31 protein-coding genes and 4 tRNA genes (1 of these 35 only partly in view) are annotated in these 57,671 nt (G+C 64.9%); 17 read left to right on the top strand and 18 right to left on the bottom strand.

Going from position 1 to position 57,671, the window contains the following annotated elements; genetic code table 11:
* From GFD32_RS07580 to flgB, 5 genes are all read right to left on the bottom strand, one after another.
* On the bottom strand, positions 1 to 3 hold the beginning of the coding sequence (locus tag GFD32_RS07580; RefSeq protein WP_163575940.1) for a flagellar basal body rod protein FlgF. 753 nt of this gene lie to the left of the window's left edge; 3 of the gene's 756 nt are visible here — the first part of the coding sequence; its start codon is at positions 1 to 3; its stop codon lies beyond the left edge, outside the window.
* A gap of 26 nt (positions 4 to 29) precedes the next feature.
* Positions 30 to 1,319, bottom strand: coding sequence for a flagellar hook protein FlgE (gene flgE, locus GFD32_RS07585; protein WP_163575941.1), 1,290 nt, complete (start codon positions 1,317 to 1,319; stop codon positions 30 to 32).
* Positions 1,320 to 1,385: 66 nt separating this feature from the next.
* Positions 1,386 to 2,093, bottom strand: a complete 708-nt coding sequence (flgD, locus tag GFD32_RS07590) for a flagellar hook assembly protein FlgD (RefSeq protein ID WP_163575942.1) — start codon at positions 2,091 to 2,093, stop codon at positions 1,386 to 1,388.
* A gap of 5 nt (positions 2,094 to 2,098) precedes the next feature.
* Positions 2,099 to 2,506 (bottom strand): flagellar basal body rod protein FlgC, encoded by a 408-nt coding sequence (gene flgC, locus GFD32_RS07595; RefSeq protein WP_163575943.1) that lies wholly within the window; start codon positions 2,504 to 2,506, stop codon positions 2,099 to 2,101.
* 45 nt (positions 2,507 to 2,551) lie between these two features.
* Complete coding sequence (gene flgB, locus GFD32_RS07600; protein WP_163575944.1) at positions 2,552 to 2,965, bottom strand: flagellar basal body rod protein FlgB; 414 nt, start codon at positions 2,963 to 2,965, stop codon at positions 2,552 to 2,554.
* Positions 2,966 to 3,153: 188 nt separating this feature from the next.
* Here flgB and flgA point away from each other — a divergent pair, with 188 nt between their 5' ends.
* The 3 genes from flgA (at position 3,154) to GFD32_RS07615 (ending at position 4,706) form a co-directional block, all read left to right on the top strand.
* Positions 3,154 to 3,840 (top strand): flagellar basal body P-ring formation chaperone FlgA, encoded by a 687-nt coding sequence (flgA, locus tag GFD32_RS07605; RefSeq protein ID WP_163575945.1) that lies wholly within the window; start codon positions 3,154 to 3,156, stop codon positions 3,838 to 3,840.
* Positions 3,841 to 3,963: 123 nt separating this feature from the next.
* Positions 3,964 to 4,254: a flagellar biosynthesis anti-sigma factor FlgM gene (gene flgM, locus GFD32_RS07610; RefSeq protein WP_089684418.1), complete on the top strand. Its 291-nt coding sequence runs from the start codon at positions 3,964 to 3,966 to the stop codon at positions 4,252 to 4,254.
* Positions 4,251 to 4,706, top strand: a complete 456-nt coding sequence (locus GFD32_RS07615; protein ID WP_163575946.1) for a flagella synthesis protein FlgN — start codon at positions 4,251 to 4,253, stop codon at positions 4,704 to 4,706. The genes flgM and GFD32_RS07615 overlap by 4 nt, the downstream gene beginning before the upstream one ends.
* A 92-nt stretch (positions 4,707 to 4,798) precedes the next feature.
* Here GFD32_RS07615 and GFD32_RS07620 read toward each other — a convergent pair whose 3' ends face one another.
* Positions 4,799 to 6,781, bottom strand: a complete 1,983-nt coding sequence (locus GFD32_RS07620) for a diguanylate cyclase (protein WP_240455570.1) — start codon at positions 6,779 to 6,781, stop codon at positions 4,799 to 4,801.
* 290 nt (positions 6,782 to 7,071) lie between these two features.
* Between GFD32_RS07620 and GFD32_RS07625 the strand changes: the two genes are divergently transcribed.
* The gene (locus GFD32_RS07625) at positions 7,072 to 8,808 is read left to right on the top strand and encodes a GGDEF and EAL domain-containing protein (RefSeq protein ID WP_163575947.1); all 1,737 of its coding nucleotides are present in this window, start codon (positions 7,072 to 7,074) and stop codon (positions 8,806 to 8,808) included.
* Here GFD32_RS07625 and GFD32_RS07630 read toward each other — a convergent pair.
* The 8 genes from GFD32_RS07630 to GFD32_RS07665 all read right to left on the bottom strand — a co-directional run bounded on the left by GFD32_RS07630 (position 8,800) and on the right by GFD32_RS07665 (position 45,282).
* Positions 8,800 to 9,555, bottom strand: a complete 756-nt coding sequence (locus GFD32_RS07630; RefSeq protein ID WP_163575948.1) for an efflux RND transporter periplasmic adaptor subunit — start codon at positions 9,553 to 9,555, stop codon at positions 8,800 to 8,802. The two genes, GFD32_RS07625 and GFD32_RS07630, sit on opposite strands and share 9 nt — an antisense overlap.
* Positions 9,556 to 9,602: 47 nt before the next feature.
* The gene (locus tag GFD32_RS07635; RefSeq protein ID WP_163575949.1) at positions 9,603 to 11,567 is read right to left on the bottom strand and encodes a preprotein translocase subunit SecA; all 1,965 of its coding nucleotides are present in this window, start codon (positions 11,565 to 11,567) and stop codon (positions 9,603 to 9,605) included.
* Positions 11,568 to 11,571: 4 nt separating this feature from the next.
* Positions 11,572 to 13,722 carry an HlyD family efflux transporter periplasmic adaptor subunit gene (locus GFD32_RS07640; RefSeq protein ID WP_163575950.1) on the bottom strand — a complete coding sequence of 717 codons (2,151 nt, stop codon included), beginning with the start codon at positions 13,720 to 13,722 and terminating at the stop codon, positions 11,572 to 11,574.
* A 26-nt stretch (positions 13,723 to 13,748) separates the two neighbouring features.
* The gene (locus tag GFD32_RS07645) at positions 13,749 to 15,608 is read right to left on the bottom strand and encodes an HlyD family efflux transporter periplasmic adaptor subunit (RefSeq protein ID WP_163575951.1); all 1,860 of its coding nucleotides are present in this window, start codon (positions 15,606 to 15,608) and stop codon (positions 13,749 to 13,751) included.
* Entirely contained in the window at positions 15,605 to 42,028 is a 26,424-nt protein-coding gene (locus GFD32_RS07650) for a calcium-binding protein (RefSeq protein ID WP_163575952.1), read from the bottom strand. The genes GFD32_RS07645 and GFD32_RS07650 overlap by 4 nt, the downstream gene beginning before the upstream one ends.
* 99 nt (positions 42,029 to 42,127) lie before the next feature.
* Entirely contained in the window at positions 42,128 to 42,943 is an 816-nt protein-coding gene (locus tag GFD32_RS07655; RefSeq protein ID WP_163575953.1) for a SapC family protein, read from the bottom strand.
* 19 nt (positions 42,944 to 42,962) lie between these two features.
* Positions 42,963 to 43,895: a hypothetical protein gene (locus GFD32_RS07660; RefSeq protein WP_163575954.1), complete on the bottom strand. Its 933-nt coding sequence runs from the start codon at positions 43,893 to 43,895 to the stop codon at positions 42,963 to 42,965.
* Positions 43,870 to 45,282 (bottom strand): TolC family outer membrane protein, encoded by a 1,413-nt coding sequence (locus GFD32_RS07665; RefSeq protein WP_240455571.1) that lies wholly within the window; start codon positions 45,280 to 45,282, stop codon positions 43,870 to 43,872. The genes GFD32_RS07660 and GFD32_RS07665 overlap by 26 nt, the downstream gene beginning before the upstream one ends.
* A gap of 227 nt (positions 45,283 to 45,509) precedes the next feature.
* On the opposite strand from GFD32_RS07665, the gene GFD32_RS07670 reads away from it, so the two are divergent.
* Together GFD32_RS07670 and GFD32_RS07675 are read left to right on the top strand one after the other, a co-directional pair.
* Entirely contained in the window at positions 45,510 to 46,523 is a 1,014-nt protein-coding gene (locus tag GFD32_RS07670) for an AraC-like ligand-binding domain-containing protein (RefSeq protein ID WP_163575955.1), read from the top strand.
* On the top strand, positions 46,523 to 47,338 hold the full coding sequence (locus GFD32_RS07675) for an AraC family transcriptional regulator (RefSeq protein WP_163575956.1): 816 nt from the start codon (positions 46,523 to 46,525) through the stop codon (positions 47,336 to 47,338). Before GFD32_RS07670 ends, GFD32_RS07675 begins: the two co-directional genes overlap by 1 nt.
* Before the next feature lie 156 nt (positions 47,339 to 47,494).
* Here GFD32_RS07675 and GFD32_RS07680 read toward each other — a convergent pair.
* Positions 47,495 to 47,570 (bottom strand) — tRNA-Ala (locus GFD32_RS07680).
* A 216-nt stretch (positions 47,571 to 47,786) separates the two neighbouring features.
* Between GFD32_RS07680 and uvrY the strand changes: the two genes are divergently transcribed.
* From uvrY to nadB, 8 genes are all read left to right on the top strand, one after another.
* Positions 47,787 to 48,434 (top strand): UvrY/SirA/GacA family response regulator transcription factor, encoded by a 648-nt coding sequence (gene uvrY, locus GFD32_RS07685; RefSeq protein WP_163575957.1) that lies wholly within the window; start codon positions 47,787 to 47,789, stop codon positions 48,432 to 48,434.
* A 56-nt stretch (positions 48,435 to 48,490) separates the two neighbouring features.
* Complete coding sequence (uvrC, locus tag GFD32_RS07690) at positions 48,491 to 50,305, top strand: excinuclease ABC subunit UvrC (protein ID WP_163575958.1); 1,815 nt, start codon at positions 48,491 to 48,493, stop codon at positions 50,303 to 50,305.
* A gap of 67 nt (positions 50,306 to 50,372) precedes the next feature.
* Entirely contained in the window at positions 50,373 to 50,921 is a 549-nt protein-coding gene (gene pgsA / locus GFD32_RS07695; protein ID WP_163575959.1) for a CDP-diacylglycerol--glycerol-3-phosphate 3-phosphatidyltransferase, read from the top strand.
* Between the two features lie 66 nt (positions 50,922 to 50,987).
* Positions 50,988 to 51,062, top strand: a tRNA-Gly gene (locus GFD32_RS07700).
* A gap of 196 nt (positions 51,063 to 51,258) precedes the next feature.
* Positions 51,259 to 51,332, top strand: a tRNA-Cys gene (locus tag GFD32_RS07705).
* A gap of 39 nt (positions 51,333 to 51,371) precedes the next feature.
* Positions 51,372 to 51,458 (top strand) — tRNA-Leu (locus GFD32_RS07710).
* A gap of 59 nt (positions 51,459 to 51,517) precedes the next feature.
* Positions 51,518 to 52,663 carry an FUSC family protein gene (locus GFD32_RS07715; protein ID WP_163575960.1) on the top strand — a complete coding sequence of 382 codons (1,146 nt, stop codon included), beginning with the start codon at positions 51,518 to 51,520 and terminating at the stop codon, positions 52,661 to 52,663.
* A complete protein-coding gene (nadB, locus tag GFD32_RS07720; RefSeq protein WP_205599058.1) occupies positions 52,647 to 54,224 on the top strand; it encodes an L-aspartate oxidase in 1,578 nt (525 codons plus the stop codon). Before GFD32_RS07715 ends, nadB begins: the two co-directional genes overlap by 17 nt.
* Before the next feature lie 21 nt (positions 54,225 to 54,245).
* Here the strand turns inward: nadB and GFD32_RS07725 are convergent, their stop codons facing one another.
* Positions 54,246 to 54,551 (bottom strand): hypothetical protein, encoded by a 306-nt coding sequence (locus tag GFD32_RS07725; RefSeq protein ID WP_163575962.1) that lies wholly within the window; start codon positions 54,549 to 54,551, stop codon positions 54,246 to 54,248.
* Positions 54,552 to 54,603: 52 nt separating this feature from the next.
* A complete protein-coding gene (locus GFD32_RS07730; protein ID WP_163575963.1) occupies positions 54,604 to 54,900 on the bottom strand; it encodes an FAD assembly factor SdhE in 297 nt (98 codons plus the stop codon).
* Between the two features lie 155 nt (positions 54,901 to 55,055).
* On the opposite strand from GFD32_RS07730, the gene GFD32_RS07735 reads away from it, so the two are divergent.
* The 3 genes from GFD32_RS07735 to lapB are packed head-to-tail and all read left to right on the top strand — an operon-like array spanning position 55,056 to position 56,925.
* Positions 55,056 to 55,400 (top strand): integration host factor subunit beta, encoded by a 345-nt coding sequence (locus GFD32_RS07735; protein WP_276208797.1) that lies wholly within the window; start codon positions 55,056 to 55,058, stop codon positions 55,398 to 55,400.
* A 31-nt stretch (positions 55,401 to 55,431) separates the two neighbouring features.
* Positions 55,432 to 55,737, top strand: a complete 306-nt coding sequence (locus tag GFD32_RS07740; RefSeq protein ID WP_163575964.1) for a LapA family protein — start codon at positions 55,432 to 55,434, stop codon at positions 55,735 to 55,737.
* Positions 55,738 to 56,925, top strand: a complete 1,188-nt coding sequence (gene lapB, locus GFD32_RS07745) for a lipopolysaccharide assembly protein LapB (RefSeq protein WP_163575965.1) — start codon at positions 55,738 to 55,740, stop codon at positions 56,923 to 56,925.
* Here lapB and pyrF read toward each other — a convergent pair whose 3' ends face one another.
* A complete protein-coding gene (gene pyrF / locus GFD32_RS07750) occupies positions 56,926 to 57,624 on the bottom strand; it encodes an orotidine-5'-phosphate decarboxylase (protein WP_163575966.1) in 699 nt (232 codons plus the stop codon).
* Positions 57,625 to 57,671 lie beyond the last annotated feature (47 nt).

Consider the following 57,671-nt stretch of genomic DNA (forward strand, 5'->3'; position numbering starts at 1 on the left):
CATGGCTCGGGCTCCGTCTCAGCGTGGGCTTAACGCAGGTTGATGGCGGTCTGCAGGAGCTCGTCCTGGGTCTGGATGGTCTGGGAGTTGGCCTGATAGGCGCGCTGGGCCACGATCATGTCGACCAGCTCGCGGGCCATGTCCACGTTGGACGTCTCGACCGCGCCGGACACCACGTTGCCGAACACCCCGGTCCCCGGCTCGCCGACCAGCTCGGGGCCGGACTCGGCGCTGGCCGTCCAGGCATTGTCGCCGGCCGGCACCAGGCCCTCCTCGTTGCGGAAGTTGACCAGCGCGATCTGCCCGGCCGGACGCGACTCCTCGTTGGAGTAGTTGCGCATGATGGTGCCGTCGTCCTCGATGGAGATGCCCACCATGGTGCCGGAGGTGTAGCCGTTCTGGTTCAGGTCACCGGTATTGGAGGTGTTACCGAACTGGGAAGAACCGGCGAGGTTGAGGGTAAACCCCAGAGCATTCGGCTCGCCGCCGAGCGGGGTCGAGTCGTCGCTGGCAACATCGATCGTCAGGTCTTCGACCGCGATCGGCGTCCCGGTGCCATCGGCACCGTCGAGATCATCGTACACTTGGTCGATAGAACCATTGCTATTGAACTCGACGCTGAAATCGTTGGCGTCATCGTAATGACCATCCATGGTCACTTTGGCATTCCACCGATTGGCATCCACTTTTTCATAATAGACGGTGACGTTGCGTGCATTGCCGAGCGAATCGTAGACGGAGAAGTTGTTCGAATAGTGGTAATCGATGGTTTCTTCGGACGTGGGATCCGCCATATCCGTTAGAGCCGTGGAGCTACTCAACTCATCGCCAGGCTGCTCGCGGGAATCCAGATTGAGAGTCATCGACGCATCGGTCGTGGCGCTGGCCGCCAGCTCTTCCGCCGAGACGTTGAGCGGCTCGGGCTGACCGCCGGCCTGCACTTCCCCGGCCGCGTTGAGCCCATAACCCATGATCTGGGCGCCCTGGGCGTTGATCAGATCGCCTTCGGCGGTCATGGAGAGCTGGCCGTTGCGCGAATAGAGCACCTCACCGCCTTCGCCCTGGTAGCGGAAGAAGCCCTGTCCGGAGACGGCCAGGTCGAGGTTGCGGTTGGTGGACTCCACGTTGCCTTCGTTGAAGTTCTGCAGCACCGAGGAGACCTGGGTACCCAGGCCGATCCGCGAGTTGGCGAACACGTCGGCGAATTGGACGTTGGAGCCCTTGAAGCCCACCGTCTGGGAGTTGGAGATGTTGTTGCCGATCGCTCCCAGCTTGTCTTTCTGGGCATTCAGACCGCTCAATGCTTGGGAAAAGCTCATTTTTCGTTCCTCTGCCTACCGGCTGACGGGTGCCGCTTGCGCGGTTCTATGGGTATGGGGTACGTATCAAAGAATCTGCTTGACTTGATCGAGGCTCACCTGGCCATAGACGGCGCCCAGGTCGAGCCGCACACCGCCATCGTCGTCGGTCGGCGTGACGCCACCGACGACGGCGTAGTTGAGGGTTTCGGAATCGAGGGTGTCGTCGCCGCGGGTCGCCTCGACCTTGACGGTGTAGGCACCGGAGGCGGCGTCGGCACCTTCGCTGGTCTTGCCGTCCCAGGAGAAGGATTCGACGCCGGCGCTGACCGAGCCGATGTCATAGCGGTTGACTACCTGGCCGTCACTGCCAGTGATGGTCACGCGCACGTTCTCGGCGTTCTGACCCAGCTCGATGCCAAAGGGCGTGGTGTGCAGAGAGCCGTCGTCACCCTTCTCGAGCAGTACGCGATCGCCGGGCACCATCACGCCCTGGCCGATCAGACCGGAAGCCTGAAGCGCGCGGTTCTCATCCAGCTGGCTGGTGATGCCCGCCAACGTCTCGTTGAGATCCTCGATGCCGCTGACGGTGTTGATCTGGGCCAACTGGGAGGTCATCTCGTTATTCTCGAGAGGGTTGAGCGGATCCTGGTTCTGAAGTTGGGTGATCAGCAGGGTCATGAAATTGTCGCGCAGGTCGCCCGACCCGCTGGCACCCAGGCCGCTACTGTTCGAACCCGTTCCACTGCCTGCGTTCAAGGCATTGAGCACGCCGGAATCGATGGTCGTGGACATGGCAATCAGCCCTCCCCGAGCGTGAGTGTCTTCATCATCATCTGTTTGCTGGTATTCATGACCTCGACGTTGGCCTGGTAGGAGCGCGATGCGGAAATCATGTTGACCATCTCGTGAACCGGCTCGACGTTGGGCATCGTCACATAGCCTTCGTCATTGGCCAGAGGATGTTCGGGACGATACTCCTGGCGCATGGGCGAAGGGTCGTCGACGACCTCGCGAACCCCTACGCCACCGATGCCCTGACGGCTCTGCAGGCGCGACTCGAAAAGCACCTGCTTGGCGCGATACGCCTCGCCATCGGGGCCGGCAACGCTATCGGCATTGGCGAGGTTGCTGGCGGTCACGTTCATGCGCTGCGACTGGGCGCTCATGGCCGAGCCGGAGATATCGAAAACGGAAAACATCGTCATGGCGGCACTCTCTGTCATGGTCGGCTACGCGGTCCACCCACCCGATCACTCGGGCTGCATGGCACCCTTCAGCCCTTGGATGCGACGATTCATGAGCGTCAACGCCGCCTGATAACGAACGGCGTTGTCGGCGAAGGCGGTGCGCTCGCGATCCATGTCGACGGTATTGCCGTCAAGGCTCGGTTGGTCGGGCACCCGATAGAGCAAATCGCGATTGGCGGGGGGCATGCCCTGGCCCTCGAGATGGCGCGCCGAGGTGCGCGCCAGCGACAGGCTGCCGGCATTGCGCTCGCCCTGCGCCACCGCCTTCTTGAGCTCGCCAGCGAAGTCCATGTCGCGCGCCTTGTAGTTCGGCGTATCGGCATTGGCTATGTTGCTGGCCAGCACCTTATGGCGATCCTGGCGCAGGCCCAAGGCTTGCTGATGATAGTTAAAGGCGGCTTCGAGCTGGTCGATCATGCCGGCGCTCCCTGTGTTCGCATCGGTCGAGAACGAATACGCAACTTTCTGAGGGTGCAGAATAGCCAGGCTGGCGTCACATCAATGGCATGAACAGACGTCGATTCCAGAGGCATTTCCGCTGATTTGCCATTCGCATCCCGGCTAGAATGCGCTTCAGGTACACTCACTCCTCTCCGGGCCGCCCCATGTCGCGTTTCGCGCTCCATCGCCTCATTCCGCTTCTTGCACTGTGGCTGCTGCCCACCACGCTGTTGGCCGAAGATGACCGGCTGATCGAGGCGGTACAGGGATTTCTCTACGCTGAGGCCCAAGCCCTGGGCGATGAAATCATGGTGGAGGTTCACCCCCCCTCCGCCCGCCTCCCGGCCTGCGAAGCCCCGGAGCCTTTCCTGCCGCGCAGCGGCGAGACCGTGATGGGCCGCGTGTCGGTAGGCGTTCGCTGCGGCGAGGACGGCCGCCAGGTTCGCTACTTGCAGGCAGAGATTGGCGTCATCGGCGCCTATCCCGTGCTGGCGACCGACATCGAGGCGGGAACCACGCTACGCGCCGAGCACCTCGAAACGCGTAACGGCAATCTCGCCGAACTACCGCAACGCGCCATACTCGAAGCGGACGCCCTGGTCGGCAAGCTGGCGACACGTCCGCTGCGCGCCGGGGAAGCCCTGCAAGAACACCAGGTGCGCGAACGCCCACTGGTCGAACGCAACCAGCGCGTCACCGTCGAAGCACGCGGCGACGCCTTTCGGGTATCGCGCGAAGGCCGCGCCCTCGAGCCCGGCGCGATGGGAGACGAGGTCCGCGTGCGATTCGGCTCGCGGGAGACGCTCACCGCCGTGGTGAGCGGCGACGCCACGCTGAGCGTGGACTTCTAGAGACGATAGGGACTACGCTGGGAGCCTGATGGGCTGCTTGGGCGACGAATCGCTCGGGTTGCTCTAAAGTTTCGATCGCCAAGGCCGATAGCAGGGAAAAGCACCGGTCACGAGGCCCATACCGTGAAGATCAACAGTCAGAATCCCTTGGCTCGCCCAGCGTCGACGGCGCCACGAGAAGAGTCGCAGCCAGCCAGGGGCGCCGAACGCACCAGCCACAGCGATGCCGGCCCTGCCGCACAGACGCACTTGCGCCAGGCAGCAACGGACACCTCGCACGATATCGATGCCGCTCGCGTCGATGAGATCCGTGAGGCCATCCGCGAGGGCCGCCTGGAAATCCGCGCCGACCGCATCGCCGACGCGCTGATCGAGACTCTGCAACAGACGACCGGCAACGAAGGCAACGAATGAGCACGAGCCTGGCCAAGCTGCTGCAGGAGCAGCAACACCGCCTGGAAACTCTGATCGAACTGCTCGAGCGGGAGCGGCACCTGCTGGCCGACGCCGAGATCGACGGTCAGACCCTGGCCGACATCGCCCAACTGAAACGGGCGCGTCTGGAAGAACTCGAAGCCACGGAGACGCTGCGCCAACGCATACAGACGCGACTGGGCTATGCTGCGGGCATCACAGGCGCCCGCGATGCGGCCGAGGATGCCAACTGTCTGGCTGCCTGGGAACAGACACTGGAACGCACCCGCGAAGCCGAGCGCCTGAACGGCACGAACGGCCAGCTGATCCAGCTGCGCATGAGTCAAAATCAGCGGCTGCTCGACTTCATTCACGATGCCGCCGAGAAAACCCTGTATGGTGCCAGCGGACAGGTGGGAGCGCAGTCGGGGCGACTCAACACCTCGGTCTAACCGACTGGCGGACTCAACGCCGATCTACTGCCAACTCCGTATTTCTCGCCATGATCGGTCCAGCTCGACAGGCTTCGAGGCCTTGCCGTACCTCACTGGAACAGCGCATCGTTTCCCGGCTCCCCAGCAGCCGTACCCTTCCCTTCCGGTTCGCTGACCACCACGGTATTGCGGCCCTGCGCCTTGGCCCGATAGCAGGCGTCATCGGCACGCGACTGAATCGCCTCGATGCCGGCATCCCGCTCATGCAGGGCGGCAAGCCCGACACTCAGGGTGACGCGATACGCTTTGCCCTCTTGACTGACCTCCACTTCCGAGACCGCCTGGCGCAGAGACGCGGCAATAGTCGACGCCTGCTTCAGCGTACAGCTCGGCAACAACACGGCGAATTCATCGCCGCCCTGGCGGGCCACATGGTCGCTGCGTCGAACCTCCCAGGCCACCACCTGAGCAATTCGCCGCAGCATCTCGTCACCCAGCGCGTGGCCACCCTCGTCATTGATCGGCTTGAAATGGTCGAGATCGAACAGGATCAGCACCGAGGGAGTGCCGGTCTTGGTACATTCCGCCAGCGCTTCTTCCAGGCGTCGCTCGAAACCGCGCCGATTGAGCAGCCCGGTCAAGGGGTCATGCTCGGCCTCCCAGCGCTGCAACGCCTCCTGCTGGCGCCGCTCGGTAATGTCCTTGACCATGCCGACGAATCCCAGAGGCTGGTCATTGCCGCGCACCTGGGAGGCGTGCACTTCGAGCCACAGAGTGCCTTCACGGTCATCGAGGTAACGCAGTTGGCGAATGAAATCGCTGCCCGTGTGCAGGGTATGCCGCCACAAATCCTGAGTACCGGCGCGATCGTCGGGGTGAATGCGCTCCCACCAGTCGCTGGCCCGTGGAGTCTCGCTCAGCCCGAGTAGGGCTCGCAACGCAGGATTCATGTAATTCAGGTAGCCATCGAGATCGGCAACGAACACTCCCACCGGCGAAGATGCCAGCACGGCATCCAGGAAAGCTTCGCGATCGCGCAGATCGGTCAGTGCGGTGAGGCGTTCCCGCTCCAGGCGGTTGAAGGCATCGGCGATCTGGCGCAGCTCGTCCATCTGCGTGGCCAGTTCGAGGTAGCGACGCTGGCCGGCCCCGACCTGGGCGATCTGCGCTTCCAGGCGATGCAGCGGGGCCAGCAGCCGTCTCACCAACCAGCCAATGCTGGCCAGCAGCAGTAACGCTACACCCAACCAAGCCCACCACAGCTTGCGCAGGAAATCGCCCAGCGGCGCATAGACCTGAGAATCCGGCAAAGCCATGCCCACCACCCAGTTTGCCGGCCAGATCTGGCGGAATGCCACCAGGGCCGACGCTGCCCCAGAGCGCTCCACGACGACCTCTCCCTGCCATCCATCGAGCGCCATCTCCAACTGCGGTGAGGCCTGCCACTCGACCGCCCCCTGCGCCGATTCACTGGCCGATGCGGGAAACAACCGCTTGCCCGAGGCCGTGAAGACACCCACGTTGCTGCCTTCCCCCAGTCGAATGGCCTCGAGACCTCGGAACAGACCGCTGCGCTCGAGATTGACCATCCCCCCGACCACGCCCAGAAACTCGCCGTCCTCCCCCCGCCGCGGCACCAGCATCAGCACCATCGACTCACCGCTGGCCCGGCCCACGAATGGCTCGCTGACATAGGGGAACCGGGTATGGCGAACCATGGGAAAGTATTCGGTACTCCGCGTTTCAAGACCGACGCGCCCCTCTACGACCGGCCAGTCGGCGACCACCGTACCGTCACGGTCGGTCACCATGATGCCCTCGAACCAGGCCAGCAGGGCCTGGCCATTCTGAAGTCTCTTGGCCAGCTCCTCGGGTGGCGCATCGCCCAATCGTTCGGCGAGTCGCGACAGCGCATCCTTGCGCTGCGTCACGTCATCGTTCAGCCCCTCGGCCATCAGTCGCGCTTCGTAGCGCAAATGGGAGAGGTTGGTCTCATTGACGAGATCCTTGCCGAACAGCCAGGCCAGCGCCAGCAGCAGCCCGACGATCACCAGCCAGGTAGCCGCCAGCCCGAGCAGCAAGCGTCCCTGCAAGGAGCTAACTGCTCGGCTCAATGTGATGAAACGAATCGGCGCTGACAACCCGAGTCCTCTCTGCCGGGCGACATCCACGCGGACGTCGCGATGAGGGGCGAAACTTGCGGCTCACACGGTGATCCAATATTTCGGTATCGGCAAGTCGCCATGCAACTTGAATTCAGCACGGCATCACAACGCTTTCGAGACTCTCCCCTCAAGTCGCGGGCATAGCGGACGATAGACTATTCAATGATTGCCTGGCCGACAGCCGCGCGACCCGCCCACTGTGAAGCGATACCCCCACGATGAGCCATCACCATCACCACGAACGCATTCGCTCGCTGGCCGGGCATCCCGCCCGATTGATACAGCATGCGTTCGACCAGAGCCACAACGGCATGGTGATCACCGATGCCACGGGCCACATCGTGCTGGCCAATGAGGCGTTCTGTCGAATTGCCGGCTGCGAGCGCCGAGAAACCGCCGGCTGGCCCATCGAGCACTTCTTCGTCTCCTTGCGCACGCCGATGCCCATGGGCCTGGCCGATGCCATGCCACGCGCCTGGCAGCAGGAAGTGCTGTGCCGGCGTGCCGATGGTGAATCGCACCCGATCCTCATGACGGTGGACGCCCTGCCCACCCGCGATGACCAGGCAGCGCTTTTCCTGCGCACCTTCGTCAACCTGATCACCAGCGACGGCGACAGGCCAAGCACCCACCATTGGGTGCACGTCGACCCCATGACGGGCTTGCCCAACTGGCTGCTGCTACGCGACCGGCTCAGCCATGCCCTGGCCCACGCCGAACGCTCCAGTCATGGCTTGGCACTGCTGTTCATCGATGTCGATCGCTTCAAGGCCGTGAACGATGCCGTCGGGCATATCGAAGGAGATCGGCTGCTGGGAGACCTGGCCCGACGCATGCAGGGCGCGCTGCGCAACCGGGACACGCTGGCCCGCCTGGGCGGCGACGAGTTCGTGATGATCCTCGACGGCTCCGCCGAAGCGGCGCAGGTCGTCGCCGAACGCCTGCAGGAAGCGCTCGAGCCACCATTCGCCGTGGAAAACGGCCAGCTGCTGCTGACCGTTTCCATCGGCATCGCCCTCTTTCCCTTCGATGCCGAGGACGAAGAAGGCCTGATCAACGGAGCCCGGGGCGCCATGCTCACCGCCCGCCAGAAGGGCCCCGGACGCCTGGCCTTCGTAGACCATCGCCTGACTACCCAGCTCAAGGAAAAACTGCGTCTGGAGTGTCAGCTCAGCGAGGCGGCGCACGCTCCCGAGCGTCATTTCGCCGTGTACTATCAACCCGAGTTCGACCCGCGAAGCGGGGACTGTATCGGCCTGGAGGCCAGACTCCACTGGCACCAGCCACGCCATGGCTGGCGCTCGCCGGAGGCTTTCCGCGATGCCGCCAACCGACTCGGCCTGGGCGTTCGGCTCGATCGCTGGGCATTGTTGCAGACGATCACCGATCATCATCGCTGGCAAGCCAGCGCTTCACCGCTCGGCGAGCTGCCTATCACCCTGCCGATATCGGAAAGCCATCTCGCCCACAACACCTTCGACGGTCGCCCCCTCGATCGTTTTCTGCGTCAACACGATCCCGCGCCCTTGGCATGGCTAACGCTGGCGATTCCCAGCCAGTGCCTGGGACAGGAGATCGAGGACGCTGCACACCTGCTCAAACGGCTGGTCGCTCTCGGCGTGCGGCTGACGGTGGACGACCTGGGGGAAGGCGCCTTCGACCTGACCCGCCTGTCGCGCTTGCCACTGCATCGGGCTCGCTTTCGCGCCAGCCTGGCACACGAAGTGCAACGCCCCCTGGCTGCAGCGCTGGGCCGCTTGCTCGAGGCACTGGATATCGAGCCGGCTGCGACTCACGTCGATACCCTGGAAAGCGCCCTCGCCATCGAAGCACTGTCGCTGCCCCGCGTGCAGGGTGAATACTACAGCCTGGCAATGCCGGCCCGGGCCCTTGACGATTGGCTGGCCACCCAGCGCATCTCACAGGATGACGACGAGGAAAGCCCCTCAGGGTAGCCGGCAGTTGATACCCGCCGGCCACTCGCCGTGCGGATTGGCAAAAACCATCTCGACGGCAAAGGTGCCGCTGGTAGGGTCGATCACCCCATCGACGTTATCCACTTCAGCCGTCACGGTTTCGTTGACCGGTTCCAGCAGCGCGACCTCGAGCTCGTCGCCGACCGCAATACGCCCGTAGGCTTCCAGCCGAAGAATGGCCTCGACCCGCAAAGGGTCGAGCTGGACGATATCCAGCACCGGAGTGGCATCGATATACTCGCCCTCTTCGGCCTGCTGGCGGGCGATCATTCCCGAGAAAGGCGCTTCGGCCACCATGTCGTCGAGACGTGCCGAGGCGAGATCGGCCTGAAGCCTGGCCAGCCTCAACTCGGTATCGATCTCGTCGCGCTCGCTGTCGCTGAGCATGCCACGCTCGATCAGGCGCTGATTGCGTTGCAACTGACGCGACGCGTAATCGACTCGAGCGCGTTCCAGCTGGAGATTGGCGCGTTCCACGTCGCGCTTCAGGGCGAAGAGACGATCGCCGGCTTCCACACGCTCACCGGGCTCGACCAGAATCTCATCGATCACCCCCGGGGTGTGGCTCGACAGCGTCGCCTGACGGCCCGGCTCCACCAGGCAACTGATCTCCTCGAAACCCTGTTCTTCCGTCAGCACATCCTGCTGAGCCTGGACCGGGACACCGATCGCGGGCACTGCCAAGGCCACCAGCAACGACCCACGACAGAGGTTGGTGAAATGCATGAGGACTCCTGTTGATCATGAAAACGGTGGGTTTGCCGGCACTGCCCTCACTCTGTCTTGCCACTGAACCCCAGCAGCTCGCTCTCTCGCCAGTCGGCATCGAGCAGTCTTTTCCGCTCCCGTGCATGGCGCCGCTCCCGGTGACGCTGTGCCACGGACAGCCGGGCTGCCAACGAGCCGACATGCCGCTGCCAGCCGGCCAGCTCGTCAAGCAAGGGCTCCTGCTCGCTGAGGGCATATTCGACGCTGCCAGGATCGCCCTGGCGAGCACAGCGACCGGCTATCTGACGGTCGATGCGAGAGGCATCATGGCGGCCAGCGATGATCACATGCAAACCGCCCGCCTCACGGGCGTCATTCTCGAGAGCGATATCGGTGCCGCGTCCGGCCATGCTGGTGGCGACGGTGATGGCACCGGGTCGCCCGGCTGCAGCCACCACCTCGGCTTCGCTGGCATCCTGACGCGCATTGAGCACGGCATGCTCCAGGCCGAGTGATTCGAGGACATGCGACAACGCCTCCGAATCCGCCAGGGAGGCGGTCGCGATCAGCACCGGCCGTCGCCGGGCGGCCAGTTGCCCGGCCCGATCGGCGACCCACTGCCAACGGCTGGCATCATCCGTGAAGGTCCGCACACCCAACTGACGGCGCTGTGACGGTCGGTGGGGAGGAATCCGCACCACCCTGAGGCGATAGGACCACCATAGCTCGCCCTGTACCTCCCGGGCCGTACCGGTCATGCCCGAGAGGTGCTGATAGCGGCGAAAGAAGCGCTGGTAAGTCAAGCGTGCCAGGGTCCGATTGGGCTCGCTGGGCTGACACCCTTCGAGCCGTTCCACCATCTGCTGCAGCCCCCGTTCCCAACGCCGATCCGCCAGCACGCGACCGGTGTGCTCGTCGATGATCTGCACCTGGCCGTCGCGAACCAGATAATGCCGATCACGCTGAAACTGGTGGCGTGCCACCAGTGCCTGCTGCAGCAGCCATTCGCGGCGCGCCTTGCCGAGCCAGCCGCTGCGCTCTCCCTGCGTGGCCAGTTGCCGCTCGGCCTGCTCGGCCAACAGCATCTTGCCGGCCTCGGTCAGGTGCAGGCGGCCGGACTCGCGCATGAATTCCTCGCCCTCCCGGTAACGGCCGGAAAGTGTCAGCACCTCATCGATCAGCGCAATGTCCAGCGGCTCGCCCTCATCCGGCCCCGAGAGAATCAGCGGCGTGCGGGCTTCGTCGAGCATCACGCTGTCGGCCTCGTCGACGATGGCGAAATGCAGCCCTCGCAGCAGTAGCTGACGGCGGTCTAATCCGCCTTTCAAACTGGCCGCATGGGCTTGCAGCGGAGTGTGCTCATGACCCAGTTCACGACCGTCGCGCAGGTAGTCGAACACCAGCTCCTTGTTGGTGCAGTAGGTGATGTCGGCGGCATAGGCAGTCCTCCGTTGACGAGGTGATCGTTCGTGAGTGACGACCCCCACCGTCAGCCCCAGGCGCGCATAGATCGGCGTCATCGACTGCGCATCGCGACCGGCCAGGTAGTCGTTCACGGTGACCACATGCACCGGCACGCCCGCCAAGGCCGCCGTGGCGGCAGGCAATGTCGCGGTTAGCGTCTTGCCCTCGCCGGTGGGCATCTCGGCGACCTTTCCCTCCAGCAGGGTCAACCCGCCCAGCAGTTGCACGTCGTGATGCGCCATGCCCAACTCACGCCTTGCCACCTCGCGCACCGTGGCGAAGGCTTCGCGGGCCAGCCCGGAGGTCAGCCCATCGGCCAGCAGGCGCTGGCGCAACGACTCGATATGCGCATCCAACGCAGAGGTCTCGAGTTCCGCCAGGCGCACGGCATGACGATGAATGGCCGGCAGCGCACGGCGCAAGCGCCAACGCTGCCAGCCGTCCGGTAAACGACAGACGGCTCTGATCCGGTGCCATGGAGTCTCAAGCGCACCGGGGGGCTGCACCAGACGCTCCGGACGGTGCAACACATCGACGGGGTATCGCTGCAGCAAGGAAGCCGTCATGGCGTCACCGATCGAAAAGGCGCAGGAAATGGCGGCGCAACTCTCGCCACCAGCGATAGCCGATCGGTTCCGGCGGGTGTTCGATGCGCACGTGCACGCGTCCGTCCAGCAGCAGCGGCAGTTCATGCCGGATCAGCTCCTGAGCGTCGAAATCGGCCAGATAGTGCTGACGGAAGGCGGTCAAAGGTTCACGGGCTTGTGGATCCAGAGCGACCGGCCCCCCTCCCTCGCGAGTCAGTGTCTCGCTCGGCACTTCGTGCGTTGCCCGTGGTGACAGCCACTGCAGAGAGGACACCACCTCGGTATCGCTGCCGGGCAGGCGAAGCGTCACCCCACGAGCCCGCTCGCTCACCACGGTGCGACGATGGACGGGGAGAAACGCCCGCACGCGCAGGTCCTCCTCGCGAACCACCACGGCCACCGATTCGCCACGCTGCATATATTGCCCGAGCTCAGGCCGACCCTGGGGCATCAGCAGCTGGCCGTCGCGCGGACTCGTCACCAGCGTGGCAGCAGCCCGCAGGCGCGCATCCGCGAGGCGCTGCTCCACGAGTTCGAGGTTCTCGCGCTCCATGGCTACCGATTGCGCCTCTCCAACGCTGGCCTGCAAGCGCAACTCAGCCTCACGGCGCTGCGCCTCTAGCCGACTCACCTCGGAGGCCAGTTCCGGCGCATCGAGTCGCATCAGCACGTCCCCACGCGCCACCGTGTCGCCGTCCTCGACGAGAATGTCGCTGAGCTGGCCCGTTGCCCCGAGCCGAACATGCGTGGGCTCTGCACTATCCACCACCCCCTGCACCACGGTGGCATAGGGCAGCGGCAGTGCGAACAGCAGCACACCCAGAGTAGCCAGGGTGGCGAGCAGCCAGGACCAGGCGCACCAACGCGAACCTTCCAAGCGAGAATCCATGGACATGGCCTTGAGTAGCTTGAGGGCAGGAAACACGAGCGTCATGAAGATCGACCATAGCGCCAGTAAAACGCCGACGAACAGATAGCGCGTTGCCACGAAGACCGCGATGGCCACCATGATCACCAGGCGATAGGCGAACGACACGACCGAGTAGAGCACCAGCCACAGTGCCTCGCGCCGAGAGCCCGCCTCGCCGGTGACATCGCGCCGCCCCAGCAGGTAGCGCTTGATCACGTAGCCGAGCTGCTGGTTCGCCCGCGCGCCGAGATTGGGAATCTCGAGCCAATCGGCCAGCACGTAGTAGGCATCGAATCGCAGCAGCGGATTGCCATTGAACAACAGCGTGGATACCCCGGCGATGAGCATCACATTGAACATCAGCGAGCGCAGTGCGCCGGGTTCGGCCATGGCCCAGACGAGCATGGCCAGCGCCGCGAGGAACAGCTCCACGAGGATGCCCGCCGCGCCGACGAGCATGCGTTTGCCCTTGTCGGGACAGGCCGCCGCGGCACTGGCATCCACATAGGGCACCGGAAAGAACACCAACAGCATGATGCCGATCTCATGAACCTCGCCACCGGCATCCTTGGTCGCCCAAGCGTGTCCGAGCTCATGCAGCGCCTTGATCAGCGGGTAAACCAGCGCCATCAACAGCAGGTTGTCGATGCCCAGCACCCGGTCGGCCAGATTCTCGCTCAATGCGTTCCAGTGCAACGCCGCTACCACCAGCGCCAGCCCCACCGTAGCCAACCAGAGCAAGGCACCGAACGGACCGATCAATGGCTTTATCAAGGGGTAGGTGGCAGCAACGAAACGCTCGGGATCGAGCAAGGGGATACGAATGCCCAGCGGCGAGCGGATCAACTGCTGCCACTTGCTGCGCTGGAGCTTGCGTTGCCGCCGGGACAGCTCGCCAATATCGATGTCGCTATGGCCGGCCAGCACGTTGGCATTGTGCAGTCGGCCGATCAGGCCAATCATTTCCTGCTGGGTCGGCATGGCATCCCCCAGCGATGCACTCACTTGTTGCCAGATTTCGCCCAGCGTTCGCTGGCCGTCAAGGCGGCCGATGACCTGATACGCCTCCGGGGTGAACCGGTGAACCTGCCCGGTCAGGGTGTCGTGCAACACATACCAGGGCTTGCCACGGTACTCGTGACGGTGCAAGTGGGCATGCCGCCGCAACCGCAGGCGAAGGTCGGCTACACGATGCCAGTGCTGACTATAGAGCGCTCCGGCCATGACTCATGCCCCTCCAACCAGCGGCATCAGCCCCACCATTTCCAGACATTGAGGCGCACCCATTGGACCAGCTCACGCGTCCAGACCGCGATCAGCCGCGCCTCACCCAGCTCGACCTTGCCAACGCCCTCCATCCCCGGGCGTAACGCCTCCGGCGACTCGTCGAGCCGAGCCTCGACCACGAAGCGATTGCTGCCCTCTCGCCGCCGGGTCTGCGGGGTAACCCGGGTGACTTCGAAGGCGAGGGGGACATCGGTCATTGCCGAAAGGACGAGTTCGCCCTGCTGCCCGGGCGCAATATCGTCGATTCGCGACTCGTTCACTTCCAGCTCGATCCGATAGCCTCCGCGGGGCGCCACGCGGAACAACTCTTCCCCCGCCTCGACCGCACTGCCCAGGCGCTGCGTCAAGTCGCCGCCAACCACCACGCCGTCGTAGGGGGCACGCAAGTTGGCCCGCTCGAGCCGCGACAGGATCAGCTGCAGCTCCGCTTCGACCTGCTGGCGCTGCGCGTCGATCACATTGAGCGAGGCACGGTCCCCCTCGGCGCGCAACTCCTGAGCCTCGCTGGCCAGCTTGGCAAGCTCGCTCTGCGCCTGGAGCTGCTGCAGACGCAGATCGCGGGTATCCATGATGGCCAGGATGTCTCCTTCCCGCACTTCATCCCCGGCACGCACGCGCGCTTCCTCGATGTAGCCCTGGAAGGGGGCCGCCACGACACGCTGCACCTCGCTCTTGAGTGCCGCATCGGCAGAGACGTGCTCCATTCCCGTGGTCACATATGCGAAAGTCACGATAGCAACCAGCACGAGCGCCGACAGCTTGTAACCCAGATGCCCGGCCCCCAGCAGCCTGCCGCTCTGCTCGCCCAGTGCAGCCAGCATCTTGACCGGCAAGGCGCGGTCGTTACGGCGTTTCTCTTCCAGGGCCCGCGTACATAGCGCCATCAGGCTCTGCAGTGCCCCGATTTCCTCCTCGTCGAAGGGTCGCTCACGCTCCACGGTCAATGCACCGCGCGGCTTGCCCTCATCCAGACAGGGCACGCTCAGCGCATGAGGTACGTCGGTCATCTCACACAGCGAGCCGTGGGCCCGATTGACGGGGGTCGAGACCTCATGCCCCGGCGATGCCGGTAGCGGCCAGGCAACGGCGCGGCGCTGGTCCAGCGCTTCATCCATGGCGGCTTCGGTTGCCCGGATACGGTTCATCTTGCGATTGAAGCGTGCGCTGTGCGAGATCTGCCGCATGCGGGTACGAGTGCCGCGCCGCCAGCCCAGGCTGACCCGCTCGGCATCCAGGGTGGCAGCCAAGCGAGTGGTGAGCTGCATGGCCGCCGCATTGAAGCTGGGCTGCTCGAGCACTGATGCCAGCAAGGTGAGATGTTCGCCGAGCCGGGCGCGACGCGCGCTCGACCGTGCTGCCTGGCTGACGAGGATGTCGCGCTCGAGGCTGGCCACGGCATCCTCGAGATGCTGCATCAAAGGCATCAGATCATGCTCGTCCGGCGAGGCATTCGCGGCTCGCGCCGCCGTGACACGGAATGCCACTGCACCGACCAAGGCGGCATCCCCCCCTTCGCTCGAGTCGCGAACCGGATACCCAATGGCTACGCCTCCCGACGCCAAGGGAGAGACCAGGCCCCGGTCCGCCTCGCGAACCTGTCCGGCCAGATCGAGCAGCGACACGCCGTCGGCGTTGGCCGGCCACAACGCCACGGGCAACCAGCCCTCGGCCTGGTGCCACAGCACGATGCCCTCGTCGAGCGACACCGCGGGATGCGCATGGGTCAAGCGCTGTCCGCACCTGGACAGCCAGGCCTGGATATCGACGGAGGATTCCGCCACCGAGCCCTGAGTCGTGTCCAGGTGACCGGCACTGGCGGTCATGGCGACTCCTCGTCATCGCTCAAACGCTGCCAGTCGCGGGCCGCACACTCACGGCGCAGCGCCTCGAGGCGCCAGTTGGCCGATGCCGAACCGCCCACCTGAGCCTTGGCCAGGCCCCAGCCTAGGCTGGCGCTCAGGGTGGCAAGCCACTCCTCCGGCATTTCCAGCCCGCTTTGCTCGATCAATTCATGGGCATCGGAAACATCCTCGGACGGCGCTTCCTCCTCGGCGGCCGGCACCTCTTCCGCAGTCGATGATTCGCCATCGACCGGGGGCGCCTCGCGGCTTTCGGTCACCTCATTCGCGGCTTCTCCGCCGGCCGTGGCATTACCCCCCGCTGGCGGATTGTCCTGCAGAAGCCGATCCAGATCGTTCACATCGGCGGCCACCTGAGAAGCAATGGTGCCGCGCAGGGAACGTCCTTCACGCTGCTGCCATTCGGCAATCAGTGACTGCATGCGCTGAATGCCCGAATCGGCCAGACCGGGGGAGTCTGCCATGCCGCCATGACGATCGGTGCCACTGCCTCCCCCCATGCCGCTCAGCAGCCAGGGCGAAGCCTCTTCATCGCCGCCATCCTCGCTGTCGTCGGCTTCTCCGGCATCCCGACTGTAGAGCGATTCCTGAGAGGAGCGAAGCAGGTCGAGACGGCCTTGCGCCAGGGTGACCAGCGACACGAAACGTTCGGTCTCGGCGGGTGGCTCGATGGCAAAGCGGAAACGGCCGTAATCGCCGACCACGTAGTCTTCGTTGAAGTTGGCGGAGAAACCGTCACCGCCCGCACCGCCGATGGCGATATCGCCGCCGCGACCGGTATAGATGGCATCGTTACCGCCTTCGAAGAGGCTGGTCGCTTCCACGGACAGCATGCCGTCCATGCGGCTGACCTTGCCGAAGTCGCCGAACAGGATGTCCTTGCCATCGCCACCTTCGAGCCGATCTCCGCCGGCACCGCCGAACAGCAGGTCGCGGTCGCGCCCCCCGAAGAGGCGATCCACCCCGCCGAGCGACGGATCGCCGGTTTCGGCGATTCGATAGCGGCCCTGGGCGTCACTGATGATGCGACCGTCGTCGCCGATGGCAATGGATTCGCCGCCGACGTTACGCGTGGCATCGCGTCCCACGCCAGCGATGACCTGGTCGTCGCCAAGGCCCATTGCGATGACGTCGTTGCCCCCCGTGGAAGCGCGCGTATCGAGGCTTTCCACCAGCGAGCGCACGCCGTCGACGGCAACGATGCGGCCATTGTCACCGAGCACGACGTTGTTGCCAGCCGCCAGGTCGATAGCGTCACTGCCATGGCCACCGATCACCCAGTCGTCGCCGGCTCCGCTCAGGATCTCGTCATCACCCCCCACTCCGAAAAATATCGATTGGAAGGCGACGACACGTCCCTGGGCATCGAAATCGATACCGGCATGATCACCGGCGATCAAGTCCTGACCGTCGCCGCTTGTGACACGGTCATCGCCGTCCCCCGCGAGTATGACGTTTCCGCCGTCACCGACGGTGATATCGTCATCACCAGGACGATCCGGATAGGCAGTCTCTACACGCCGCAGGGTGCCAGCGATATCCCAGTGCATGCTCCCGGCATCCCCCAGGATCACGTTAGGCTGATCCCCGGCTACGATAGTATCGTCGCCAATGCCCCCAATTGCCGTCACTCGTCCGGCATTGACCTCAACAGCATCATCGCCTCCCGCTTGTGGCGATAGCGTGGTGGCATCGGTGAGCACGCCCTCCACGGTCCAGCCCAGTTCGACGTTGTCGCCGAACAGCTCGTGGGTGCTGGTTTGCGCAGCTTCCCGAATCGTCAGCTCATCATTGCCGACACCACCGATCCAGGTCACGTCGCCGGCATCGACCGTAACCCGGTCGTCACCGCCAACCTCCACAGCAGTGCTAATCGCACGGGTCAGCACGCCATCGACGGTCCAAGCCAACTCGACATTGTCACCGTATAGTTGATGCGCGCTCTCACTTGTCGCACCGGTGATAACGAGGTCGTCGCTGCCCGTGCCTCCAACCAGCACATTGCGGCCGGCGCCAGCCGAAAGGCTGTCGTCACCGCCTCGCGCGGTATCGGTGCTGGTCAGACGAATGACACGATCGGAATTGAGCAGACGCAGCGCGTCCATGCCTTCTCTAGCAGCGAGCTCGATACGCCCATGATCGCCCAGCAGGATATCATTGTCGTCGCCGCCCAAGAGGACGTCGTCACCCGGCGCCAAGGAATCACCGGTCGGCAGCTCAATGGACGCCTGAGCATCATGCAGGGTCATCACCGATGCCGCCAGGCTCAGGCGGGTGGAGAGGTCGACATCCAGGCCGCCATCGCCGTAGAGGTGGTTATTTCCCCCCGCGGTTGCGTCCAGGGTATCGTCACCGCCACCGCCGAACAGCTGGTCGTTGCCCGCGCCGCCGATCAGGGTGTCGTTACCGGCACCACCAACCAAGGTGACACCGCCGATGGCCCCGGACGCATCCAGCGTGTTGTTGCCAAACTCAGTGAAGCGCTGCGACAAGGCCGTATTGTAGCCGCCTTCGGCGCTGTAGGGCTCGCCACTGCGCGAGGTGTCGCCAAAGACCACCAGCGGCATCTGGGCCGCGTAGCCGCCGGAAACCGTGATGGTATCGCCGCCGCGCTCGCCATGCTCGCTGCGGTTGCCTCCCCCGTGCACCACGGTGAGCGGCATCTCGCGAATCAGGTCGATGTGATGCTCGCCGGCGAAGCCCAGCTCGCCCAGTGAGGCGGCGAGAACCAGCCCGCGACCGTTCTCGACGATATCGCGTATCACATAGCGCTCGTCATCGAAATGTACGCTGTCACCGCGACGGAAGCCATCGTCGAGCCAGCTTCCGCCGTCTCTCTCGAGAAGGCTCTGCTCGCCTTCGTCCCAGGACTCGAGAGTCACTTCACCCTGGAAGCGAGCCGGATCGGCGTCGATGGCCAGTTCGTCGTTGCCGCTGCCGAGGCGCAGGTCGACCACCTCGAAACCATGGTAGGTCACCCCACGCTCCGTCACGACGGTGCCACCGTAGCCATCGTCCTGCTCGAGCGAACCTTCCTCCATGCCCAGGCCGGTCAGGGTCGTGGCCGTCAGTTCGCCCTCGAGATCGGCCACGCTGGCATCTCCATAGAAGATGACTTCGTCGGTGTCGGTCATCTCCACTTCCCCGGTGACGATGCCGCGCGCCTCGTCGCTCAGTTCACCAGCATCCTCGGTCGGCAGCATGATCGCGTCGGACAGCGAGCGGTCGGTGTCGCTGGTGCCGCCTTCGAGGATCAGCGGTCCGCGAATGCGGTCGAGGATGTGTTCCCGTGGGGCGAAGACCTTGTCGAACTCGCTGCCCTCGGCCGCCACGTAATCGGGATCGTAGGCCAGCGTCACCTCGACCTTGTCGTACCAGTCGTCGGCGGTGAAGGTGACCGCCGGGGCCTGCACGCGGTTGACGGTCAAGGTATCGACCGTCTCGTCGAAAACGTGATCGGCAGTGAGGTGCAGCGTGTCGCCGTCCAGGTTGTTGACCTTGAACAGGCCACCCTGACCGTCGATCTCGAGCAGCATGCCTACGCGAACGCCAAGCGAATCCCAGTCGCCCTCACCGAGCACCAGGCGCGAACCGGCATGTTCGGCAGACTTCACCGCCACCGCGAAGGCCTCGTCCTCACCGAGCACTTCGTCGAGGAAGACGTCGTCCCCAATCTGGACGTCAGTATAGCCATCGCTGTTGACGTGAACGGTGACATCGCCGCTGGGCGCCCTGGTGAGCCGCAGCTGGTAGCTGTCGGTCGTTCCATCAGCCCCCACTACCGTGCCCTGGCCGCTCTGCTCGATCACCAGACCAGCGCTGTCGCCGTCGTAAACGATGACGCGCGCACTCCCCGGCTCCGCATCGTCATAAACCGAGTCGCCGGCGTCGAGACTGCTGGCAATCTCGAAGTCGATCTGCGTATCCAGGCGATTCTCGGTGTCGCCGTCGGCAACGGCGCTGACCCGCACGCTCTGCAGCTCATCCCAGTTGTCCTCGGTAAAGGTGAAGGCCTCCTGATCGACCTCCAACTGATCCGCCGGGTAGCTGAGCGTCACGGTGATCTCTTCACCCGGCTTCGGAGGCGTCGACAGCGAGAACTCGAAGCGCTGCGACTGTCCTGTGGTGTCGTCGCCTTCGATGAGATCCAGTCGTTCGCCCGGCACATCGAGGAAGATATCGCCCTGGTCGCGATCGAATACCGTGATCATGGCATTGCCGATGGGCTGGTTCTCGATCTCGGCCAGCGCCTCCGGCGTTTCCTCGCCCTCGGGCGCCTGTACTCGCGCCATGTGGCTGATGGTGACCTGACGCGTGCCCTCGATGACGCCATCCTCGGGTGCCTGAACGTGAATCTCCTGCTGCTGCGTCCAGCCGCTGTCGGCGTCATAGACGAAGTCGACGTTCAAGGCGCGCTGGAAATTCTCGCCATCCGCAGAGAGCAGCACCGTCGCCGGATCACCGTTGCCCACGCGACGCTGGGCGTTGAGGCGATCCTGAGTGGAGGAAAGTGCCGCGGAGACGGTCAGACTGACCAGGGTGCCGTCGGCGATGTCACCATCGTCGGGCAACGCCAGGTCGAGCCAGTAGCTTTGCGCATCGCCGCCTTCCAGCAGGAAGGTGCCGTCGCCCTGGTCGATGGACACGACGCCCTGGTCGGGCGTCGCCACGCTGACCGGGACACCGCCGCCCAGCAGGGCGGCATAGGCCTCATCATCGCTGAACAGGCCATGGGTGATCAGGCTGCTGGTGCCCTCGGCATCCTGACTGACCACACGGCCGGTCACGTCGCCGCCGATGATGAAACTGTCACTACCCAGACCGCCGATGAGTTCGGTGGTCACATCGAAGGCCGTGGAGAGCACGAAGAAGGTGTCATCGCCTTCCAGCGCATCCACTTCCACCTTCTCGATGTTGGCAAAGCCGATGTTCAGCCCGGCACCGAAGACGCCGTCCTCGGTGATGACGAAGTTGTCGCCCACCTCGGTACCCAGCACCGTCAGGGTGTTGAAACCGCTCCCGCCGTCGATATCCACCGGGGCGTTGATGTTGTACTCGATGTTGTCGTCATCGGCACCGCCGCGCACTTCGATATCGCTCTCGGTGACGAAGGCGCGCACCACGAAATTGTCGTTGCCCGCTTCGCCCTCCATGCGCAGCAGCCCCTTGTTGCTGTAGACGACGAATTCGTCTTCGCCATCGCCGCCGTAGATCACCATCGACTCGCGGTTGCCGGTGCTCAGCCAGCCCTGGGTCACGCGGTTGGTCTCGATGCGATCCTCCTCGCGCACCCCGGAGTTCTGGTAGACACCGTCCTCGAGCTGATCCGGGTCGCTGGGATTCTCGGCGAACACCTGGCCGACCTGAAAGCGATCATCGCCGTCGCCGCCGTCCAGCGTCATCAGCGTCGCGGTATCGTCGACGATGAAGGCATCATCGCCACCGTAGCCGTTGACGCGAATCCGCGAGTTGAGCGAATCGTCATAATCGATGCGCTCCACGTCATCGCCCATGACCCCGGAGTCGACATCGCCGTCCAGGCGCGCAATGAAGTTGCGGCGGATCAGGAACAGATCCTCGAAGCCCTCTCCGTCACCGCCGTCGACGCCGCGCCCCTCGATGACCAGGTCATCGAGTCCTGCATTCAAGGGGCCGCTGTCGCTGACGGTGATGCGGTAGTTGCCGTTGTCGCCTGCACCCGCCTGGTCGCGGGTGACGATCCGATAGCTATCGCTGCCGGTCTCGCCATCCATGTAGAGTCGCGCCTCGCGGTCGTTGAGCTCGATGACCTCCAGGAAGTCGTCGCCTTCACCGCCCAGCAGATGCAGCTCGCCCTCGAGCGATTCGGCGGCCAGGCTCAGGTCGTCGTCGCCACCGCCGCCATCGATAATGATACGTGTCGCCACCATGGAGCCGGTGGCCGTCAAGGTATCGGAGTCGTCCTGGGTGCGAATGTGGATCTCGCCGGTCTCGGCGGCCAGCACGCCCCCCAGTTCGAGGGCGTCATCGCCACTGCCGGTTTGAATGTCGACATTGCCCGATTCGGCAGTGAAGTTGCCGCTCAGTGTCAGGTCGTCGCTGCCCGCTCCGGAAAGGACATTGATATCCCCCGTCCGCGCAGTGAGCTCACCGTCTAGCACCAAGTGATCGCTACCGTCACCGGTGAGAACGTCGATGTCGCCTGACTGGGCAATGTGTTCACCGTCCAGTTCCAACGTATCGTCGCCGGTACCGGTACGAATCTCGATGCCGCGGACCCGTGACTCGAGGCTGCCGTTCAGCGTCAGTCGATTGTCGCCGTCGCCAGCGTCGATGACGATCTCGTTCGCCTCGATATCGGCTCCATCGACGACGGTGAACCTCTGCGCCTTGTCGCTCATGTCGACGCGCAAGCGATCGCCGGCTGTCCAGGAGCCCTGCAGTTCGCTGGTCGCCGTGACGTCGTCCAGGTTCGACGCCTCGCCCACCGAGGAGGGGAGTTCGATCTCGGCGAGAATGTCGCGCCCCGCAACGATCGTGACGTCGGCATCGTCGACGATCACACCGTCGGCGGCATGGATGAGCAGGTCCTCGGCAGCGTCGACCGTCACCCCATTGGTGAAGGTGACGGTATCGCCGTTGTCGTTCGGCCCATGCGGGTTTTCCTTGGCGGTGAGGACGATGTTCCCGGTCTCGCTCGACATGTCCTCCTCGACGATCACCGGGCTGTTGGTGGTCAGCTCGATGTCGCCGGCGGCATTCAGCCCGCTGGCGCTGACGCGCAGTTCGCCGCTGTTGTCGAAGAAGACGCTGCCTCCGGTGGAACGGCCCTCCAGCTGGCCGATCTTGGCCGTGATGACGTCGCTCCGCTCACCGACATTGCCAGAAGCGATGAGGTGTACGTTGGCCGACAGCAGGTTGAAGTCCTCGTCGGCCTCCAACGCGTTGCGAATGGCGCCCAGGGCGGTGATGAAGGCCAGGTTGTTGCCGCTGGCGGTGCCGCCACCCGCCGACACGGTGCCCAGGCCCAGCGAGTCGCTCAATTCCGTGAGATAGAGCGAATCGTTGCTGTCGATGTCCAGGCGACCGCTGGTATCGGTGACCAGATCACGGTCGACGCTGCCGACACCCCCCACGGTGGTAACCAGCAACAGGTCGTGCGCGGTGACGTTGGACGCCAGCAGGTCGTCCTCGCCGTTGGTGCCGAGAATCGACGAGAGCGCCGCCAACCGCACGTCGCCATCGGTCTGCAGGTGACCCACCCGCAGGTCGTTGTCGGGCGAGTCGAGGCTGATGTCGCCGCCATGGGCCGTGGCGTCGACCCGCTCGCGCGCTTCGACTTCGAGGGCGTCGCCTGTGGCGAGGTCGCCGATGCCGCCAGCGGCGCTCAGGGTGATGGTGTCGGCCAGCACCTTGAGCAGGTCGTGGGCGAGGCCGTCGCGGATGTCGCCAGCGGAATCGAGTACCACGTCGCCACGCTCCGAATAGAGCGACGCGACCGTGATATCACGACCGTCGACGGTCTCCAGGTGAATGCTCTCCTGGGCCCGGGCCGTGATCAGGCCATCGCCGTCGCTGCCCAGGCGCAGTTCGATCGGATTCGTCCGAGTGCCGATGCCACCCGTGGCCGCCTCGAGAATGGCGTCCGTCGCCTCGATGACCGCTCCGTCGGCCACGATGCCGCCACCCACCTTGATGCGCAGGTCGGCACCGGCACGAATATGGCTCAACACCAGGTCATCTTCCGAGCCCAAGTAGAGCGCCTCGGCGGCATCCACGCTGATGCCGGACGACGCGTCGCGCTGCGCGACGTTCACGTCCTCGCGCTGGTCGATGACGATGTGCGTAAGGTCGACATCGTCACCGGCACCCAAGGGATCCAGCAGTACCTTGCCGAGCTGGATGGCCTGCCCCGTCTCGGCCTGAACGTCGGCCTCGGTGGACATGACCAGTTCGATCCCGTCGATCGACTCGACGGTCAGATAGCGGCCGTTCTCGGTGTAATTGAGCGTTTCTTCGCCGTTGAGATAAAGGGTGTCGCCTATCTCGAAGCCGCTGTCGTTCCAGTCGCCGTCGCCCGTGAAGGTGGCGATCAGGCGGTTGCCGTCATCACCCTGGCTTTCGACCCGAAAATCCACTTCGGTGTCGAGCAGGCCGCCCTCGATGTAGGTGATGTCGTTGCGCTCCGCGGCGGAGAGCATCACCCGCTGGTCGTCGGTGAGGCCCTGGAAGGCGTTCTCGCCGCCATCCAGAGAAATGACCTCGTAGCCATCCACGGAGCCGACGCTGCCGGACTGGGTCACGATGGTGATCGCCCCACCGGCGTCGATGTTGGGCTCCTCGATCTCCACCTGAGTATCGGTGGTCTCCTTGAGCAGCCCCTCGCCCACCAGGCTCAGCAGCTGCTTCTCCGTCCAGACCTTGATGTCGGCCTTCAATTCATCCTTCTCGGCCTGACTCACCTCGACAACGTGATCGGCGAGATAGACATCCGTTTCTTCGGAAAAATTCTCATGCAATTCATGGAAGCGTTCGGTGCGAGTCGTCTCTAGCGCTTCGATCTCGGATTCATTCTCTCCCTGCGCCAGCATGGCCTGGCGTTTGTCATCATCGAAACGAATCTCGGCATCCGGGTCATAAGCCACCCAACGCCGATACGTCACCTCTGTCGCAGCAGACAGCGAAAGGGCGGCCCCCTTGATCACATGACCGCCATCCTCGATGAGTGCCTCGAGAACATTGGCCAGGTCGGCATCGAGACCGTCCAGGTCCAACGAAGCGGCAGACTCCAGATCATCGCGGGACAGGGTCTCGTAACTCGAATCTCCGGTATAGAGCCTGTGCTCGGCACCTTCTTCGCCCGTCGGGGACAGGTCGGCTGCCCTGACGAGCTCCCCGTCCTCATCGACGATGACGAGAACGGCATGATCACCGGCCTCGCGGAACCGGTAGCTCTCGCCGTTTTCCAGCTCACCCAGATGATCATCGGAGAGCCCCAGACGCTCTTGCCAGTAGCTGCGGTACTCACCGCTGCGGCGATTCTCGAGCCGCTCGATGGCGTCTTCCTGGCGGCTGCCATCGGTCAGCGACAACGCCGCCCAGACGCCATCCTTGAGCTCTTCGTAGGTCCGCTCGTCGCGCTCGGCCGTGGCATTGACGTCGAGCAGATCCCCGGTGGTCACGTGCACCGTGACATCGCCGGCGGTTTCGATGCTGTCGACGCGCAGATGGCCGTCGATTTCCTCGATGAAGACATCGCCGCCACCTTGGCCATTGTCGATGACCAGCACGTCGTTGGCGCGCTGCACCTCGGTGGCGCTGGCGTCGCGATGGCTGGTGTCCAGGCGCAGGCGTTGATCCTCGTTGCCGATGTCGCTGCCGGCGCTGAGGGTGATCGCCTGGCCGGCAACCAGCGAGTCGTCGTCATCGCCCTGCAGCGAACGAACCACCGAGAGTTCGACGTCGCCGCGATTGGCCACGACCTGATCGATGGTCAGCGAACCATTGCCGTGGAGCAGAATGTCGCCGCTGTCACTGGTGGCGCTCAAGGTACCGCTGAAGTCCGTATCGTCGGCAGGATCGAGCATTTCGACCACCACCGGCGACGGCTCGCCAGCCGACACCTGCCCGATGCCGCTGGCGGCATCCAGGTCGATTTCGGCACCGCTCACCGACGGCGTATCGTCGGCACCGTTGACGATGCGCCCCTGGGTGCTCTCCAGCGTCACGCTGCCCGTTGCACCGGCGGCCACATCGCCATCCAAGACGATGTCGCCCACGGAACTGACGTTGATGCTGCCCTGTTCGCGGCCGAAGAAATCGATGCCGACGGCGTTGTCCGCCGCGATGTCGTGGGTGTGACGAATCGACTCGATGGTCCGGCTGGTGAGCTCCAGTTCGTAGGTCTTCTTGCCGTACCAGGTGGAATCCACTTCTTCGAGGCCGGAGGTATAGTAATAGCCTTCGTCGACGTACTTGTCGTCGCTCAGCTTGATGGCATCGTCCTCGCCCTCGGCTCCGACATAGCGGACGCCATCGCCGCCGTCGTCGGGGAAGTCGTCTTGGTCGGTGGTCTCGCTGCGGTACTGGTAATCGTTCTGGTCGTCATCCCCCAGGTAGATATAGCCCTTGTCGCTCTCGCCTTCGGGCAGCAACTTCTTGGAGAGGGTCTGGTTCGATGATTCATAGTCATCCGGCGGGTCCGACGCCAGGGCATCGATTCCGGCCCACTCCGACGTGCTGATGACGTATTTCTTGCGGGTTTCCTCGACCTGCAGTACCTCGAAGGCATAGCGGGTATTGGCCTTGGGCAGGAACTCCAGATCCAGCGTGTCTCCATCGTCGTTGATGGCCTCGTTGCCGAGCATCTGACTCAGGGTATAGATCGACTCGCTGCCATCCTGCTCGACCCGGAAGGTACCGTCCTCCTGGCGGGAGACTTCCAGCTTGCTGATGACGTCCCCCGAATCGCGGTAGCGATCGATCAGCGTGAGGCTACCGTCACCGGGGTTCTCCACGTTGAGATCCGCCAGCGAGAGGGCATAGGCAGTCTGATTGTCGACGTCGATCGAGCCGTAACCGGCCATGACGTCGATTTCCCCCATGCCCGTGTTGATCAGCCGCCCGTCGATGGTGACATCGCCGCCGCCCACCACGGCATCCGTTAGCTCGATCTGCAGGGTTTCCGGATTGAAGCCGATATCCAGACCGCTGCGCTGGGAGGCATCCTTGAGCCGGAAGGCGCTGGATTCGCCCCGGGCCAGGTTGCGACGGATGATATCGGCATCGTCGCTGGTGATGGTCACGTCGAAATGATCGACGCCGCTCTCGATGCGTCCGTTGAGGTTGATCAGATCCGCTTCGATGTTGATGGTGCGCGCCACGGTGAGATCGCCGCGCGACATGTCCTCGAGCGCCTCGAACATCTCGTCGGTGCGATCGTTCTCCTCGATACGCTCGTTGATCTTCTCGAAGAAGTCCGCCAGCCAGCCAGGCATGTCGGACGTATCGAAGGTTTCCATGCCGGCCGGCGCGGTCCACCCTTCGGTGAACTCCCGAATGGTCTTGTAGGGCAGCTCGCCCAGGGTCTCGCGGCTGACCCCGCTGATATCGATGGTGTCCTCCGCCGCCAGATCCAAGCTGCCCAGCACCATGGAGGCGCCATCGCCATCGAGGATCGACTCGGCGTCGTTGTCCAGCACGAAGTCCTTGCCGGCCAGAATCAGCGCATCGGCCAGCGGCGCATAGACGTTGCCCTGAATCTTGACGCTGGACATCACCGCATCGCGATCGAACGCGTCGATGACCAGCTCGAACCCCTCGCTGACGCCCAGCGCTTCGCGAATCTCGGCCTCGTGCCCCGAATCGGGCACGTTGGCGTAGGTATTGACGATGGTGACGGTGGGCGTTGGGTTGGCGTCCGGGTCGCCGGAGTAGCCGAAGTTCGGGGATTGCCCGACCGGCGTGGCAATATTGGCCTCGGCGATGGTGTCATCGGAGGCCATCTCCACGCCGTTGAAGTAGAGTCCGCCCAGGGTCTCGGGAATGGTGATGTCGTTGACCACGATCCAGCCCGGCGTCTTGTTGACGACGGTCACGTTGGAGCCCTTGGGCGAGACGAAGTCGCCGCTGCCGACCAAGTGGTCGGCCCGCACGTCGATGCGCCCTGCGGTGGCATCGATATCGTCGAGTACGATTTCGACGATGTCGGGATTGAGCAGGACGGTTTCCCCGTCGACCTCTTCGGCCAGCCCCTGGTCGATCAGCCGCTGTTCGAGACGCTCGACCTCGGCACGGAATTCCTCGATCACGCGGTCGGACCCGACGCCCAGGTAGTTCTCGAGACGATCCTTGGCCTCCTTCAGGTCATCGAAGAGCTCCGTATCGACGCCGCCGATGCGCAGGCTAAAGCCGATGTCATCGAAGCCGTCGACGGCTTCGAACAGCTCATCCAGCGGCAGGTTGCCCTCGTCGATCTCATCGAGCGATACCCCATCGGCAAGATCGATCACCAGCCGCTGGTTGCGGTCCAGCCCCGTCTCCAGGTGACCATCGACGGTCACGCTCCCGGTCGACTCGGCATCCGCCGTGCCGCCGGTATTCTCGGTGCCGCCGCCGCCCAGGGCGGCATCGATGGCTCCCGCCGCGGCATTCACCCAGTTGACCGCCTTGGCCCGGGCCAGCATGGCGGCACCGTCGAAGTCTTCCGCCAGCAGATTGATGTCGCCACGGGTCAGCACCTCCGAATCGGCATCCACATCGATGCGATTGTCGCGATGCAGGGTGGCCGTCGCATCGACGACATCGATCGGCAGCGCACTGGTCGAGAAGGTGTCGACCGTCGCTACCACACGGTATTCGTCGCTGATCTGGCTGCTGTTGCGCCCGGCCATCAGCCAGGCGGTGTCCAGCGCCGTGACGCTGGCGCCGTCGAGCCGGACTTCGTTGACCGGCGAGATGCTGGCCGTCGAGGTGCCCACACTGACCGACACCCCGGCATAGGAATCGATGTAGATGACCGCCGCCAAGTTGGCCTGGGTATTGGCCGCCAAGTAGAGATCGCCGTGAGCGGTGACGTTGCTGTCGTCGCCAACGGAGACCGTTGCCGTGACGGCATCGGCATCGATCTCGGTATTCATGCCGCCGCCGCTGAGCAGGCCACCGGCGATCAGGCTGCCCTGATCGCGCACGTCGATGTCGTTGAAGGCGCGCAGGTTGATATCGCCGCTGCCGGTGTCCGTCCGCGCGGTGAGGGTAGCATCTTCCCCCACCTCGACGCGGGTGGTGGCTTCGACGGTCATCAGCGTGCCGGCACCGCCGCCCGCGGCCAGGCCGTAGACCTCGCCATCGCTGTTGTAGTCGCCGGCGCCGGCCACCCCCGTCTTCAGCACGTTGGAAGTGGCCTTGGCGCTGATGGCGCCGGCATCCAGATCAGCGCCATTGCCGATCGTGACCTGCGTATCCGGCGACAGGAGGTAATCCGCGTTGGCGCCGGCGCCGGCGATCACCCCGCCAGCCACGGCGCGCAGAGTACCGTCGACGTCCAGGGTCTGGGTCGCCGCCAGTGTCAGGGTGGCATCGCTGGCGAAGACGTTGAGGCGTGCCTCGTCGCCCACCTCGGTAAGCACGCTGCCATCGCTGACGAGTTCCACTTCCACCCCGGCGCCGGCGCCCAGGCCGCCGGCAATGGCCTCGGTGTGCAGGCGCGAGACCTGTTCGGACAAGGCCACGACGGACACCGGGGAGCCGGAAGCGTCATCGGCCGCCTCGGCGCCAAAGACCTCGACCTCGGCACCGTCATCGACACGCGCCTCGGTCTCGGTACGCTGATCGAGGCTGGCCAGGGCCATGCCCACGGCCACCCCGCCGCCGGCATAGCTGCCGAGATCACCAACCAGGCGGCTCGCCTGGCTAGCCTCGACGCTGAGCCGTACCGTCGGCGCGGGCAGGTCGTCCACGGTCAGCGAATCGGCCGGATCTTCGGGCACGTCCCAATCGCCCCAGAGGTCATCGTCGGCATAGGTGTCATCGCTGAGCTCCGACTTGAGCGTTTGCAAGCGTTGCTGCTGATAGGCCGGCAGGGCCATCAGCGTCACGGACGCGGAGGCCCCAATGGTGGCGATGGCACGGGTGGTATCGGTGAGCCTCAGGAAGGAGGCATCCACGCCCAGCACGGCACCACTGATGCCGGTTGCCTCGGCGTGAACGGTATCGCCATTGCCGCCGTCGGGCCGCTCGAGTGCAGCCTCGACACGCAACTGCTCTGCGGTCAGCGAAAGCCCCTCGGCGTTGCCATCCGGGGTGCCCAGCCAGGCCTCGATATCGGCAGCCAGGGTGACGTAGGAGCCGGAAACGCCGACGGCACCGCCACCGGCGGAGACGCCAAACACTTCGGCACTGATCTCCGGGGTCTGATAGGCTTCGATGGCCACGCTGCCCGCCAGGGTGCTGCTGCCCTTGGCGAGATAGGCCGTGACGGCGTTGTCGAGCGTGACCTCCATGTCGACGCCGGCCCCCCCGGCCGCGCCGGCGCCGACCGCCACGGCCAGCATATCGATGGTGTCGTCAGAGGTCGCCGATACCGTGACTTCGTCGATGATGGCGTCGAGATTCTGAGCATCGTCGACTGCATGCCTGTCTCCCAGGGTCGCCCCCTGGCCGATATGGGCTTCGGTGCCGCCGGTCACCTCGACGATGGCCACCGACAAGCCGACGGCGATCTGTCCCACGGCACCACCGGCCGCTTCGAGCGAGTAGTCGCGATCGGCGTTGGCCAGCACCGACAGCGTCTCGGCCTGGGTGACGGACACGCCATCCCGATTGCCCGTTTCGCCTTCCAAATAGGCCAGCTGCTCGCTGCTGTCGAGAAGAGTGGCGGATTGACCGGCGACCGAATATTTCAGCGACGCGGTACCGCCATAGGATTCCAGGGAAGCATCGCCGTCGTAACCGGCATCGACGCTGATGTCGCCGCCGGCTTCCAGCGTGCTGCCGGCACCAACGCTGGCGGTCACCGCCCCCTTCTGCTCCAGCACCGAAAGCGATGCCCCCACCGAGGCGACCAGGCTGGCTCCTCCGGCCCCGGTCAGGGTGGACGAATCCAGCGTCTCGTCGGCCTCGACAGTGATGTCTCCGCCGGCTTCCAGGGTGACGTCGCGCCCCACGGTGGCCGCCGTATCGCCCACGGTCTGGCCGTCGGCGTCTTGCTCGGGTAGCGTCACATCGAAGCTGAGCCGGGTCAGGGCATCATTGTTGCGCTGGCGGTTGGCCTGGGTATCTCCCCCGGGATTGTCGGGCTCGTCGTAATTCTCGTCGAACTCGGCCTGCTCGTCGTCGTCGAGCTCTTCTTCAGGCTCGGACACGTCATCGTCCTGCCCCGGCATGGCGAAATCGCCGCTATTGCCGAAGGCATCGCCAAGCAGCGAATCGAGCTCCTCGATTTCCCCCTGGCTGGCTTCGGTGAGACCGCTCCCCAGGCTGATCACCGAAATCGAGCCGTTGAAGGCGGCGCCGACACCGAGACCGAAGGCGATCACCGTTGAGTTGATGGTGCGCGTGAGCTCGGCATCGACGGTGATATCGCCCTCGGCTTCCACAGTCGAGCCATTGCCAATGGTGGCGGCGGTCTTCTCTCGCAGCACCATCACGTCCACCGAGGCACCGGCGCCCACGAAACCTGCGGTGGCCGAGCCCACCACCTGGGTATAATCGGCATCGCTGTCGCGCGGATTCATGCGCGTCTGGGTCAGCGCCGTGATGTCGACGTCGTTGCCGGCTTCCAGCGCGCTGGCACGGCCGGCATCCGAGGCGCCGACATGGGCGGCCGTCTCGGCATTGGAGGTCATCACCGACACCGAACCGGCGATGGCCGCACTGCCAATGGACGCTGTCGCCACGGTAATGCCGGTTTGCAGTTTCTGCTCGGCATTGACGGCGATATCCCGACCGGCCGTCAACTGGCTGCCCAGCACCTCGGCCTCGGCGACCGGGTCCAGGAGCCCAACCGCCACCGAAGCCCCCGCCGCGACGCTACCGACGCTGACCGCGCCGACCACGAAACGGGCTTCGACCTCGTTGCCGGCATCGATACGAATATCGTTGCCCGCTTCGAGTTGCGCATCTTGTGCATAGGCGTGGGTCGCGAGATCGAGCTTGACGGCACCCGCCGAACCGGCGGCCCCCACGGCACCGCCGCCGACGCCAACCACCACGCTGGTCAGATCCAGATCGGCCCGGGCCTCGATGATGACGTCGCCATCGGCTGAGACATCGACGACATCCTCATCGCCCTGCCCCCGCACGTAGGCCGTCGTCTGGTGGCTCATCAGCGACGTATCGACCCCGGCAACCAGTGAGGCGCCGCCGCTGATGTTGGCGGAACCACCGCCGCTGTCGCCTACGCTGCGGTGCAGAGCACGCACCACTGCATCGGCATCGCTGTTCACTGCTGCGCGGTCGACGTAGGCCCGAGTCGAGCCAGCGATGCCATCGACGGTGACGTTGGCGGCCAAGCCACCGCCCACGGAGCCCGCCACCGAGACGGCGAAGCTGTCGAAACTCGCCTGGCTGGTGGCCAGCACCGCCACACCGCTGCGGGAGGCATCCTCGAAGCCGGCGTCGCCGTTCTTGCGCACCGTCATGGCATCGCCGTTGCCACGTGCCGTCACGCTGGCGCCACCGCCGATCCAGGCGGCGGTATGGGTGTCCATGAGGTTGACGCCGACGCTGCCGCCCACCGCAGCGATGCCCACGGAGACGGTGCCCACCACGATCAGGTTACGATCCTGACTGTCGGCGTGCACGCGCACGTTACCGTCGGCGGTGACGCTGCCACCGTCGATGAAGGCATCGACCTGGTTACCAACCAGGGCGCTCACGGCGTTGGCCGCCGCCGAGCCAAAGGTGCCGTAGCTGACCCCGGCGACCACGGTCAGGCCGCTGGTCGCCGCATTGGCGTCGATCAGCACGTCGCCTTCGGACTGCGCCTCGAGAGAGGCGTCGGTCGCTCCCGCCCGGACGGTATTGGCGATGTCGTTGTAGGCCACGGTCAGACCGGCAGCCGCTCCCTTGACCGCCACCGAGACCTGGCCGGCAGCGGAGAGAATGGTGCTGGTATCGTTGGCCCCGATGGCGATGTCGCCATTCGTGGCCGTCAAGGTAGCGTCGTCGGCCTCGGCCTCGACCAGCTTGCGGGTGAAGTTGAGCGAAGTGGAGCCGGCGATGGCCGCGAAGCCTGCGACCGAGGCGCCCAGCACGTAGCTGGAGATGGCCGAATCGGAGGTGGCCTCGATGCCGATCGACTGCGCGGTCACCTCGGCACCGTCCTCGATGCGCGCCGAGACCAGGTTGGAGTCTTCGTCGCCGCTATCGCCGGGATTGCCGCCGACGTAGTTGTAGGACATGTAGCCGGAGAGCGCGAAGGCGCCGGCCGCTCCCACCGCCACGGTGAACGAGCTCATGCCGATGTCGTCGCGGGCGGCAACCGTCACCGCGCCATGCAGCGCTTCGACGGTAGCCCCCTCGATCGACGCCTCGGCGGTGCTGCGCAGCCAGTTGAGCGACAAGGCGCCGGCCACTGCCGCTTTGCCCGCCCCGGAACCGCTCAGCGCGAAGCTGAAGATCTGATCGTCCGCCTCGGTGGGCGACGGTGCGCTGAGCTCGTCGTCACCGGTATCGACATCTTCCGGCGACCGGACGTCTTCGTCGTCCACGTCACCGTCCTGGGTCAGGTCGTCGTTGCTGATGATCGAGTCGCTGTAGACACGACGCATCTCTGCAATGACGGACACGTCGCCATGAGTCGCCGTCACGCTGGTATCGGCGCCGGAGATCCGGGCGATGACCGAGGAGTTCAGGTCGGTGGTGGCGGAAGCGCCCGCGATGGCCGCAGCCCCGGCACCGCTGGCGGCCCCGGCCACGTTGATGCTGATCGGCGCCACGTCGGCGAGTACCGACACACGGCTCCCATGGACGTCCGCACCGCCCTCGATCAGCGCCTTGACGTCATGCTTGACGAAATTGATGCCGATGGAGCCTGCCAGGGCCACCTTGCCGGCCCCAGCCCCGCCCGCGGTGAGATTGAACAGCGTGCTTTCGGCACCGGCGGTGACGCTCACGTCACCACTGCCGTCGTCGTCCACATCGGCCGTCACCGTCGCCCCATCGATGACGGCAGCCACTTCTCCCGGATTGGCGCCGGTGGGCTCGCCGTCTACGGTGAACATGTCCTGCGAGGGATCGTTGCCGTCGTCGGAGGCCAGGCTACGCGAGGGGTCCGACGGATCGCCGCCGATGTAGTTGAAGGCGATGGCGGCACCGCCAGCCAGCTTGCCGGCACCCGCCACCCCGAAGGCGAAGTTGAGCAGCTGGCTGCGGTCGCGGGCCGCGACGCTGACGTCGTCATCCGCCTCGATGACGCTATCGGCACCCGCGATTTCGGCACGCACCGAGGTGCGCAACCAGTTGAGCCCCACCGCCCCGGCACCGGCCGCCGAGCCACCACCGGCTCCGGCGATGCTGACGTTGATGATGCCGGCGCTCATGTCGAGCTTGCCGGTATCGCGCTCGGCGATGTCGGAATCGTCCTCGCCATCGGCAGGTTCGGTACCGTAGGAAGCCAGGTCGACGTCGAGTCCCACCGCGGCGAAGTCGAACTCGTCGAAGGCCTGGTCGTCGGCCAGGCCGGCGAATACCCTGACGTCTTCTCCCGCCGTGAGATCGCTGTCGGCGACGCTGGCCAGGATGGCGTTGTCAAGCTGGGTCGTGCTGGAAGAGAGCCCGCCAGCCACCTTGCCGGCCCCGGCGGCCCCCAGCGACACCACCACCAGCCGCGAGGCGTCCACCCCCTGCACGGTGATGCTGCCACCGGCGGTGATATCGGCACCGCCAAAGACCTGAGCGCGAGTCTCACCGCTCATCACGGCCACGGTGATCGCCCCGGCCAGCCCCACCTTGCCGGCCCCGGCACCGCCCAGTGCCACGGCCACTACCAGAGTGTCGCCACGGGCGTCGAGCAGCACGTCGCCAGCGGCATCGATCGTGCCACCCTCGATTTCGGCCACGCGATCGTTGCCCAGCACGTTGACGCTGACGCTGCCGGCCAGCGCTGCCTTGCCGGCGCCGGCCGCCGCCCCGGTGATGGAGATCACCTGGGCCGTATCGTCGACGGCCACTGCCAGACCACCGCTGTCGTCGCGGTCGGCGTCCTCCACGACCTCGATGTCGGCATCCTCGACCCGCGCGGTCAGACCGTTGGCGAGCAGGTTGGCCGCCACGCTGCCGGAGCCGGCCACCTTGTTGCTGGCGCCCACGCCGATCGCGAAGCTGCGGATCAGGCCGGTCGCCTCGGCAAGCACCGACACCTGCTCGGCGCCGCGCAGCGATCCACCCTCGACCACTGCCGTGGTGTCATTGGCCACGGAGTTGACACCGATGCCGGCCCCGAAGCCGGTGGTAGAGCCGACACCCACGGCGCCGGCCAGACTCCAGATGCTGGCCCGATCGCGGGCGATCACACTGACATCGGCCTCACTGGCCGACGAGTCGGAGAGGTCGAAATGGGCCTGATCGAGGCGCGCCGTGGTCGTATTCTCGACGATATTGACGCCCACCGAACCGGCCAGACCGAAGCCCTTGCCACCGGTGGCCACCCCAGCGGAGCCGGCCAGGGAAACCACCAGCGCATCGCTGTCGGCCAGCACCTCGACACTGTCGACCGCGAGACGACTAGCGGCCGCGGCAATCTCGCTCACCTCGGCGTTGACCTCATGGGACAGGTAGCTCACTGCCGCGGAGCCGCCCACCCCGGCATTGCCGCCAGCCGCCACGCCACCGGCGATCAGCACCGTGTTGGCGGCATCGCGCGCGCTCACGCCCAGCACCCCCATCTCGCCGGCATCCAGGCGCAGCAGGCGTGCATCCACCGTACGCTGGGACACCAGGGCACTCGCCGAACCGGCCACCCCCGCGCCCTTGGCGCCGGTCGCCACGGCCACGGCGGCGGAAGCCAGCACGCTCCAGCCATCGCGCACGGCATTGATGGCCAGATCGCCGCTGGTCCAGTCATCGATGTCGGCCACTTCCGCCAGGGTCTCGCCATCCTGAATGGCGATGGCAGCAGCGCCGGCCACGGCCACCGACTTGCCGGAGCCCTTGGAAACGGCAGCACCGCCGGAAAGCAGCCCCAGGTGGGTGCTGTCGTTGGCCGCCACGCTGACATCACCCTCGGCCTCGAAGGTCTCCAGACCGCGAATCGCTGCCACCGTCACGTCATTGCCGACGTGCACCAGTGCCGAGCCGGACAGCCCCACCCCCGTGCTGGACTGCTGACTGCCACCGCTGCCGCCACTGCCACCGCCCTGGCCGAGCTTGCCCTGCAGTTCGGCGATGACATCGTCGTACTTGGCCTGATTGTTGGGCCACTTGCCAGGATCGTCTTCCCCGGAACCACTACCGCCACTACTGCCACCGCTATCCTGCGATGACTGGGTCTTGCTGCCGGCCACGCTACCCGCAATGGCCACGTCGACGATGACACCGCCGTTGTCGGCCGACACCTCGACGTTGCCGCCCACCACGAGGCTGCCCAGCGGCGATGCGTTCTCGTCGGCGCTGCCGATCCAGGCACGGGTATCGCGCTCGACCACGCTGACGCCGGCCGAGGCCCCCACGGCGGCCTGACCGGAACTCGAGAAGCTGCCGGTGAGATTGATGACGTAGCTGTCGTCGTTGGCGCTCACCCGCAGCGCCGGGCTGTCGGCGTCATCGAAGTCGACGTGACCATTGCCCACCTTGATGGCACCGTCATTGCCGATGCCGGCATGGGTCTGGTTGTCCACCACGTTGGCGATGGCCGAGGCGTTGAAGGCGACCTTCTGCGCCTTGCCGCCCGACGCACCGATGCCCAGCACCAGTCCGCCATTGTCGGCTCTGACATCGAGGCTATCGGCGAGCAACGTCACGCCGGACTCGATCTCGGCGTTGGCCGTGCTGCCAAGCACGTTGGCGGTGAACCCGGCGCCGATCGCCACTCCGTCGGACTCGGTGCCCACCGACGGCTTCTGGACCAGCGATTTCTGCCACTTGCGCGCGTTGAGGTCGTTGCCCCCTCCCAGGCCCGGCAGGTTGAGATTACCCACCGCGTTGAAGAGATCGTTGACGCTTTCGGCGGTAACGGACACCGCTTGGCCGTCTTCGGGGTCGAGGCCATCGGCAATCGACGACGCACCGTCGACATTGAGGCGCGCGCCGTCGCGAATGCGCGCATCGCTGTGCTGATCGAGCACGAAGACGTTGGCCGCAGCGGCCAACGCCAGCTTTTCGCCATTGGCCGTGGCCTGGGTCCAACTGTCGAAGCTGCCCTTGAGACCGAAGGTGGAGCCGAGATAGCCGCCAACCGTGGCTATCAGAGCCGGAATCTGCTGCTCCAGCGGCGTGCCCTGCTTCTCCCAGCGAGCCGTATCGCCGAAGTCCTCGGCGGAAAGATCGATGGTGGTATCGTTATCGCCAGTGAACTCGTAGACGTTGCCGGCATCGCCGCCGGCCGTGTGGTCGTCGGCCACCTGCACGGTGTCGCCCTTATCGAGAGCGACTTCACCGGCATCGCTCTGGAAGGTGGCTCCCGACTCGCCGTCGGCCATGTCCTTGATCTGGTTGAAGAGGTTGGCGCCGAACAGGCCATCGGGATCGATCTCGTTGAGGCTCTGGGCATCCACGTCGACCGTCTCGCCGGCGTCCAGGTCGACGTTGCCCTCGATGGTAGCGGTAGCGCTGTTGTCGAGAATGCCCACGCTGGCGGCACCGGAAATGGCGACCTTGGCGGTCTGGTCCTCTTTCTCCGTGCCGTTTTCCGTCTGCTTCTTGTCCTTGGCGCTGCCGTCGGCGGTGCCGCTGGTGCCGGTCTTGCTGGCGATCTTGTTCTTGACCCGATCGGACAATGGATTGCTCTTGCTGTCCGGGCCGGCCACGCCATCCTTGGCCGCCGAACCGGAGGCGCTCACGCTGGGTCGATGCTGACTCAGGGCGGTGACCTCGACGCTGCCATCCGCCTCGATGTCGCTACGCGTGGCGACTACCTCGCCATCACGATTGCGGTCCTCGTCGAGACCGAGACGTGCCTCGGCCACGTTGCTGTCGACCAGCACGGCCACGGCCGCCGCCAGGTCGAGCGACTCGCCGTCGCCCCCGGAAAGCTTGTCCTTCAGCGACGAAACCTTGAGCTTGTCGCCCACGCTGCCGGCCCAGCTCTTCAACTTATCCTTGACCGGGTCGAACACCACCAGTGGGGATTTCGCGGTACTCTTGCCGGTACTCTTGGCGGTCTTCTCCGCACCATCCAGCAAGCCGCTTCCCTGGACCTCGGCCGTCCCTGCCGAGGCGGTCACGCCATTGCCGGACGTCGGCAAGGCAAAGAACTGAGTGCCGGAAATGCCTTCGCGCTCGGTAGTGGCCTCCACGGTGATCGAGCCCCCGGCCGTGGCGGTTCCTGCCAACTGGGCCTCGGTGAAGCCGTTTTCCACCCCGACGGCCACGGCGACTCCCACCTTGCCCTTCGAGGCACCGGAAATGGCGGTGAGCGCACTGCGATCCACGGTGGCGGCATCGACCACGATGTCGCCACCCGCATCGAGCGTCGCCTCGTCCCAGACCATGACGCGCGACTCGGTATCGAGCACGGCCACCACCGCAGAGCCGGCCACACCGCCCACCCCCGACGGCGCGGCGGTCACGCTCTGGGTGGTATCGACCCGACTGTTGAGGGTGATGTCGCCCGCAGCCGACAGGTCGCCATGCACATGGACGTTGCTGCGCGCCGTCAGCACGCTGACGGAAACGCCCAGCCCCCATGCCTCCGTGGGTTTCAGCGACGCCGCCAGCTCGATTTCGCTATCGATGTCGATGTCGCCGGTCGCCGTCAGGCTGGCCTCTTCGCCGATCTCGATGGAGGAATCGGCGATCAGCGTGGAAATGCTGGCAAATACCGATAGCCCCTCCAGGAATCCCAGCGTCGAGTCGACGGCACCATCGAAAGTGGCATTGCCGCTCTCCACCTGTATCAGCGAGCGGTCGGGATCGACGATGCGCGAATCGATGACGATGTCGCCCCCCTGGAGGGTCGCCTCACCGATCGTGACGCTGAGATCGAACAGGCCCACATCCACGAAACCGTTGGCCGGCCCACCGTTGAAGTAGCTCATCGGCTGGGCATGCAGGGCCAGGGTGCCGTCGTCACCGGCCGTCGAATCATCGTCGCCCAACGCGTTCAGGATGGCGCCGTCGTCGATCTCGATGGCCGCTGCCTCGAGAGTCAGATCGCCGCCATTGGTGACCAAAGACGACGTATAAGACGACGTACCGAGTATCTCGATGGCATTGGCGGCCAGCGTGAGTTCATGTCCTTGGGTACCGATGCGGGCACCCTCGAGGGTCAAGGTACCGTCAGCCGCCAGGGTCACCGCATGATCGATCTGAGTGTCGTTGACGCTGTCATCCAGAGTGACGTCGCCATCCCAGGCGTAGGTCAGATCCGCATCCCCGCTGACGTCCACCGCACCGAACGCATCCAGCGAGTCGCCCTGAGTCTGCGCCGAGGCCATGACCTGAATGCGATCCGCCGCATGGTAGCTGGTCACATCGACGGTGTCGCTGGCGGCATCCAGATCCTGAATGAGAACATCGAACCGGGTGGCGACGCTGCTCGAACCGACCAGTTCGCCCACCACATGGGTCTGCAGGCGCAGCGCCTCGCCGCCGAACCCCGAGGCATCGACATCGGCTGTGGCGGCACCGTCATCGACCATCAAGACGGCAGACTCGATACCCGCCAGCAACGCCGTGACGGCATCGGACTCGTTGAAATCGTAGACCAGCTCGCTATCGCTGAGCTGCATGTCGCCGGCATGGGTGGCCACCAGGGTGTCGCTGCCGCCACCGCCATCGATGTCGTGCTCGGCCATGGCGGTCAGTTGAAAGCGGTCGTCGCCGGCGCTGCCGGTGGCGGTCAGCTTGGCATCGGCGAGCATCGCCACGCTGATGCCGCCGGCCTGCAGGGCATCGCTCTGCCAGGACGTGCCCGAAACATCGGTCAGCCGCATGCCCAGCGCATCGAAGAGCGTCTCCACAGCGGCCGCTTCGGTACCCAGTCCCTCGACGGCGAGATCGCCATCGGCGGTGACATCGAGGCGCCCTGTCTCGAGGTCGAACTCGGCGGAAACGCCTTCGGCGCCGTCCAGCACCTCGACCAGCTCGCCCAGGGTGCGCACGTTGTCCAGACCGAGAGTCTGCTGCTCGGCAGCGCCCACGCTCAAACCGAGCCGCAGCGCATCGAGCAGATCGCCATTCTCCTCGTCGATCTCGCCGCCGCGCTCCTCCGCCTCGAGCACGCTGGCGTAGTCGTCGGTGCCGATCAGTTCGACCAGGGCGGTATCGGCTGAAACACCGTGGTAGCCGCTGGCATCGACCTCGAGATCCCCGCCGCTCCCGGCGCGGGTCACGCTCACCCTCTCGATGCTCTGGTACGTCGACTCGGTCTCGGCGCCGTCATCGACGAGAGTGAAGCCCGCACCATCCAGAATGACCTCATCGATGGCATCCGCCACGGCGAGTTCCAGGCGATCCTCTCCGGTGCCGCCGACGACGGTATTCGCTCCGGCTCCGGCCACCAGGCGGTTGTCACCGGCCACGGCATCGAACTCGCTCTTGCCCTGGCCACCGATCAGGGTGTCGTCGCCACCGCCGCCCTGCAGATACACGTCACCTGTGAAGGCACTGGCATCCAGGCGGGTGTCGCCACCATCGATGGCCTGCAGCAAACCACCCTCGATATTGGACAGGACGTCCTCGCCGATCCGACGTTCCTGACTGCGGCTTGCCGTGTGAGACGCCGACCCTTGAGCCGACGCGGCCACACCGAGCAGGGCAAGCCGAGCGTCACCCGGTTCGGCCTGGGTCATGAAATCGCCGACGAAGCGCACCGTCCAGGCCACGCTTCCATCATCGGCATCGAGTTCGCGGGCCACCTGGACATTACCCGCACCGATGCCGTCCATGCGTTCCAGCACCTGCTGGATCTCCAGCGCCTCGGCATCGGCGGCGATGGCTTCGCTGCTGTCATCATCGAAGAAGAAACGGATCGCTTCGCCGCTGTCGCCGTCCCAAACGAGGCGCTGCTCCTCGACGGCATCGCCGTGGACGAGTTCGTCGTTCTCGAGTCTCAGAGCGCTGTCGGAGACTCCCCATACGCTGTCGTCGCCCTCGCCACCGTCGAGCATGTTGTCGCCGGCGTTGCCGAACAGCACGTCGTCGCCGGCGCCGCCCTGGAGATCGTCGTTGCCGGCACCGCCATCCAGCAGATCATCGCCGCTGCCGCCGATCAGGGTGTCGTCACCGCCGCGACCCTCGAGACGCACGTCACCGGTGAAGGCGCCGGCATCCAGCGTATTGGCGCTGTCGCCACCGATCAGGTTGGCCAGGCCGATGCCGTCCAGCTCATAGAGCTCGTTGCCGTTCACCGATAGAGCCGAGTCGGTCAGCGTCATGTCCGCATCGGCCTCGAGGCGGATCAGATCGCCTTCGTCGTCGAGCCCACCACCGCTGATGTCGCCGCTGCCGTCGGCAGAGAGCAGGAAGAGGTCGTCCTGATCGCTGCCGGTGGCGGTGACGTTTTCGCCCTGGACCTGGAAGGTCACCCCGCCCAGGGTGTAGCCGCTGGCATCGAGCGTCACCCCGGAACTTCCGGCCGCGGCCCCGAGAAGGATCTCCTCGGGATGCTCGCCAAAGCGCAGCACCTCGTCACCGTCGACCGTGACGACGCCGTCGCCATTGTTCTCGTCGTCGGCCAGCGTAATGGTGCCGCTCGAGCGCTCGATGAGATAGCTGTCGCTGGCCTCCGCGGCGCTGACGAACTCGTCCTGCCCCCCGGTGGAGATCAGCAGGTTGGCGCCGCTGCCGCCCTCCAGGGTGTCGTTGCCGCTACCGCCTTCCAGAATGTCGCTGCCGGCCAGACCCCGCAGAATGACGTCATCGCTGCCGCCCGCCAGGGTGTCGTCGGCATCCGAGCCCTCCACGATACCGAAACCGGAGACACCACCGGCAATGGCAGTGGCGGTGCCGTCACCCAAGTCCACGCTCACGCCCTCTTCGAAGTCCGCGTAGCTCAGGGTATCCTCAGCACGCCCGCGCAGCGCCTCCAGAGCGGAGAAGGTCACACCCTCGGCCTGCGCCCCGTCGGCGGGTGTCGATCCGATGAGCACGCGGCTTTCACCCAGCACACCGAAGCGCGTACCGCTGCCCGCGGCTTCGGCGGTGTGGTCACCGCTGCTGTCGTCTAGAGCGATTTCCGCCACACCGGTGAACGACAGCGCATCGCCACGCGAGCCGGCCCCTGCCTCGTCGCCATCCAAGGTCCAGGTGGCATCGTCGCTGCCGCTGTCGACGACGCGATCGTCGCCGTCTCCACCGGTGAAAATCAGCTCGAAACCGTCGGCGCCGGTCATATCCAGAGTGTCGTTGCCTTCCCCCCCCAGGAAGGTCAAGGTCACCCCATCGACATCGTCGAAATGGCCATCGAAGCTCAACGCATCGTCGCTGTCGCTGCCCTCGATCTCGATGCCGTCCGCTTTTGCCTTGTCGAGATCGAAGATTTCCACCCGCTCGGTGCCGTCTTCGGTACGCTCGACCAGCTCCAGCGCCTGCTCGCCATCCTGTTCGGCCATGCGCAGGGCGAAGTCGCCGCCGCCCGCCACGCTGGCGGTCAGTGGGTCGGCGGAGAGCAGCATCCGCGGCTCCAGGCCTTCGAACACGAAGGCGGAGCGCTCGGCTCTGGCCCGCCGGGCTCGCTGCGAACGGCGCGCCAGGCGCGATACGAATTGCGAAAGCGGCTTCCGGAGGGGACGGAAGGGACGTTTCATGGCAGCTCTCCTGCGTTGTCGAGGCGCCGTCAGCGGCTTTTGTCGTTATTCGCGGCCGCTCTCGCGAACGGCACGGCGTCATGGGGAAATCGGTCCTACTCAGTGCACGGAGGGATCCGCGTTCTCTTCTTCTGCTTCTGCAGGCATGCCTTCATCGGCGGGATCGCCCTTGCTCTGCGCACCGACGCGAGCACCGCCGCGGGCCAGGCGACTCAGCCGGTTGAAGTTGCGCATCGACTGCAGATGGATGAACAGCAGTTCGAGCTCGTCATTGCCCAGCATGGTCTTGAGCGTATCGTCGTCCAGGGCCTTGAGCTTGTTGCGGTTGACCGCCTTGAAGCCAGTCAGCGTTCGCGCACCGCCCTCGGCCTGGCGCACTTGAGCCTGGACGTCCTCGAGCAGGTCGAGCTCCACCAAGCGCTTGCCGAATGCCCGCGTACGCTGGAAGTGAGACTGATAGTCCTGCAGAAAGGTCAGCACGCGCTCGAGGTACTGGGTGCGCTCACCGTCGCTGTCGAAGAAGCGCTCACCCTTGCCGTCCTGATTGAGACCCTCGTACTCCTCATCGATGCACAGGGTGAAGGTCTTGCCGCCCTCGCTCGAGGCGAAGACGAAAGGATAGCGACGCAGAAAGGCCGGCACGTATTCGCCCCGCCACTGTCCTTCGGCATCTACCATCAGGTTGCTGTCCTGGGCCAGCCCCAGCACCGCAACCGGTACCACGCTTCCCTCCTCGGCCTCGGTGAAGACGATGGGCAGATCGGTGGCCGCGGCCGGAAACTCGGCGGCCATCAGCGGCACGGAGTTGACCGTGGCGGCAAAACCGAAATCGGTACCCACCTTGAGCGAGTAGGGGCTGTGCTTGTCACGGGTAATGGGCTGAACGTTGCGGTAGATCAAGAGCTGTGTCGCCATCGTGTTCTCCAGTGATTGATCAGGCTTGAGTCTTGTGTCGTCGCTTCTGCTGCGGGGTGGCACCGGGTATGCGGTCGCTACGCCGGGGCGCTTCAGTGCGATCGGTCAGGTGGCGCTTGGTACCGTGATAGCAGGTCACGAAGGGTTCTCCAGTGGCGCCACGGCCGAAGGAGAGATTGCTCAGTGTTTCGCTGCCGTGACGCGCCATCCAGTCGATCAGGGTCTGGCGCGGCGTGGACTGCCACTCGCGGGCCAGCGCGAACATCGGGCCAGCCAGAGTGCCGAGCGGCAGCCCGGCACGATGCAGATGCAAGTTGAGCGAATCCCTTCCGGTCGGCTCGCCGGCCTGCATCTCCTCGATACGCACCGTCACCGGCGGCCAGGTTATCTGCGCCAAGGCGAAGCTGACCTGCAGCTGTTCGATCACGTCGTGCATGGGGCATTCCGGGTGTCGCTCCAGCTCGGCTTCGATGGCCACACGCGCTTCACGGGCCGTCGGCAACAAGACGTAATCCGAGCTGGCGGCACGCTCATCGGCACGCCATTTCCAGGCGCGGTACATGACATGCCGCCGCTCGGCAGGCAGTGGATCGCTGGGCGAGTCGGCTTCCCAGTAAACCTTGCAGCGATCGTCCTCGACCCCGAGGTGCAGGAAGTGCGGCGCCTCTCCAGGATCGGCCAGGTCCACCAGGAACGCCTCGCGGTCCGCCTCACACATTCCCAGCGTGGCAAGGGTCTCGTGCAACGCCGCCGCCAGCCGTTGAGGACCCACGGACGACACCGGCAAGCTGAACAGACAGCGCTGGGTAGACCAGTGGCCGGGACGGCATTTGGCCGACACTTCGCTCAAGTAAGTCGCGCCGAGGCCCTCGAGCATCGCCTTCAACACCTCGGCCGCACGATTGCCGGCTGCGAACCGGCCAGAATCAGCGTTGGCCCATGGCAAGGACATCGGCTTCCTCTCCCAGCAGGGCATCGATGCGCTCGAACTCTTCCGGTGCCAGCACGCCAGCAGCATGTTTCAGTTCGAGAACGCTGAGTAGGTAATCGTAGCGAGCCGACGCCAGCTCGCTGCGGGCAAAGAAGAGGTCGCGCTCTGCATCGAGCAGATCGAGCACCGGGATGACGCCCGATTCGACGCCTACCTCGCGCGACTCGACAACGCGCTCGCTGGCCTCCAGCGACTCGGTGAGCGAGCGCTCCCGTGCCATGGCGGTGATGATGCCCTGGTAGCCGCCTTGTACCCGGCGGTCGATGTTACGCACCACACCTTCCAGGCGAGACTGGGCGGCACTGATACGGCTCTCGCCTTCGCGCACCCGTGACGAGGTCATGCCACCGCGATAGATGGGGACGGAAAGCGATACTGCGATATCCTGGGTTTCGACTTCGCTGCCACCACCGAACAACGACCCTTCCGTCTCTTCCGAATCGTAGCTGACCACTAGGTCGAGGGTCGGGTAGTGACCACCACGACGGACTTTCACCTCCTGGCTGGCCACATCCGTAGCCAGCGAGGCCGCCTGGAGCCGTGGGCTGCGCTCCACGGCGAGCTCCAGCCAGGCGTCCAGCGAGTCCGGATCAGGGCGTGACAGCTGCAAACTGTCGTTGACGGGCCGCAACCGAGACGGACGCTCGCCCGTGACCTCGGCCAACCCTTCCAGGGCATCGCGAAGCTCGTTCTCGACTTCCAATTCACGCGCCACCACCTGCTGCAGCCGCGCCTCGGCATCGAGCAGGTCGACTTCCCTGGCCAGACCGTCCTCGTGGCGTGCCTGCACCATCTCGAAATTGGCCTCCACGGAAGATTTTTCCGCTCTCACGAAGTGCAGGTTCTCGTAAAGCGACAGGGCATCGAAGTAACGACGAGCGACCCGCAGGAACAAGTCCTGACGGGCCACCTCCAGCTCTGCCGAGGCCTGCTGGATTTCCAGCTTGGCCTTGTCGAGCTCGGCCCACCGCGAATAGTCGTAGATCGACTGCTCGATGGAGGCACCGTAGGTGGTGGTCGGGAAAGAGGTGCTGCCGCTGGCATACTCTTCGTTGTCGGAACTGACGATATCCTGCTGGCGCTCGACACGTTCGGCCGTCAGGGTCACCTGGGGCAACAGTGCCGCGCGGGCCTGCACGTAGCGCTCGTCGACCGCCTGGCGGCCATGGAACTCCTCCTGATACTGCGGGTCGTTGCGTTCGGCCAGCGCCAGAGATTCGCTGAGGCCCACGGCCAGCGCAGGCCCGGTCACGGCCAGCAGCGAAACGGCCACGGCGCTGGCCATCAGAGGGCGGGGCATGAGGCGACGGGCAACGGGATCGAGTCGGCGGAGCGCGATGATGGGCATGCTGTTCCTTGTCGATTGTTTGGGCTAGCGTAGGCGGTTGACGGCGATCAAGCATCACTACTTATGGTAACGTTAGGTTACAATGCTAGACGAGACAACCGCAAAGGTAGCACTTCGTAATGAACAACTTAGTTCGTTAGCTCATTAGCTTCACCCCATGCCGTTTCGTGAAAACCCTCATTCCGTCCAGATAGTCTCGATCCCGAATCGGCCTTAATGGCGACACCATGACAATGACCAAGGCCCCGGCACGACAAAAGTTGTACACCGATCACCTCCCCAGCCGCGAGGGAGAAGCCTTGTGGCATGAGCTGCTGGCACCCATCACGACCCCCCAACGACTGCATCGCACCCCAACCGTGGGGCGTGTCGACGCTTGGCTGTATGGCGACATGCTGATCAGCGAAGCTCGCGCCACCCCGCAACGAACCATACGCAATCGCCAGCAGCTGGCCGCCGGCCCGTTACCTGCCTACAATCTGCTCATCGTCCTCGATGGCCAGATGCGCTACGAGGACGGCCAACGCGACTGCGCTCTGCAACCCGGCGACCTGCTCATCGAAGACCTTACGGAAAAGCGCACCATTACCACCCAGACACACAACCGCACCATCAACCTGATGGTGCCCAAAGAAGGGGTGGGTGAGGGACTGCACGGACTCATACTGGAACGCCAAAGCGCACAGGCAAGACTCTTGAGCCGACATGTCGACGCGCTACTGGAGAGCATTCCGACACTGCCCGCTCAGCATTGCGACGACATCCTGAATGCACTGCAGCGGTTGATCGCCGCCTGCGCCGGTGAATGCGGCTCCGAATCGCACCGCCATGTGCAACGAGCCTTGCGCGACGACATCGAGCGTTACATCGAGCGCCACCTGCTCGACAGTCGATTGGGTAACGCCACTCTCTGTCGGCACTATCGCCTTTCACGCACGCAGCTCTACCGGCTGTTTCGACAGGAAGGGGGAGTCACCGAAGTCATCCGGCGCAAGCGGCTCGACTGGGCGCACGACCAGCTGTGCCGAGGGGACGGCAGGGGCAAGCCCGATGTAGAGGCCCTGGCGTTGCTATGCGGCTTTGCCAGCGAACGCGCCCTGGCTACGGCCTACCAAGAGCAGTACGCGATGACCATGGAAGACACCTGGCACGCCAATGCCACCTCGCTGCCGGCTGACGGCAGCCAAGGGCTGACAGGTCTCTTCTCACACCTGGGCCAGCTTCCGCGCACACCGACCTGATGATTGCACCTTTTACCCACACCCCGCTTCGCATCGCCGACCTGGTCCTGTACCGGTTGGAGGCCGGAAATTACCGGCTCACCGCCCCCGAGGGGAGCCGCAGCACCTTGCGCTATGCCTCCCTGCTATTGGCGGAGTCGGCAGGCTGCCGACTGAGCAACGATGACGGCTCGGTATCGACATGGCTGCCCACCAATACGCCGTGCTTGACCGCCCACCACGTTTCGCAACGCATCGCCATCGCCGAACCGATCTGGGTGTTACGGTTGCCGACCTTCCGCCTGAGCGGCTGTCCTCTGTCGTTGCCCATGATAGCCATGGCTCAGGAGATGCAGGTGCTGCTCTTCAGCATCCCCGCCATTCTCGCCGATGCGGCCCACCTGCCGCCCGTGGGCCAGCGTCACGCCGCACTGGCCATCGAGTCTCTGCTGCACCCCCTGGTACACAACCGGCCCTCCAGCGACTCAGCCGAAATCATCTCGGTCATCATGCGCGCCGAACGCAAAACCGATGCCGACGCCGTCTCCACCGCCAAGGCATTGGGCATGTCCCGCTCCCGGCTCTACGAAACGCTGCGTCCCTATGGCGGCTTCCACACGTTGCTGAATGCCGCTCGCCTGGATCGCATGGCACGTCGCCTACTGATGCCAGAGTATGCCGAGCATTCGGTAAAGGAACTCCTTCACGATATGCCCTTCGAACGCGCCGATCAGTTTCACCGCTTGTTCAAACAGCGCTACGCGAACACGGCCAGCCAGTGGCGCAGCGACCCTCTCCCCACGCTGCCCGCGACCATCGACCCCATGCCTCTTTGAGGCCCTGCGCAGCGGAACGGGCCATTCGGCTGACGAGAGCCATGAGCGTGATTCTGATACGGATTGCCGCCCCCACGGCATAGGACTCACGACATTCACACACACGAAAAAGCCGCCTAGCGGTGTGCGCTAAGCGGCTGATTCGTCGAAACTTATTGGTGGAGCCTAGCGGGATCGAACCGCTGACCTCAACACTGCCAGTGTTGCGCTCTCCCAGCTGAGCTAAGGCCCCACGCTATCTCGCCTCGGCGAGAACGAGACGTATGATACCACCCCAATGACGGTCGTCAATACCCGCCCCGCACACACCCTTCCTTTTTTGATGAGAAACCGTGTTATCGCTTCTGGCTAATTTTCCCAGACCGCCGACTGTGGCAAGCTTACCTAGGGTTGGGTGCCGTGCCTCGCAGGCCCCGGGGTCCATCCGCTACGCCGAGGAGCATCAGCAGTGATCAAGGTTCTTATCGTCGACGACCACCATCTGGTACGCACCAGCCTGGCCCGCCTGCTGGATGGCGAAGACGGACTGCAAGTCATCGGCGAGGCCGCCAACGGCGAAGAAGCCATCAGCCTGAGTCGCAGCCTGAAACCCGACGTCGTGTTGATGGATTTGCGTATGCCGGGCATCGGCGGATTGGAGGCCACCCGCAAGATCGTGCGTAGCGACCCCGACATTCGCGTCCTGGCCCTGACCGGTTTCATGGAAGACAGCTTCGCCCAGCGCCTGCTGGAGGCCGGTGCGGGCGGCTTCATCAGCAAGGAAACCCAGGTGACGGACATGGTCGATGCCGTGCGCAGCGTATTCGCCGGACGCCGTTACATCAGTGCCGATATTGCCCAGCGCCTGGTACTGTCGCGCTTCGACCCCGACGAGAACCCTTTCGATCAGCTCTCCCATCGCGAACTACAGGTGGCAATGATGATCGTCAATTGCCAGCGCGTGGCCGAAATCTCCGACCGGCTGTTCCTCAGTCCCAAGACGGTCAATACCTACCGATACCGGATATTCGAAAAGCTCGGCGTGGAAACCGACGTGGAGCTGACCCATCTCGGGTTGCGCTACGGACTGGTGGCTGGTTTCGATACCACCCCTTGAGTCGCTCGATCTGTTACGCTTGACTCTGTCGTCCGCCACGCGTTGCCACTCGCCAGATGCCCTTCGATTCACGGCAATTTCTCGCCAATCTCACCCAGGCACCGGGCGTCTACCACATGCTCGACGACCAGGGCGACACCCTCTATGTGGGCAAGGCCAAGCGACTCAAGGCGCGCCTGGCCAGCTACTTCCGCGGCACCCTCAACGCCAAGACCCAGGCCATGGTGTCGCGTATCGCCGATATCCAGGTCACCGTCACGCGCAGCGAAACCGAAGCGCTGTTGCTCGAGCAGACGCTGATCAAGGAGCTGCGCCCGCCATACAACATCCTGCTGCGCGATGACAAATCCTACCCCTTCGTGTTCGTCAGCGACCGTCACCCCTATCCGGCGCTGGAATACAAGCGCGCCCGCCGTCGTCATGGCGATGGCCGCTACCTGGGGCCCTATACCAGCAGCGGCGCGGTACGCGAGAGCCTATCGCTGATGCAGAAGATCTTTCGCATCCGCAACTGCGAGGACAGCGTCTTCGCCCACCGCACTCGCCCCTGCTTGCAGTACCAGATCCAGCGTTGCAGCGCCCCCTGCGTGGGCTACATCAGCGAAACCGACTATCGCCGCGACCTCGAGCATGCCGTGATGTGCCTCGAAGGCAAGAGCGAAGCGGTCACTCGAGAGCTCACCGACGCCATGGAACGGGCCAGTCAGACACTCGCTTTCGAGGAAGCCGCTCGCCTGCGCGACCAGGTCCAGCAGCTGCGCCAACTACAACAGCGCCAGTTCGTCGATACCGAAGGTGGCGATGCCGATGTCTTCGCACTGGCCAGCCGCCCCGGCGCCCAATGCATATCCGTGCTTGCCGTGCGCCAGGGGCGACTCCTCGGCGCTCGGCACCATACGCCCGGAAACGGCCTCGACCTGGCGCCTGAGGCCCTGCTCGACGATTTCGTCAGCCAGTACTATCTAGGCCAGGGGCGCGAGATTCCCCGCGAGGTCATCACCACACACACTCTCCCCGACCCGAACGTACTCGAGAGCGCCCTGAGTACTCGCGCCGAGCGCCGAGTACGCGTCACCCATAGTGTGCGGGGCCACCGCAGCCAGTGGCTGGAACTCGCCCGAACCAACGCCGAGCAGCATCTGGCGAGCCAACTGGCCAATCAAGGCGAGCTGGACCGCCGCTTCGCGACACTGCAAGACGCTCTCGAGCTCAGCGAGATGCCCGAACGCCTGGAGTGCTTCGATATCAGCCACAGTCAGGGCGAGGCCACGGTGGCCTCCTGCGTGGTCTTCGACCGGAATGGACCGCGTAAGTCGGACTATCGCCGCTTCAACATCGATGGCGTTTCCGCGGGAGACGACTATGCCGCCATGCGACAAGCCCTAGAGCGTCGCTTCCGCCGCCTGGCCGAGGGCGAAGGAGCGACGCCGGACATCCTGCTGGTCGACGGCGGCAAGGGGCAGCTCAACCAGGCTCGTGACGTGCTCGCCGAACTGGGACTGGCACGCATTCGACTGCTGGGCGTGGCCAAGGGCACGACCCGCAAGGCGGGCCTGGAGACGCTGTTCCTGGAAACCGTCGACAGAACCCTGGACCTCGATGCCACCTCACCAGCTCTGCATCTCGTTCAGCACGTGCGCGACGAGGCACACCGCTTTGCCATCACCGGCCATCGCACGCGACGCGACAAGACTCGACGGAGCTCGACTCTGGAGGGAATTGCCGGCGTGGGCCCCAAGCGTCGACGTGAACTGTTACGCTTCTTCGGCGGCCTTCAGGGGGTCAAGCAAGCCAGCCGCGAGGAACTCGCCCGTGTGCCGGGAATCAGTTCGGCGCTGGCCGAGACCATTCATCGCGCCCTGCATGGATGAAGCCCAAGCTGGCCGCTAGAATGGCAAGCCCCGACGAAACCCCACCATTCCAAGGACACTGCCCACCATGAACATCCCCAACCTCTTGACGCTCGGCAGAATCGTCTTCATTCCGTTGTTGGTGGTGTTCTTCTACCTGCCCTTCGCCTGGAGCCTGCCGGTGGCCGCAGCGCTGTTCGCTCTGGCTTCGGTGACCGACTGGCTGGATGGCTACCTGGCTCGTCGCTGGAACCAGGCCACTCCCTTTGGCGCCTTTCTCGACCCGGTTGCCGACAAGGTGATGGTTGCCGTGGCCCTGGCACTGCTCATCGAGCGTTTCGACAGCCTGTGGCTGACGCTGCCGGCGCTGGTGATCATTGGTCGCGAAATCGTCATCTCCGCACTGCGCGAATGGATGGCCGAGATGGGCAAGCGCAGCAGCGTGGCCGTTTCCTGGCTTGGCAAGATCAAGACCACCTTGCAGATGGTCGCCCTGCTACTGCTCATCGCCTTTGCTCCGGGCTCCCCGCTCGCACTGATCGGCATGTTGACCCTGCACGCCGCCGCCCTGCTCACGCTGTGGTCGATGATCCTCTACCTTCGCGCGGCATGGCCGCATCTGAGTCGTGCGATGTAACGCCGGCGCTTCTTCTCAAGCCATTGACAGCGCCCGAATTGTCCGTATAATGCGCTCTCGAGTCGAGCGGGAATAGCTCAGTGGTAGAGCATCGCCTTGCCAAGGCGAGGGTCGCGAGTTCGAATCTCGTTTCCCGCTCCATTGGCTCACCGAGTCAAGCTGCGTGGCAGCGAGGGTCGCGAGCTGGAACGCCAGCCCGGTCGAATCTCGTTTCCCGCTCCATTGGCTCACCGAGTCAAGCTGCGTGGCAGAGAGGGTCGCGAGCTGGAACGCCAGCCCGGTCGAATCTCGTTTCCCGCTCCATTCTTGCCCTTATCAAGAATGCTCGACTCGTCCAGGCTGGATGGCAGAGTGGTTATGCAGCGGACTGCAACTCCGTGTACGCCGGTTCGATTCCGACTCCAGCCTCCATCTTTCCCACCGGCTTACGCCGCCTGCTCGAAACCCCACGCCCGGATGGCGAAATTGGTAGACGCAAGAGACTTAAAATCTCTCGGTGGCAACACCGTGCCGGTTCGAGCCCGGCTCCGGGCACCAAGCGCATCGCCTACCGGCCTGGATCGGCGGCATATTGTGCCCGAACTGGGCAAACGCTCATGAATTTGCCTCCGCTGCGCGACCCCCACCTCAATTATCGTTACCGACGGCGGCTGCACGTCGTGCGGGTACTACTGGCCTTGTCGGCCACCTTCGCCGTCATTTCCCTGTTCGAGCTGCCGCACTCCGGCTGGGCACTGGTCAGTACCGTCATGGTCATGGGCAACCTCCCCCATGTCGGTGGAGTGCTCGACAAGGGGCGCCAGAGGCTGCTCGGTTCGCTACTGGGGGCCGGCTGGGGATTGTTGCTGATCTTGGTGCCACTGCCTCCTTCCCTGGTGATTCCGCTGGGCGCCCTGGCCGGCATCGGCGCGGCAACGTGGCTCACCTTCGGCAGCCGCCACGGGTATAGCGGCCTGATGTTCGCCATCAGCCTTCTGCTGGTCATCGGAGCGGGCAACCAGGAACTGGACATCGCCTTGTGGCGAGCCTTCGACGTATTGCTAGGCACCCTGGTAGGCATTGCGGTGACCGCCCTGGTGCTGCCACAGAAGGCAACCGACATGATGCGCTTCCTGCTGGCAGGCAACCTCGAGCGTCTGGCCCGGCTCTACCAGGCCCACACGGCCTCGACCCAGGCCCCGGATGTCGATACCCAGAGGCACCTCAAGGCCGCCAGCAAGCTGCTGGTCAAGCAGCGAAGCCTGGTCGATGCCATTCATCGTGAACGTCGCCTGAAGCGAGACGAGCTCGACGACCTCATCTCGCTTCAACGCCGCATGCTCTCCACCATCGAACTGCTGCTCGAAACGCACTGGACGACGCGGGCCGGCCACGAACGCATCGCTGCCATGGAAGGCCTGCGCGAGGAGCAGTACCGCCTGGCAGCAGAACTCGACACCCTGGCCTACCAGGTGCGTACCGGTCAACCGATCGACGTCACCATCAGCCCATTCGACCTACAGCGCCATGCCGACCTGGCCTGCAACGCTCGAAGCGAAGACGGCCGCGCCCTATTCAGCCCCAGCGGCTACCTATGGCTCAATCGTGAGCTGGCACGCCTCGCCCAGGCCCTGGTTACCCGGCTGGGCAGCCTGGAACGACTGCCCAGCCGTCGACTCAGGCGTGCCTCGGGCCGTTCGCAGATCATCCCGGACCGGATACCGCCGGCACAAGGAGAGCAAGAGGATGTACGGCAACCATGACGTGCTGATCATCGGCGGCGGCGTAGCGGGTTTGACCCTGGCCCTGCACTGTGCCGACACCCGCCGGGTGACGCTGGTCCGCCCGGCCAGCGATGACCGGGGAGCCAGTCGCTGGGCCCAGGGAGGCATCGCCGCAGTGCTCTCGCCCCGGGATGACTTCGAGGCACACATCGCCGACACGCTGGTGGCGGGGGACGGTCTATGCGACGAACGTGCCGTCCGCTTCACCATCGAACGGGGCCCGGAAGCCATCGAATGGCTGCTCTCCCTGGGGGTTCCCTTCACCCGGGATGCGTCCCCCGACGCCGATTACCCCTACCACCTGACCCGAGAGGGTGGGCACGGCGCTCGCCGCGTCATCCACGTGGAGGATGCTACCGGACGCGCGGTGCTCGATACGCTCAAAGCGCGTGCCGAGGCCCATCCGTCCATCATCGTGCGCGACGACCTCACCGCCATCGGCCTGATCGGCGATACGGCGGGGCATTGCCGTGGCGCACGCTGCCTAGATGCACAGGGGATCCCCACCGACCTGATGGCGCAAGACACCGTCCTGGCCACCGGCGGCGCCAGCGGCCTCTACCGCCATACCACCAGCCCCCAGCCGGCCAGTGGCGAAGGCATGCTGATGGCTGCCGAACTGGGCGCCGAACTGATGAACCTCGAGTTCCAGCAGTTCCACCCCACCTGCCTTTACGACCCCGAGGGCCCGCCCTTTCTGATCAGCGAGGCCGTGCGTGGCGAGGGCGGGCGATTGATCAATACCGCCGGTGAGCGCTTCATGCCTGCCGTGGACCCACGCGCCGAACTGGCGCCTCGAGATATCGTCGCCCGCGCCATCGATGCCGAAATGCAACGCAGCGGCGAGCCGCACGTCTGGCTCGACGTTCGCCACCTCGGCGGGGATGCCATCCGCCACCATTTCCCGACGATTCAGGCTCACTGCCTGTCTCGCGGACTCGACCTCGTCCATCAGCCAATCCCGGTCGTGCCGGCCGCTCACTACAGCTGCGGGGGGGTGGCCACGGACCTGGACGGCGCCACCGCAGTACCGCACCTGCATGCCATCGGCGAGGTCGCCTGCACCGGCCTGCACGGCGCCAATCGGATGGCCAGCAACTCGCTGCTGGAATGCCTGGTGTTCGCCCGTAGCTGCGCAGCTCGGCTGGCCCATCCGGCCCAGGCATCATCGGCACGCATCGCCGTCGCCCCCTCCGGCGACACGCCGATCGCGACCGAAAGCATCCGGGCCTGGCGGCACACGCTGCGAGACCTGATGAGTCGATACGTAGCCATCGTCCGCCATGACGACGGCCTGGCAAACGCCGACCGAGCACTCACCGAGCTGGCGGATGAGATCGCCCTGGCGGTGCAACGCGCAGCTCCCGAGCCGGCTCTGGCCAGCCTGTGGCACGCCGTACGCCTGGCTCGCCTGACCGTGGCCAGCGCTCGGGTTCGCCGCGAGTCCCGCGGGCTGCACTACAACCCAGACTGCCCGCACCACGCCGAGACACCAGCGCGCCCTTCTCGCTGCCGGCTCGACGACCTCACCACTCACTGAACGGGCGTACCATGCCGGCATTCATGCCCGATGCTCGATCAGCCAGCGCCGCAACTGGCGCAAGGTCTCGGGGTCGCTGCTGTCGGGCCATAGCCAGTGCATGTCACGCCCGACTCGCAGCCCGATCAGCCACGGCCCCAGATAACGGCAATGCAGCACGACCGGCTGTGAAACCGGGCTTCCCTGCGGCTGCCAGTGCCACCCGCCTCCGGACTCGACTGGCTGCCAGCGGAGTTCGCCGCCCCGCTCTCGGCGGTGCCAGCGAATCAGCTCCGCCCCGAGCAAGAGGCCACCCAGCAGCCACAGCCAAGCGGCCGCATAAGCCATCAGCAGCGATAGCACCGCCAGGCTAGCGAGCCAGTGCCCTCCCCTCGCCAGCCTAGACGGGACGACGCGGATCGTTATCGGCGTTCTCGGCATGGGCCTGAATCAGCGTCACGATGCGTTGGTGTGCCGGATCCTGCGGTACCTCCCGGCGCAGCAGCCAGGCGAAGAGGTCCTGGTCCTCTTCCTCGATCAACGCACGGTAGGCGGTCTGATCCTGCGCACTCAGGTGGTCATAACAGTGTTCCAGAAAAGGAATCAGCAGCAGATCCAGCTCCCACATGCCTCGGCGGGAGTGCCAGTGCAGTCGCTTGCGCAGGGCAAGCGACTCGGTGTTGGTTGCATCGCTCAACGTCGGCCTCGACAGTCGCGGTGAATGGTGCGCTCAGTATACCCAAGGAGTGCGATGGCAGCAGCCTCCCGCTAGGTTTCTTGCCGTTCGCTTGACCATGGTCGTAGTGCGTTGTTTTCTCACGATTTGCACAGTATGCTGAGAGCAGAACAACAATCTCGCCCAGCTCCGCTGCGGAGCCGGCAACCGCCAGGAGAGAGACGATGACCAAATCCGAGTTGATCGAACAGATCGCCATGCGACAGCCAGACCTGTCGCTCAAGGAAGTCGAGTCCGCGGTACGCCTCATCCTCGACGACATCACCGACACCCTGGCCGAAGGCGGGCGAGTGGAAATTCGCGGCTTCGGTAGCTTTTCGCTGCACTACCGCGAACCGCGCATCGGCCGTAACCCCAAGACCGGCGACCCGGTCGCGCTGGACGGCAAGTTCGTGCCACACTTCAAGCCCGGCAAGGAGCTGCGCGAACAAGTCAATGCCAGCCGAGCCCTCGGATACTGATCGCCATCACCATTGACAAGGGAACAAGCCCATGCGTTGGCTAAAAGGCCTCCTCCTGGCCATCATTCTGCTCGGAGTGCTGTTGGTTGGCATTCTGTTTGCCGTCAACAATCAGCAGACCGTGCCGCTCAACCTGATCTGGCTCGAACTGCCGGCCGTTTCGCTCTCGGTGTGGCTACTCGGCTCGCTGGCCAGTGGCGTGCTACTGGGCATGTTGGCCATGACCGGGGTCTGGCTCAGGCTACGCACCCTTCTGACGCGCGCCCAGCGTCACAATCGCCAACAGCGCAAGGAGCTCGACCGCCTGCGCGTCCAGGAGCTCAAGGAACTGCCCTAAATGCCCGACGCCCTGCTGCTGAGCCTATTGGCGGCAGCCGTGGCCATCGGTTGGTGGCTAGGCCGCCGTGAACGCCGGGGCGCATCCGATCCCGCGCAGCCGGCCACGCTGACGCGGGATTATTTCGTCGGCCTCAACTATCTGCTCAACGAGCAGCCGGATCGCGCCATCGAGGCTTTCGTGGCCGCCCTCGAGGTCAACAGCGACACCATTGACACTCATATCACCCTGGGCAACCTCTTCCGCACCCGCGGCGAAGCGGATCGTGCCGTCAAGATCCACCAGAATCTGCTCGCCCGCCCCACCCTCACCACGGGACAGAGCGAACAGGTGCAACTGGAACTCTCACGAGACTTCCTCAAGCTGGGACTGCTCGACCGCGCCGAACGCCTTCTGCACCAGCTCGTTCGGGAATCCAGCCACGACCCGACGCGATACACGGCCAAGCAATTGCTGGTCGAACTGCTGGACCGCGAGGGCGAGTGGCAGGCCGCCCTCGACGTCGCTCATCCGACCCTGGTACGCCAGCACGACGAGATACGTCGCGCCGCCGCTCACTGGCTTTGCGAACTCGCCGAACAGGCCAGACAGACCGCCACCCCCGGCGTCGCCCGCAAGCGGTTGCGCCAGGCGCTGAACATCGATCCACGCTGCGTGCGCGCCAACCTGTCGCTGGCTGCACTGGCCATGGACACCGCTCGCTATCGCGAGGCGATTCGCGTGCTGATGCGCATTCCGGACCAGGATCTGGACTTCGTGCCGGCGATGCTCGAGCCACTGCAGCATGCTCACCGCCTGCTGGATGACGACGCCGGGCTGGCCATCTGTCTGGAGCAGCTGCTGGATCGCGCGGCATTCACCAGCCTGGTAATTCTGCTGGCCGAAACCCGCCGCCGCCAACAGGGCGTTCAGGCCGCCATCGACCTAGTCACCGAGCAGCTCGACCGTACCCCCAGTCTGGGCGGCCTCGACTACCTGCTGGACCTCTACTACCAGCAACAGCAGTCGAGCGGCGAACCCGATTCACGCATCCGGCTACTCAAGCAGCATACCCACACGCTGCTTCAGGCCCGCCCGCGACACCGTTGCCAGCGCTGCGGCCTAACCGGCGAACCCTTGCACTGGCAGTGCCCGCGCTGCCGCAGTTGGGGCACCACCCGGCCCATCACCGGGATCGAGGGGGAGTGATTACTGCGCCAGTTCCTGCTCGATGGCCGACAAGGCTGCCATGGGATCGTCCGCCTGGGTAACCGGTCGCCCCACCACCAGGTGAGTGCTGCCCGCCCGTTGGGCCTCCCGCGGCGTCATGACCCGCCGCTGATCATCGGCAGCAGCAAAACGCGGACGAATCCCCGGCGTCACCTTGAGAAAATCCTCACCGCAGCGCTCGCGCAGCCGGCTCGCCTCCTGGGCGGAACACACGACTCCCGACATGCCGCTCTCCTTGGCGAGCCGAGCCAAACGCTCGACCTGCGCCTCGGCCGAACCCGTGACCCCCACTTCCGCCAGATCCTCGCGCTCGAGACTGGTCAGCACAGTAACGGCAATCAGATGCGTGGTCAGCCCATGACGATCCAGACGCTCCCGCGCCGCCTCCATCATGCGCCGTCCGCCGCTGGCATGAACGTTGACCATCCACACCCCCTGCTCGGCGGCCGCCTGCACCGCACCGGCTACGGTATTGGGGATGTCGTGAAACTTGAGATCGAGGAAGACGCCGAAGCCGCGCCCATGCAAGGCTTCGACGACATCCGGTCCGCTTCGGGTGAACAACTCCTTGCCCACCTTCACGCGACAGCGCGTTGGATCGAGGCGGTCTGCCAGACACAGAGCAGCGTCCAGGGAGGGGTGGTCCAGGGCAATGATCAGGGGCGAATGGCAGGGCACGTCGACGACTCCAGTCGGAAAAATGAGCAAGATGCAGTATACCAGCG

Source organism: Halomonas faecis (assembly GCF_010993975.1).
Lineage (GTDB): Bacteria > Pseudomonadota > Gammaproteobacteria > Pseudomonadales > Halomonadaceae > Halomonas > Halomonas faecis.

Bases quoted from the DNA above. Each gene is read 5' to 3' on its own strand.
- GFD32_RS07670 (WP_163575955.1), top strand. From the start codon at position 45,510: ATGACAATGACCAAGGCCCCGGCACGACAAAAGTTGTACACCGATCAC.
- flgE (WP_163575941.1), bottom strand. From the start codon at position 1,319: ATGAGCTTTTCCCAAGCATTGAGCGGTCTGAATGCCCAGAAAGACAAG.
- GFD32_RS07650 (WP_163575952.1), bottom strand. From the start codon at position 42,028: ATGAAACGTCCCTTCCGTCCCCTCCGGAAGCCGCTTTCGCAATTCGTA.
- flgA (WP_163575945.1), top strand. From the start codon at position 3,154: ATGTCGCGTTTCGCGCTCCATCGCCTCATTCCGCTTCTTGCACTGTGG.
- lapB (WP_163575965.1), top strand. From the start codon at position 55,738: ATGCCCGACGCCCTGCTGCTGAGCCTATTGGCGGCAGCCGTGGCCATC.
- GFD32_RS07675 (WP_163575956.1), top strand. From the start codon at position 46,523: ATGATTGCACCTTTTACCCACACCCCGCTTCGCATCGCCGACCTGGTC.
- GFD32_RS07660 (WP_163575954.1), bottom strand. From the start codon at position 43,895: ATGTCCTTGCCATGGGCCAACGCTGATTCTGGCCGGTTCGCAGCCGGC.
- GFD32_RS07625 (WP_163575947.1), top strand. From the start codon at position 7,072: ATGAGCCATCACCATCACCACGAACGCATTCGCTCGCTGGCCGGGCAT.
- flgD (WP_163575942.1), bottom strand. From the start codon at position 2,093: ATGTCCACGACCATCGATTCCGGCGTGCTCAATGCCTTGAACGCAGGC.
- flgB (WP_163575944.1), bottom strand. From the start codon at position 2,965: ATGATCGACCAGCTCGAAGCCGCCTTTAACTATCATCAGCAAGCCTTG.
- GFD32_RS07630 (WP_163575948.1), bottom strand. From the start codon at position 9,555: ATGCATTTCACCAACCTCTGTCGTGGGTCGTTGCTGGTGGCCTTGGCA.
- GFD32_RS07635 (WP_163575949.1), bottom strand. From the start codon at position 11,567: ATGACGGCTTCCTTGCTGCAGCGATACCCCGTCGATGTGTTGCACCGT.
- GFD32_RS07640 (WP_163575950.1), bottom strand. From the start codon at position 13,722: ATGGCCGGAGCGCTCTATAGTCAGCACTGGCATCGTGTAGCCGACCTT.
- uvrC (WP_163575958.1), top strand. From the start codon at position 48,491: ATGCCCTTCGATTCACGGCAATTTCTCGCCAATCTCACCCAGGCACCG.
- GFD32_RS07645 (WP_163575951.1), bottom strand. From the start codon at position 15,608: ATGACCGCCAGTGCCGGTCACCTGGACACGACTCAGGGCTCGGTGGCG.
- pgsA (WP_163575959.1), top strand. From the start codon at position 50,373: ATGAACATCCCCAACCTCTTGACGCTCGGCAGAATCGTCTTCATTCCG.
- GFD32_RS07715 (WP_163575960.1), top strand. From the start codon at position 51,518: ATGAATTTGCCTCCGCTGCGCGACCCCCACCTCAATTATCGTTACCGA.
- GFD32_RS07725 (WP_163575962.1), bottom strand. From the start codon at position 54,551: ATGGCTTATGCGGCCGCTTGGCTGTGGCTGCTGGGTGGCCTCTTGCTC.
- nadB (WP_205599058.1), top strand. From the start codon at position 52,647: ATGTACGGCAACCATGACGTGCTGATCATCGGCGGCGGCGTAGCGGGT.
- GFD32_RS07740 (WP_163575964.1), top strand. From the start codon at position 55,432: ATGCGTTGGCTAAAAGGCCTCCTCCTGGCCATCATTCTGCTCGGAGTG.
- flgC (WP_163575943.1), bottom strand. From the start codon at position 2,506: ATGACGATGTTTTCCGTTTTCGATATCTCCGGCTCGGCCATGAGCGCC.
- GFD32_RS07615 (WP_163575946.1), top strand. From the start codon at position 4,251: ATGAGCACGAGCCTGGCCAAGCTGCTGCAGGAGCAGCAACACCGCCTG.
- GFD32_RS07655 (WP_163575953.1), bottom strand. From the start codon at position 42,943: ATGGCGACACAGCTCTTGATCTACCGCAACGTTCAGCCCATTACCCGT.
- GFD32_RS07665 (WP_240455571.1), bottom strand. From the start codon at position 45,282: ATGCCCATCATCGCGCTCCGCCGACTCGATCCCGTTGCCCGTCGCCTC.